Below are 56,508 nucleotides of genomic sequence, written 5' to 3' on the forward strand. Positions count from 1 at the left end.
GCGAGATGGACGACGCCAGCCCCGGCCACCTCGACGGGCTCCAGCGGGCCGCCGAGGGCATCCTCCAGCGGCAGGCCGCGGAGGTGGACCGGCTCACGTTGATGCTCAGGCCTTGACCGGCTGGGGCTTCTCCGTCCGTACCACGAGCACATCGCAAGGCGCCAGCCGCACCACGCGGGCGGCTGTGCTGCCGAAGAGGAGCCGCTCCAGCGTGGAGTGCCCCACCTGGGCCACCACCAGCAGGGTCTGCGGATTGGCCTCGGACACCAGCTCCTCCGCCGGTCCGCCCCACTTCACAATGACCTCGGACTTCCCATAAGGCTTCGCCCAGGTCTCCAGCTGCTCCCGCGCGTGATCCTCCATGCTCTTCAGCCAGGCGGGGTCGGGCAGGGCGATCTGGGCCTCGGGCAGCATGGGCGCCGGGGGCTGGAGCACATGCATGGCCACCAGGGGCACGCCCATGCGCCCGGCCCAGGTGCCGGCCCGTTCCAGGGCCTGCCTCGAGGCTTCAGAGAAGTCCACTCCCACCAGTACCCGCGTGATCACGGCGGCCTCCGTCGGACGCCACCAAGATACGTCCAGGTCATCGATCGGTGCCGTTTTTTTTCAGGGGGACTTGAAATACGAGTTGAAACACCTAAAATGGATCCAGGAGGCACCATGATCACGCTTCGACCTGCGGGAGCCCGTGGCCACTTCGATTTCGGATGGCTCGACACCCGCCACACCTTCTCGTTCGGGGAGTACTTCGACCCCGAGCACATGCAATTCCACGCCCTCCGGGTGATCAACGAGGACCGCGTGCAGCCCGGCAAGGGCTTCGGCACCCATGGCCACCGGGACATGGAGATCCTCACCTGGGTGCTCTCGGGTACCCTCGAACACCGCGACAGCCTGGGCACCCACGGCGTCATCCGCCCGGGCGAGGCCCAGGTCATGAGCGCCGGAACGGGCATCCGGCACAGCGAGTTCAACCCCTCAGCCTCGGAGCCGGTACACTTCCTCCAGATCTGGATCCTGCCCGGCGAGCCCGGCCTTGCGCCCCGCTACGACCAGGTGGCCTTCTCCGAGGACAGCCTGCAGAACCAGTTGCGGCTCATCGCCAGCCCCGATGCCGCCGACGGCTCCGTCAAGCTCTTCCAGGATGTGCGGATCTACGCCGCCCGGCTGGATGCGGGCCGTGAGGTGCAGGCCGCGATCCCGCCCGGGCGCGCCGGCTTCCTCCATGTGGCCAAGGGCTCCGTGACGCTCAACGGGACGGCCATGGCCGCGGGGGATGCCGCCCGCATCGAGGGGGAACCCTCCCTCACCGTGGCGGCCGGATCGCCCGCCGAAGTCCTGTTCTTCGATCTCGCCTGAGGTATGACCATGACCCTCAAACCTGTCTCCGTTCTCGTCCCCGGCCTCCCCACGGAGGACGGCAACCGCGTGCCCCTCACGCGCCTGGTGCCCGGCCAGGGCAAGCGGGGCGCCGAGGCCTTCCGGGCCCTGGATCCCTTCCTCCTCATGGACCACTTCGGGCCCATGGTGCTGCCTCCTGGGACGGACGCGGGCTTCCCGCCCCATCCCCACCGCGGCTTCCAGACCCTGACCTACCTCCTCCAGGGCGCCTTCCGGCACCGGGACAGCACGGGCGGGTCCGGCCTGCTGCAGCCCGGCGGCGCCCAGCTCATGAACGCGGGCGCGGGCATCGTCCACGAGGAGATGCCGGTGCCCGAGCACCTGACCCTAGATTCCGGGGCACGCACGCGTGACCCGGGGGAGACCGGTGGGGCCATCGAGGGCGTGCAGCTCTGGATCAACCTGCCCAAGGCCGAGAAGGGCTCGAAGCCCGGCTATACGGACCTGCAGCCCGAGTCCATGCCGTGGAAGGAGCTCCCCGGCGGACGGATCCGCGTGCTGGCGGGCACCTGGGCCGGTGTGACCGGCCCCGCCCGCACGCCCGCGAAGGTGGCCTACGCCCACCTGGAGCTGGAGGCCGGCGCCCGCTTCGAGCATGCGGTCCCGGCCGGGTGGACCGCGGCCGTGGTGCCCCTGCACGGCTCTGTCCGCGTCGAAGGCACGGACGTGCCGGCCGACTCCGTGGCCCTGCTGGGCGAGGGGGAGGCCCTGGCCGTCGAGGCCACCGCGCCCGTCAGCCTCATGCTGCTGACGGGGGAACCCATCCGGGAGCCCATCGCCCACTACGGCCCCTTCGTGATGAACACCTACGACGAGATCGAGCAGGCCATCCGGGACTACCAGGAGGGCCGCATGGGGTACCTCGACTGATCAGATCGGCTTCGCTTCCAGCTTCCGGCCCAGGGTGAACTTGCCCTGGGCCAGCTTGTGGATGGCCCGCGCCAGGGCCTCGCGGCTGCAGGCCAGCTCGGTGCTCCAGGCCTCCAGGGGCAGCTCGCCGCCCTCGGGGTGGGCCATGACCCAGGCCTCCCACAGGGCTTCCAGGGCCGCGGCATCCGGTTCCTGGCGGTCGCGCCAGCTGCGCTCCTGGGGGCGCTTCGGTTCGTAAAACGATTGGCTGCGCAGCTTGTCGGGCAGGAAAACCTGCTCCCGGTCGTAGTCGTCGTGGGAGTAGTGGTAGCCCACGCCCCGGCCGGCCTTGCGGGCGGTGGCCGTGTGGGCGTCGCGGATGGATTCGGGGATGGGCGCGTCATCCGCCGCCAGGGCCGCGTCCACGGCCAGGACGGTGGCGTTGCTCTTGGGCGCGTTGGCGGTGTAGATGACGGCCTGGGCCAGGGGGATGCGGGCCTCGGGCCAGCCGATCTGCTCCACAGCCCGGCTGGCGGCCTCGCAGAGGATGAAGGCCTGGGGATCGGCGTTGCCCACATCCTCGGCGGCGCAGACCATGAGGCGCCGCGCGATGAAGCGGGGATCCTCGCCGCCGCGGATCATGCGACTCAGGTAGTAGAGCGCCGCGTCCGCATCGGAGCCCCGCAGGCTCTTCTGGAAGGCGCTGGCGAGGTCGTAGTGGCCGTCGGCGCGGTCGAACATCATGCGGCCGCCCAGGGCGCCCTGGAGGGACTCCAGGTCCGGATCCGGCATCTCCATCCAGGTCTCCAGGCCCGAGAGCGCCGAGCGCAGGTCGCCGCCGGCCCAGTGGGAGAGCCACTCGAAGACCTCCGCCGGCTCAGGCTCGCCGGCGCGCTCCTTCGCCCAGGCCCGCTTCAGCACCTGCTGGATGTGGGCGGGCTCCAGGGCCTTGAGGGCGATGAGCTGGCAGCGGCTGCGCAGCGCCGGGTTCAGGTAGAAGGCCGGGTTCTCCGTGGTGGCGCCGATGAGGATGGCCTCGCCGCGCTCCAGGAAGGGCAGGAGGATGTCCTGCTGCGCCCGGTTGAAGCGGTGGATCTCGTCCAGGAACACCACGGGCGGCACGCTCCGGAACAGGGGCATCTCCCGGCTCTCCTGGAGGAACTTCTTCAGTTCCGCCGCGCTGCCGGAGACGCCCGAGAACTCCATGAAGCCGTGGCCCGTGGCTTCCGCCAGGATGCGGGCCAGAGTGGTCTTGCCCGTGCCCGGAGGCCCCCACATGACCATGGAGGGCAGGCGCCCTCCGGCCGTGAGCCGCCGCAGGGCGCCCTTGGGGCCCAGCAGGTGGGCCTGGCCCACCACCTCGTCCAGCGTCGAAGGTCGCATGCGTTCGGGGAGCGGGGTGGCGTGGCTCACGGCCTCCAGCCTAGCGCGACCGGCGGCTTGGGGTGCGTGGGGAGCCGCCCGCCGGGCCCCAGGCGAGGTAGGCTGGTCCCATGGACACCCTCCCCGCCTACGAACGCGATCCCTACGCCACCGCATTGGAGACCCGCGTGCTGCGCACCGGGGCGGAGCAGGGCCGCCCCTTCGCCATCCTGGAGGACACGATCCTCTACCCGGAGGGAGGCGGCCAGCCCGCCGACCGCGGCACCCTCAACGGCACCGCTGTGGTGGATGTCCAGAAACGCGACGGCGAGATCCGCCACTACCTCGCCGCTCCGGTGGTGGAAGGTCCGGCCTCCCTGGAACTGGACTGGCCCCGCCGCTTCGACCACATGCAGCAGCACACGGGCCAGCACCTGCTCACGGCCGTGGCCCAGGACCGCTTCCAGTGGGAGACCACGGCCTTCCACCTGGGGGCGTCGATCTGCGACATCGAGCTGTCGGCTTCCTCCATGTCGCTGCGCGACATGGAGCAATTGGAAGAGAAGGTAGCCGATGAGATCCGCGCGCATCGCGAGATCTCGGCCCGGCGGGTGAGTCCGGAGGCCTACAAGCTGGAGGCGGTGCGCTCGCGCGGCCTGCCCGAGGGGCATACGGGGGACATCCGGCTGATCCAGATCGCGGGGGTGGACCTGAACACCTGCGGCGGCACCCACCTGCGCCACACGGGCGAGATCGAGGCCCTGAAGCTGTTGGGCACGGAGTCGATCCGCGGGGGGACGCGGCTCTTCTACGTGGCGGGAAGGCGCGCCAGGCTGCGCCTGGACGCGCATGAACGGCGCACTGCGGGGCTGCGCGCCCTGCTGGGCGCGCCAGACGAGGACCTGGTGTCCGTCCTCCAGGGCAAGCTCGATCAACTCCAGACCGCGGAGCGCCGGGCGCGGAAGCTGGAGGAGGAGCTGGCGGAGATGCAGGCTTCGGCCCTGGCCCTCCGGCCGGAGGCCCTGGTGGAAGCCCATTTCGAGGACCGCGACATGGCCTTCCTCCAGAAGCTGGCGCGCCAGGTGCTCGCGGCGGACCCGGGGAAGGCCGTGTTCCTCACAGCCGCGGCGGGAGGGCAGGGCCTCTTCCTGCTGAGCGCCGGGGAGGCCTGCGGGCTGGATGTGCCCGCCCTCGGGAAGGCCGTGGCGGCGATCCTGGGCGCCAAGGGCGGCGGCTCGGGCAGGACCTTCCAGGGCAAGGCGCCGGATCTGAAGGCGCGGGCCGGGGCCCTGGCCCGGCTCCGGGAGGGCTGACCCATGGGTCTCGGTGAGGTGCGGGTCGCGGGGTTCCTGAAGCTGCTGGCCTGGGGCCTGGCGCTCTACGCAGGCCTCTGTCTCGTGGCCTTCCTGGCCCAGCGGCGCATGATGTACTTCCCGGACCGCGAGCCCGAGCCGGAGGCCGTCGAGCGGGCCGTGGGCGCGCGCGTGGTGCCCTGGCGGGACGGGAAAGGGGGTGTGCTCGGCTGGCGGCGGGCGGCGAGGTCGGAGGCCCCCCGGGTCCTGGTCCTGCACGGCAACGCCGGCGATGCCCTGGGCCGTCTGGACTACCTGCCGGTGATCGAGGCGGCGGGCTTCGAGGGGGTGCTGCTGGAATACCCGGGCTACGGCCCCCGGGAGGGCGAGCGCTCGGAGGCCTCGCTGGTGGCCGATGCCCGGGCGGCGGTCCGGCAGCTGAAGGCGGAGTCCAGCGCGCCGGTGATCCTGCTGGGCGAGAGCCTCGGAACGGGTGTGGCGGCCCAGGTGGCCGCCGCCGACCCCAAGCTGGTGGCGGGGCTGCTCCTGGCGGCGCCCTTCGCCCGGATGAGCGAAGTGGCCGCCCGCCACTACCCGTACCTGCCCATGAAGCTGATCCTGCGGGACCGCTGGGACAGCCTGGAGGCCATCCGCAGCTACCGCGGCCCCGTGGCGGTGGTGATCGCCGGGCAGGACGAGGTGGTGGGCGCGGACCAGGGCCGGCGCCTGGCCAAGGCCTGCCCGGGCCCTGTCCGCCAATGGGAGCTTCCCCACGCGGATCACAATGGCCTGCCCAGGGCTCCGGGCCGGCCGCCCTGGTCTGAGGCCCTGGCTTTCCTCCGGGGACGGGCCGGGATGGGACAATAGGGTCCATGGACCTGATCTACCTCGACCACAACGCCACCACCGCCCTCGATCCCGAGGCCTTCGAGGCCATGCGCCCCTGGTTCACGGAGCGCTTCGGCAACGCCAGCTCCGCCTACGCCCTGGGCCACCTTTCGGATGGCGCCGTGGTGGCGGCCCGGGAGCAGGTGGCGGCCCTGGTGGGCTGCACGCCCGCGGAGGTCGTCTTCACCAGCGGAGGCACGGAGAGCCTGAACCACGCCTTCCGGGGCGTGTGGGAGGCCTTCCCCGCGAAGCGGCACCTGGTCACGACGGCGGTGGAGCATCCCGCCGTGCGGGCCCTGGTGGCCTGGTGGAAGGCCCAGGGAGGCGAAGCCGCGGATGTGGGTGTGGATGGGGAGGGCCGGCTGGACCTGGCGGCCCTGGAGTCCGCCGTGCGCCCGGATACAGCCCTGGTGGCCGTCATGGCCGCCAACAACGAGTCCGGCGTGCGCTTCCCCGTGGAGGATGCGGCCCGCATCGCCAAGGCCAAGGGCGCCCTCTTCCTGGTGGATGCCACCCAGGCCATGGGCAAGGTCCCGGTGGATGCGGCGGCCTGGGGGGCCGACCTGCTGAGTCTCAGCGGGCACAAGTTCCACGGGCCCAAGGGCACGGGCCTGCTCATGATCCGCCGGGGGGTGCGCCTGAAGCCGCTCATGCTGGGCGGCTCCCAGGAGCGGGGCCGGCGCGGCGGCACGGAGAACGTCCCCGGCATCGTGGGCTTGGGCAAGGCCGCGGAGCGGGCCCTGGCGAGGCTGCCGGAGATGGACCGCGTGCGCGGGCTGCGGGATGCCCTGGAGGTCCGCATTCTCGCGGAGATTCCGGAGGTCCGCATCCACGGCGCGGGCGCGGATCGCCTGCCCAACACCAGCCTGGTGGGGTTCGCCGGGGTCGAGGGCGAGGCGGTGCAGCTGAAGCTGGCGGAGCGGGGCATCTGCGTGTCCACGGGCAGCGCCTGCAGCACGGGCATGCGCGAGCCCAGCCATGTGCTCCGCGCCATGCAGGTGCCGGCGCCCTACGCCCGGGGCACGGTGCGGTTCAGCCTGGGACTGGGCACCACGGAGGCCCAGATCACCACCGTGGCCGAGCTGCTGCCGGGCCTGGTCTCGGACCTGCGGGGGATCTCGGGCGAAAGAGGTCTTGATCGGTAAATTCCATGACGCATCCATATTTATCCTGATTTTGCGGGCTTGACACGTGGTGGCATGATGGTGGGCACTCAGGAGCTTCCAAGCCCCCTCATCCCTCCCCGCGGGGTGCCGCATGGTCATGAACCTGTTCGCGCGATTCACCCGGGCCTTCCGGCCCGCTCCGGCTGAACCTGGCGGGCTGCAGTGGCGGTCGCCGGCCCACCTCGACCGGGGCCGGCTCGGGGAGGCCCGCATGGCCCTGGATGACCGGGGCCGGGGCGTCGCCCTGTGGGAGAACGACGGCAGCCTGTGGACCATGTCCACCGGTCCCGCGGTCTCGCCGGCCCTGGCGCGCGTTCCCTTCGGCGAGGGCGTGAACCCCCGCCTCGCCCTGAATCCCAAGGGGCGGGGCCTCGCGGTGTGGGTGGCCGATCTGGGGGAAGAGAGGCAGGTCCTGGGCAAGATCCTGGGGACGGGCGAGGCGCCGGGGCATGTCCTGTTCCAGACGCCCGGCCTCGTCCGGCAGCTCCAGGTCGTGGCGGACCGCCGGGGCGATGCGCTGGTGGTCTGGCTCCACCAGAAGGTGGGGCGGGTGGAGGCCATGGCCTACGCCTTCGACGCCCGCGGGGAGAACTGGGAGGGACAGCCGATCGTGCTCGGTCTCCCCTCGGATCCGGGGGCGGCCCCCAGGCTCGCCTCGAACAGCCGGGAGCATGCCATGGTGATCTGGGAAGCCCGGGACAGCCTCTTCGAGGGACTGATGGCCAGCCACTACTGGCCCTCGGACCGCATCTGGTCGGATCACCCCGTGCCCGTGGTGGCGCACGAGGCCCACCACCACCAGGTGGCCATGGATGATCATGGGAACGCGCTGGCCCTGTGGATCCACGCCCCCTCCGGGCAGCAGCGGGGCGTCCTGGAGGCCAGCTTCTACGATGTCCAGGCCGGCGAGTGGCGTGAGCCGGACATCCTGGCCACGGCCCACGAGATCTCCACGCCGCGGCTGATCATGAATGGGGACGGCGAGGCCCTGGCGGCCTGGGGCCAGCGGGAGGGCGGGGATGTCTCGCGCCTCTTCTCCAAGGCCTTCCGGGAGCGGGCCTGGGAGGCCGAAGCGGTCTGTCTCGACCACGAACAGGGCCGGTTCCGCGACTACGCCATCGACCTGGGGCCGGATGGGCGGGCGGGATTCCTGGTGGTGCAGCGGGGCGCCGCGGGAGACCAGGTCGCTCTCCGGGTCCGCCAGGGGGACTGGTCGGCGCCGAGGGTCATGGGGGCCGCCCCGGGGGCTACCTGCGGATCGCCCAGGATCGCCATGTGCCCCAGGGGGATGTCCCTCCTATGGACCCAGGGGGTGGGGGCCGATAAGACCCTCGTCCTGGTCGATTCGCACTGACCTACAGGGCGAGCAGTTCCCTCGAGTAGTGGTCCACGGCGTAGGGCAGCCAGCGGCGCCCGGGCAGGTCGCGGCTGAGGTACCCCATGTGGCCGCCGCAGGGCTCGAGGTGCAGGTGTACGGCCGGGGAGGGCTCCGCCTCCGCGGCGTGCCGCCAGGGGATGAAGGGGTCGTCCTTGGCCATGAGGATGACCGTGGGCACGGTGATCCCGGACAGGTGGCGGCGGGCCGAGCAGCGGGCGTAGTAGTCGTCCGCATCCCGGAAGCCCGCGGCCTTCGTGGTGTAGGCGTCGTCGAACTGGCGCAGGCTCATGAGGGGGCGGGTCTGGTAGATGTCTGGCACGAGGCCGTCTTCCACCCGCTGGCGGATGGCCTGGCGGCATCGCTTGATGAAGCGCAGCTCGTAGAGGCGGCTGATCCCCGTGTGGATGGCCTCGGAGCAGGCGCCCAGGTCCACGGGCGGGTTCACGGCAATGGCAGCATCCGGCTGGGCGGCGGGTTCCGGCAGGCCGTTCCCTAGGTTCAGCAGCAGCGCGTTGGCGGAGAGGGAGTAGCCGATGGCCAGCTGGCGCAGGTCCGGGTGCCGCTCGCGCGCGGCCGCGAAGGCCGCCCCCAGGTCGTCGCCGGAGCCGCTGTGGTAGGGCCGCTTGGCCAGGCCCCGCCCCTCGCCGCAGCCCCGGTGATTCACGGTCCAGACATGGTGGCCCTGCTTCCGGGCCAGGGCGATGGTGCGGCGCACGTAGTGGGCCTGGTCGTCACCGCCCAGGCCGTGGAAGACCAGCACCAGCACGTCCGTCTCGCCGGGATAGTGGCGCCCCGCCAGTTGGTCGCCGTCCGGCAGAGGGATGCGGAAGGGGGCGGAGGGGTGGTCCGGCAAGGCCCCGGGCAGGTAGTTGCCCAGGATGGTCTGGAGGTGGCCCGTGGGCGCCCACCAGGGCGGGCGGCAGGGCAGGGGCGGCGGGGCGAGCGGGCGCATGCCCAAGTGTGACTCAGTCGTTCCGCTTGAAGACCAGCTTGAAACTGAAGGGGTTGTCGAGCTTCGGGTGGGTGTAGGTCACCTGCAGGGCCAGCGAGTTTCCGTCCTTCCGCATGGAGTAGACGTACTTCAGCACGTAGCCGTCCCCGGTGACGGTCTGGACCATGGTGGGGCCGTCCTTCGTGAGGGTGGCCTTGAACACGGTGTCGTCGCTGCGCTTCCAGTCGCTCTCGGTGCCGTCCGCGGGCGTGTCGATGGGACGCTCCCTCCCCATGGTCACGGAGAAGCTCTCGCCGGCCAGGATGTCAAGCTTGTTGAAGGGGCGGCAGGCGCCCTGGAGCTTCTTCTTCCAGAAGAGCTTCATGGCGAAGTTCAGGTCCCTGACATGCTCCTCGATCCGCTCCTCGATCTTGTCACTTTGTGAAGCCGCGAGGGTCCATTCGCCATCCCAGTCCACTTTCGCCCCCTTGGCGGGTTCGGCGGTCCCGGCGGCCGGCTTGGGTTTCTGGGCCAGGACCGGAAGGGCCAGGGAGCAGGACAGCATCAGGGCCAGGACGCGCATGGGAACCTCCAGGGGGAGCCTACCCCGACTTTCGGAAGTATTGAAAGCGCTCAAAGTGATCCCTGCAACAAAGAGGGGTATTGATGACCTTGCAGGCAGCATCGTGCAAGGCGAGGTGTAAGCTGGGTGGCATTCAGCCCAAAGACAGGGCACTCAATTCAAGGAGTGTGGCCATGAAACGCAAGCAGGAAGCCCTCGATTACCATTCGCAGGGTCGGAAGGGGAAGATCGAGGTCATCGCCACGAAGCCCTGCTCCACCGCGCGGGACCTTTCGCTGGCCTACTCTCCGGGTGTGGCGGAGCCCTGCCTGGAGATCGAGAAGGACAATGAGCTGGCCTACACCTACACCGCCAAGGGCAACCTGGTGGCCGTGATCTCCAACGGCACCGCCGTGCTTGGCCTGGGCAACATCGGCGCCCTGGCCGGCAAGCCCGTGATGGAAGGCAAGGGCGTGCTGTTCAAGCGCTTCGCCGACATCGACGTGTTCGACATCGAAGTGAACGAGCTGGACATCGACAAGTTCTGCCAGGTCGTGAAGGCCCTGGAGCCCACCTTCGGCGGCGTGAACCTCGAGGACATCAAGGCCCCCGAGTGCTTCGAGATCGAGACCCGCCTGAAGAAGGAGATGAACATCCCCGTCTTCCACGACGATCAGCACGGCACCGCCATCATCAGCACGGCGGCCCTGATGAACGCCTCCGAGATCGTGAAAAAGAAGCTGGGCGACATGAAGGTGGTGTTCAGCGGCGCCGGGGCCTCTGCCATCGCCTGCGCGAACATGATGATCTCCGCCGGCGTGAAGCTGGAGAACCTCTGGCTCTGCGACACCAAGGGCCTGGTCTACACCGGCCGCAAGGAGGGCCTGAACAAGTACAAGGAGAAGTTCGCCAAGCCCAGCGAGTGGCGCACCCTGGCGGACACCATCAAGGATGCCGACGTGTTCGTGGGCTGCTCCAGCAAGGGCGCCCTGACGCCCGAGATGCTCCTGAGCATGGCCAAGAACCCCATCGTCTTCGCCCTGGCCAACCCCGATCCCGAGATCGACTACCCCACCGCCAAGGCCACCCGCGATGACATCATCCTGGCCACGGGCCGCAGCGACTACCCGAACCAGGTGAACAATGTCCTGGGCTTCCCCTTCATCTTCCGCGGCGCCCTGGACGTGCGCGCCTCGGAGATCAACGAGCCCATGAAGCTGGCCGCCGCGAAGGCCCTGGCCGCCCTGGCCAAGGAGGAGGTGCCCGACGCCGTGGTGAAGGCCTACTCCGGCCAGAAGTTCAGCTTCGGCCCCGAGTACATCATCCCCAAGCCCTTCGATCCCCGCGTGCTCCTGTGGGTGGCGCCCGCCGTCGCCAAGGCCGCCATGGAGACGGGCGTGGCCAAGACGCCCATCGCCGACATGACCGCCTACAAGGAGCGCCTGGAAGGTCTCCAGGGCCGCAGCAAGGACGTGATCCGCAACGTCATCCACCGCGCCAAGGCCGCCCCCAAGCGCGTGGTGTTCCCCGAGGGCGACCATCCGCTGATCCTCCAGGCCGTCGCCCAGATGGTGGAGGAGGGCATCTGCACGCCCATCCTCCTTGGCGATCCCGCCAAGGTGAAGGCCGTGGCGGCGGACCACGGCATCTCCCTGACCGGCGTCGAGGTCCTGGATCCCTGCACGGTGCCCTGGCGCAAAGAGGCCGAGGACACCTACCTCGACCTCCGCAAGCGCCGCGGCATCACCAGCTTCGAAGCCAGCCGCAAGGTGCAGGAGCGCATCTACTTCGGCGCCCTGATGTGCCGCATGGGCAAGGCCGACGGCCTCATCGCCGGCCTGACGATGTACTACCCCGAGACCATCCGCCCCTGCCTGGAGATCATCGGCACCCGCAAGGGCGTCAAGCGCGTCTGCGGCGTCTACACCATGGTCCTCAAGAACCGCGTGCTGTTCTTCTCGGACACCACCATGAACATCGAGCCCAGCAGCGAGGAACTCGCCGAGATCGCCCTCCTGACCGCGGACCTGGCCAAGGACACCTTCGGCATGGAGCCGAAGGTCGCCATGCTCTCCTTCTCCGACTTCGGCAGCGTGGACCATCCGCTGGTCCGCAAGGTCCAGAAGGCGGCGGAGCTCGTGAAGACCCAGCGGCCCGACCTCAAGTGCGACGGCGAGATGCAGGCCGACACCGCCCTGGGCGAGGGCATCCTGTCCGAGGAATATCCCTGGGTGGACCTGCCGGGCGGCCCGAACGTGCTGATCTTCCCCGACCTCACCAGCGGCAACATCGGCTACAAGCTGGTGCAGCGGCTGGCGGGCGCCGAAGTCATCGGCCCCATCACCTGCGGCATGGCCGCCCCGGTGCATGTGCTCCAGCGGCACAGCGACATGAACGACATCATCCACCTCACGGCCCTCACGGTCGTGGAGGCGCAGCAGAAGTAGGTGTCAGCTATCAGCTATCAGCTATTAGCTGTCAGTTCGCGGGGGCCTCCGGGCCCCCGCTGCTATGCTGGCCTGCGGCTCCTGGAGGGACGATGGCGGATGTGCTGTGCGCCTGGTGTGGCACCCTGATCGGGCAAAGCGAGGCCGAGCACTCCCACGGCATCTGCCGAAGCTGCTACCGGGAGTTACGTGGCATCCCGGACCTGTCCGAGTCCGAACTGGATGGCCTGCCCTTCGGCGTGATCGTCCTGGCGGAGGATGGGACCATCCTGGCCTACAACCTCGCGGAAGGCGGGCTGTCGGGACGCGAGCCCAGCGCCGTCATCGGGAGGAACTTCTTCACGGAGATCGCGCCGTGCACCGCCGTGCAGGCGTTCCAGGGCGCCTTCCACGAGTTTTGCAGAAGGGGCGAGGATTCCCGGACCTTCCACTTCACCTTCCGCTTCCCGGAGGGCCCGGTCCGGGTGCAGATCGTCTTCCTGCACCGCGGGGCGGATGTGGTCGTCGCCGTCCGGAAACGGGCCGACCAGGGCGCCTGAGCGCCCTAGCCGGGGGATTCCAGCTGCTGCAGCCAGGCCTGGATCTCGGGGTCCTGGTCCGGGCTGAGGCGCAGGACCTCGCGCAGGTCGGCGAGGGCGGGGGCGGGCTCATCCCGCTGGAGGTGCACGAAAGCGCGCTCCTTGTGGGCCCGGGCATCGCCGGGGTCCAGCAGGATCAGGTGGGTGGCCGTCCACAGGGCCTCCTCCCAGTCTTCGGCATGCATGAACCGCAGGTGGAGGTTACGCACCAGACGGATGAGGATCTGGCGATCCGCCGCGGGCTTCAGCATGTCGGGGTGGAAGGCGATCCGGCCGGCGCTGGCGGCTTTCACCAGGGCGGCGCCGCCCTCCTCTTCCACGGCGCGTCCGCGATTGAAGGGGTCGAAGCACAGCAGGCCGGATGACGTGCGCAGGGCGGTGATGAAGTGGCCAGGAAGGCCCACACCCACTGCGTCGAAGCCCATGCGGCGCGCCAGGTCGATCCACAGGATGGAGAGGGAGATGGGCAGGCCCTTGCGGCGTGCCACCACGGCCGGGAGCAGGGCGTTCAGGGGATCGTCGTAGGTCTCGCGATCCCCGTCGAAGCCGAGCTCCTCGAAGAGCAGGTGGTTCAGCGCCTCCAGGGCCCGGTCCGTGTCCCAGGGGAGGGGCATGCGCCCTGCGAGGGTGAAGGCCCACTCGTTCAGCTGCATGACCACCGAGGCGGGATCAGGATCCTCCAGGGCCGGGGCCACGGCGTGGATGGCGCCTTCTGCCAGGCTCCGGCACTGCGGATCCAGGCGGAGGTACTCGAGCAGGGACATCAGCCCCTCCGGCGGATCACCGAGCGGGCCACCAGGGCCACGGCCACCAGGGCCACGGCGCCCCAGGCCCAGTTCATCCAGGAGCTGGTGGCCGCCTGGACCTTCTTGGCCTCCTCGGCCTTGCGGGCGTTCTCTTCGATGGAGAGCTTGGACTGGGTTTCGCGGGCATCCTTCACGGCTTTCTGGGCGGACTCGCGGGAGGCCTGGAGCTCCTTGGCCGCGGCCTCCTGCTCCTCCTGGATGCCGAGGACGGCGACGTGCGTGTGGGGGGCCGGTTTCACGGGTCCGCTCGCGGGCACCGCGTCCACATCATCGCTGTCGGAAACGGCCCCCTGGCCGTAGTCCAGGGACTCCGCAAGGGCCTGGATGTCGTCGCGCAGGCCCTGCAGCACCTGGTTCTGGCGGTGGAGCTGCACGCCCTGGAGCCAGAGCATGAGCAACTGGAGGGCCAGGAAGGCGGGGATGGTCCATCGGAGGGCGGGGCGGGTCATGGGTGCTCCCTTCCCAGGATAAACAGAGTCCGGTCATCCCGGTTCTGGGTATCGAAAGACGCTACATCCCGGAAGACCGCCTCGCAGGCCGCCCGGGGGCTCCCCGTGCCCCAAAGGCGGCGGAGCTGGGCGCAGAGGCGGGCCGCGCCGTAAAGCTCGCCTTCCTTGTTCATGGCCTCCGAGAGGCCGTCACTGTAGAGCACCATCCAGCCCTTCGGGGGCAGCACGCCCTCGACCACCTCCCAGTCGCCGGGACCGGCGGGGCGCAGGCCCAGGCCACGGCCGTGGGGGGTCATCTCCGTGGAGCAGTCCTCGGCGACCCCCTGAAGCATGAGGGCCCCGGGGTGGCCGGCCCGGGCCAGCCGGTAGTGCCCATCCTCGTTCCACTCGAGCAGGACCAGGGTGAGGAAGCCCCGCTGGCCCAGCAGTTGGCGCAGTGTGTGATCCAGGGACCCCAGCATCTCCTCCAGGCCCTGGTCCTCCCGCTGGGTGGCCTGCTCCAGGAGGGCCGTAGCCTGGGCCATGTAGAGGGCGGCGGCCAGGCCCTTGCCGCAGACGTCGCCCACGGCCGCCAGCCAGTTCCCGCTCGGGCGGCGCTTGACGAAGAGCAGGTCCCCGCCGGTCTCCAGGGCCGGCTCCAGGCGCAGGGCCACCTGGAAGCCCGGGATGGGCGGCAGGTGCGAGGTGACAAGCCCCTCCTGGATGCGCCGGGCAGTCTCCAGCTCCTGGCTCAGGCGCTCCTGGGCCAGGAGCCGCTGGTGCATCACCGCAGTCTCGAGAACCTGCCCGCCGGCCAAGGCCACCTCCCGCAGCAGCTCGCGGTCCTCGCGGCCGTAGTTCAACTCCGAATACTTGCCGCCCAGGAGGACGGCGCTGTGGGGATGGTCGCCGGCGAGGATCAGCAGGAGCAACTGGGCTTCCAGGGCATCCACATGGGCCCGGAGACCCTCGCCCTGCTCGCGGATCCAGTCGGCCTCCTCGCTGCCCAGGCCCAGCACCAGCTCGCGATTCTCCCTGGCCAGGCGCAGCAAGCCCGGGGGAAGCCGCAGAGGCTGGGGCTGGAACTGCACGCGGCGGTCGTCCCGGTCCATGGTCTCGGCGGCGGGCAGGAGGATCTGGCGCGACTCGATGGGCACCACCTCCAGGAACTGGGGCTGGAAGGCTTCGCCCAGGGCCTTCCGGAGGGACTTCAGCAGGGCTTCCTCGCTGAAGCGCTTCCGGGGCTCGCGCACGGAGCGCAGGGCGATCTCGCGGGTGCTGGCGAAGTCCCTCCGGAAGCGGCGGCGGATGCCCTTCAGGAGCTGCCGCAGGGTCCATCCCAGGGGCAGGGCCAGCAGGCCGATGAGGGCGCCCGCCCAGCCCGGCGGGATGGACGAGAGATGGGAGAAGGACCAGGCCAGGCCGCCCAGGTACCCGGCGATCGTGAGCGCCAGGATGGCCATGTAGCTCACCCACCGCAGCAGCACCTTCCGCACCTCGAAGAGGCCGTGGCGGAAGATGGCGAAGGCGAAGCTCAGGGGCAGCAGCGGCACCGGCAGCATGAAAATGAAGATCTGGCGGCGGAAGATGAGGCTGTTGCCGTACCGGGCCCGGAGCACTGTCCAGGCCAGCAGGTCCAGGCAGAGCGCGGCCGCCACGATGAGGGACGGCAGAAGGGCCCGGCGCAGCCGCTCGTGGGTCCGGAACGTGCCCACCAGGAAGAACCCCAGGCCTGCCAGCGCCGCCCCGACGTAGAGGGGGATGGGGTAGTTGGTGAGGAAGACCCGGAGGAGGCCCTGCAGAGGCGCGCCGGACGGGGTCCGGAAGCTGCCATCGCTGAAAGTGCCCCAGAGGGTCAGGAGGAACTGCACCAGGGCCACGAGGGCGAAGCTGCCGTAGATGGCCTGGAGGAAGCGCCGGTTCTTCCGCAGGTGGAAGGGGTGGGGGAAGCGCAGGAAGAAGTGGATCCACAGGGGCGGAAGCAGCGCCGCGGTGATGGAGGCCATGAGGCCCAGGAGGATGCGGAGGCCCACAGGCATATTGAGGCCCGCTGTGGCCCCGGACATCAGGAGCGCCGTGGCGGCCAAGTAGAAGAAGTGGCGCGAGGTCTTGCGTTCAGGCGCGGAGAGCACCACCAGCAGGCTGATGGCCCAGGCCAGGAGCCCGTTCAGCAGGAGGGCCAGCTGCTCCAGGTCCAGGGGCTTCACCAGGCGCAGGGGTAGCAGGATCTGGCGGCCCTGGCGCTTCACCGTGTAGATGAGGATCGTGCCCTGGGACTTGGCGTTGATGAACCGCTGGGCCTTCAGGGTGCCTTCCAGGGTCGGCTCGAAGGTGCGGCCCTGGATCTTCACGAGCTCGTCGCCCTCCAGCAGGCCGGCCTCCTCGGCCACGCCCTCGGGCAGGATCTCCCGGATGACGATCTTCCCGTTCTCCACCACCCAGGAGCACTGGTCGTCCGAGGCCGCATACACCCACTGGTTCAGGCCGAAGGAACCCAGGGCCAGCACGAGGCAGGCCAGGCTGATCCACAGCAGGCGCCACCGGATGCGTTTGAGGTAGGGGTTCATGGGACCTTTGTGGAAGAATGCCCCGATGGAGCGGATCTCGCGGAAAGGCAGGCCCTGCTGGGTGCTGGTGGGGGGAAGGCGGCGCCTGGGGCGGGCCCTGGCGGAGGATCTGGCCCGGGATCACGACCTGGTGCTGACGAGTTCAGGACCATGGGAGGGTGAGTCCTGGGTGGCTGGCTTGTCGGGGAATTCCAGGATCCGGACGCTTGTATGGAATGCTGAGAGCCCGGAACTGAGTTCCCGCATGATGGCAGATCTTGAGACGTTGGCGTCGGATGGCTGGGGGATTTCCGGCGCCGTGGTGCTGGCCGGAACCTTCCCCGAGCAGCCCTTCGGCGCCTGGACGGCGGAATCCCTTGATGCTGCCTGGCGCATGAACCTGGGCTTCCCCTTTCTCTGCGCCCAGGCCCTGGCGCCCCACCTGGCGCAGAGTCCCTCGGGGGATGCCTGCCTCCAGTTCCTGCTGGACACCTCCCTCCACCACCCCTGGCTGAAGCGCCTGCCCTACAGCGCGGCGAAGGCGGGCCTCGCCACGCTGGTGCCGGGCCTCGCCCAGCTGCTGGGTCCCCGGGTGCGGGTGGTGGGCCACGCCCTGGGCACCATCCTGCCCCCGGAGGGCAGCGACGGCGGCTTTCTGGCGGAACGCACCCTCCTCAAGCGGATCGGGGAGCCCGCGGACCTCTGTCGCGCCGTGCGCTACGCGGCCGACAGCCCCTTCCTCACGGGCGAGATCCTCACGCTGGACGGGGGACGGCGCTGGGTGGATCGGTAGCGGTCCTGGCGCGCTCGCGGCATGGCGCGCCCGCAGGAGAGGCGGGCACAATGGGAACGCCAGGTGAGGGATGAAGTTCAAGGTCAACGAGGTGTTCCATAGCATCCAGGGGGAAGGCGCCCGCATCGGGCGGCCCTGCCTCTTCATCCGTCTGACGGGCTGCCCGTTGCGCTGCGCCTACTGCGACACCGAGTACGCCTTCTACGAGGGCGCCATGCGGACCCTGGAGGATCTCCTCGCGGAGACCCGCCAGCGGCTTGGTCCGCCGAGGAAGGGGCCCAGCGCGCCCTTCGTGGAGCTGACGGGCGGCGAGCCCCTGGCACACCCCCACGCGCCCGACCTGCTGCGGGCCCTGCTGGGCCTGGGCCATGAGGTGGCCCTGGAAACGGCCGGCAGCCATGATCTGGCGCCGGTGCCCCGGGAGGTCATCAAGATCGTGGACCGCAAGACCCCCGGCAGCGGCGAGGCCCACCGCTGGCTGGAGTCCAACCTGGATCACATGGTGTCCGGCCAGGACGAGCTGAAGTTCGTGCTGTGCGACCCGGCGGACTACGAGTGGGCCCGGGCCTGGTGTGCGGAACGCCGGGTGTGGGACCGCCTGGAGGTGCTCTTCAGCCCGGTCTGGGGGAGCCTCGACCCCGCCTGGCTGGCCGAGAAGGTCGTGGCCGATGGCCTGCCCGTACGGGTCCAGATGCAGCTGCACAAGGTCATCTGGGGGGCGGACCGGAAAGGGGTCTGAACCCTACTTGGGGGTCTTCCAGGCCACCAGCTCCTTCTCCAGGTTCTCGGTGTACTCCTTGGGCGCCTTGCCGCGGGAGAGGTCGATGGCCTTCTGGAGCTGGGTCAGGGCCTCTGGCATCCGCTTGGCATCCCGGGCGATGCGGGCCGCGGTTTCGTGGTTCCAGAAGCTCTCCCCGGCCTTGAGGCTCTTCTCGATCCAGGCCTGGGCCTTCTGGGGTTCGATGGCCTGGTCCTGGCAGTACTTGGCGGCCTGGTACCAGGGCACCCAGTCCGTGTCCGGCGCCTTCTTCAGCGTGTCCTCCAGATGCGCCCAGTAGATGGCCTTGGTGTCGAACGCCACGGGAAAGCTCACGCGGAGGTTCTCCCAGCCCAGCTCCACCGTGGCGCGGCTGGTGTCGAGGGGGACCACGCGGTAGTCCAGATACTCGAGGTAGGGGCCGGTCTGGGGCTGGGCCTCCCAGCGCATCAGGTCCTCCTCCGGCTTGTACTCGTAGGCGCCCCACTGCTTGGCTTTCCGGTTGAGGATGAGGGTCCAGGTCTTCTCGCCGGGGATGGCGAAGAAGCCGTAGGTGCCCGCGGGCACGGGCTTCCCGGCCACCTGGGCCGCATGGCTGAAGGTGAGGGTGGTGGCGGTGTTGGCGCCGGCCCGCCACACCTGGCCGAAGGGTACGAGGCCACCCCAGACCTTGCGGCCCTTCACGGCCGGCCGGGCGAAGGCGACCTCCACCCTGCTGATGCCGATCTCCTGGGACACGGTGCAGGCCGGGCTCACCCGCAGCGGCGTGAGGCGCACGGGGGCGGGCTTGTCCTGGGCGCCGAGACTGGTCGCGAGCAGGGCGGTGAACAGAAGGCTACGCATGAGAGTCTCCGGGGACGCGGCTGTCGAGGGTAGCACCCCGGCGGGGCGGAAGGAGGAAGCGGCCCGGGTTCCGGTTGAAGGCCCGGAGGATCTCCAGCCAGAGGCGGCGGCTGGCCCGGCCGCTGAGGTCCCGGGCCCGCAGGGCCGTCCAGAGCGCCAAGGCGAAGGAGACCGCGAAGTTCAGGATGCCGATGAACCCGATGCCCGCCAGGCCCCAGAGGGCGTCCTTCCAGACCAGGGCCCCCTCGGACCAGAGTGTGGCCGCGCCCAGGGCCAGTGAGGCCGCCTGGAGGGTGACGTGGCGCACCTCCGCGTGGATGCCCGCGAAGGCGAAGGCCATGGGCACGAAGACCAGCAGGGCGCCCAGCGCCGTGTAGCCCGCGAAGCCCGCCAGGTGCCGGTGGATGAAGCGGCCCAGGGACTCGGCCCCGTGGGCGCCGAACCAGGACCGCAGGCGGTGGTTCTGGGCCAGGGCCTCCGGGAGGCACCGGTAGGCGCTCCAGTTGGCGGTCCAGCCCGCCGCCAGGCTGGAGAGCCAGAGCAGCACGCCGGTGAGGGCCGCGAAGACCAGCGTCCAGCCGTGGAAGGGATGGGTGCCCTGGACGGCGTGCAGGGCGGCCTCCCGATCCAGGGGTGCATGGCCCGTCAGCTGGACCCAGGCCAGGATGATGCCCGTGGCCACCGGCATGGTGGCCAGCACGTTGCCGAGGGTGGCGATGGCCTGGGTGCGCGTGATGGCCGCCACCAGCTCCACCTCGCGGACTTGGCCGTCGTTCTCCTCCAGGGCCCGGGCCAGAGCCGCCGCGGTCATGGCCGGCTGCTTGGAAGCCAGGCTGAAGCCCATCAGCTGCATGAGGCAGAAGCTGACGGCGTAGTTGGAGGTCAGCGAGGCGCCCAGGAGCAGCGGCGCCAGGGGCAGGACGGACAGGCTGACCTTGAGCAGGGCCGTGCCCGCCGTGAGGAGGCCGCCGCCCGCGGCGGAGCGCCCCATGGCCCACCACTCGGAGCGGTTCCGCGCGATGTAGTGCTCGCCGGTCTCGCCGGTGTGCTCCACCACCTTGCGCGCCAGCCGCTTGACCGTGGTGCGCAGCAGGTTCAAGAGCCCGTGCTGGGCGGCGCTGCCCCGCACCAGCTCGGCGGCGAAGGCTGGGCCGTCCCCGCGGCCCGCTGCGAAGTCCAGGAGCTGGGCGATGCGCGCCAGCTGAGCCTCCAGCAGCTCGAGGCGGAACACCAGGTCCGTGGACACGCCCCGATCGTCCAGGCGGGCCTGGGCCTGGGCCAGGGTGGCCGTGCAGGCGGCCCGGCAGGCCTGCCAGGCGATCCGCGCCCCCGGGTCCGAGGGCCGCTCCCCGGCATCGTGGACCATGCGGGTGAGGTGGAAGAACGGGGACTCGGCGTCGCTGCCCTCGGGATCCAGGGCCAGCAGGTCGCGGGAGAGCCCCACGGCCGCGGCCCGGTGGGCCAGCAGTCGGGCCGCGTGGGCCCAGATCTCCGGAGGCGGGGCCAGCAGCGCGCCCCAGGTGGCCCGCAGGTCCTCGGGCAGGCCCTCGATCCAGACGGCATCCGCCTCGTCCAGGTCCAGGCGGTCCAGCAGGGCATAGAGGTCGCCTTCGGGATCCAGCCGCGGGATGACGCGGTCCACGATCCGCAGGAAGCCCTCGCCCATGAGGGTGGTGCGGTCCGGCAGGCCTGTCTCCGCCAGGAGGCGGATGGCCGAGGCGTGGTTCCAGGCCTCGGTGAGGGCACCCGTCTGCCCGCGGAAGACCAGGGCCGCATGGAGGCGCCGGAGCCGGGTCGTACGCCGGGCCTCGCCGTCCACCGAATCCACCGGGGAGGCCTCGAGCAGCCAGCGCAGCAGGGACTCCAGCCTCGGCGCGCCGTTGCTCAGCAGGTCATCCAGCCTGGGGTCGGAAAGCAGCATCGAGACTCCGGAGGAGCCCCCAGGGTGGCACAAGGCTAGAAATTGGGCTCCGATCGATGGGATGAGGCGCGCCTAGTCCGATTGAGGAACTGCTGCACGGCTTGGGGATCCACCGTGGCTGGCGTGCCGGACCAGGGCTGGGAGGGGCGCAGCATGAGGAGCATGTCCTCGGGGCAGCCCACTTGCTCGTAGAGACGCTCCACCTTGACCGCCAGCTGCGCCGCCGTGCTCTCCGTGGCCAGAGCCTCGCGGAGGCCGGCCTCCCGCCAGCGGTCCTGGGCCAGGGACCACCGGGCGCTGCCGGGCCGGGGCGTACGGCCCGCGGCCTCCGCGCAAGCGGCCCACAGGTGGGCCTCGAAGGTGCGGAGGGCCTCGCCCCGGAGGGCCTTCAGCCGGACCGCCGCGGGGCCTTCGCCGGAGACCCAGGCCTGGATCTCCGGGATCTCGAGGAAGCCGAAGTCGTGGCCGGTGACGATGTCATCCCAGGTGGGTTCGCCGTGGATGCGGCGGAAGACGTCGAGGGCGGTCATGGGAGCCTCAGGCGAGGAGGTGGAGGGCGAGGTGGGCGGCGACCCGGGCGCTGGCCTCGGCGCCTTCCAGCGTGGGGGCCAACTCCATGAGGTCCGCGCCCACCCAGGGCTCGGACCAGGGGCGGGTGGCGTGGATGAGGCGGAGGGCCTCGTCGAGGTCGAGGCCGCCGGGCACTGGCTCCGCCACGGCGGGGGCCAGCACGGGGTCGAGGACGTCGAGGTCGAGGCTCAGGTAGGCGGGTCCCCGGCCCACCGCGGCGAGGTCCGCGGCCAGGCGCGAGTCCAGGCGGGGATCCCGCAGGTCTGTGGGCGTCCACATGCGCACGCCCGCCGCCTGGAGGAAGGCCAGCTCGCCATCGTCGAAGCGCGGCGCCCGCAGGCCGGCCTGCACCACGCGCTCGGGATCCAGCAGACCTTCCTCCAGCGCCTGGCGCACCCAGGTGCCGTGGTGGAGTTCCGTGCCCCAGGCCGCGCCGTCGGCGGCGTCCGGATGGGCATCCAGGTGGAGCAGGCCCAGGGGCCCGTGCTGGCGGGCCAACGCCCGCAGCGCGCCGAGGGTGAGGGCGTGGTCGCCGCCCAGCATCAGGGTGCGGCAGCCGGTCATGGCCCAGGCGCCCACCGTGGCCTGGACGGTCTCCAGCGCCTCCCTCAGGGAGAAGGGCAGGGTGGGGATGTTGCCCCCGTCCAGCCAGCCCTGCGCGGCGCCGGGGCCCAGGACCGGGCGGCCTTCGCGCAGGCGGGCGGGCATGGGATGGGTGCCCAGGCCCATGGAGGCGGCGCGCAGGGCCCAGGGGCCCAACCGCGCGCCGGGACGGTTGATCACGCCGGCATCGCAGGGGGCGCCGAGCACCACGCCCGTGGCGGGGCGGGGATCGAGGACCAGGGGCAGCCCCAGGAAGGGCGTGAGGCCCGTGCGGAGGCCCTGCATCAGGACATCGGCGCTCATGGAAGGCTCCGGGGTTCGAGGGCGGCGCGGAACGCGGCGATCCACTGGCCGGGATCGCGGAATCCGGCCGGGTGCAGGGGGGCCTCGGCCACCAGGGTGAGGGGCGTCCGGGTGGCGAAGAGGTGGCGGAGGTGGGGGAGGAGTGTTTCCTCGCCGGTCCAGGGGTAGTGGGGCGCAGGGCTGCTGATGCGGATGGGCTGGGCGGGCAGGCCCAGCTCGTAGGCCACGCGCAGGCCGCCCTCGTAGAACGGCGCCAAGCGCTCCCCCCGGGTGGTGGTGCCCTCGGGGAAGAGCAGCATGTCCCGGCCCTCCTTGAGGGAGGCCGCGAACCTGGCCAGGACGGCCGCCCGGCTGGCGCCGTCCTCCCGGTCCACGAAGTGGATGCCGGACTTCCGGGCCCAGCGCCCGATGAGGGGGTAGCCCGTGACCTCGCCCTTGGCGATGGTGCCCATGGGGCGGAGGCTCATGAGCGCGAGGGGATCCACCCAGCTGAGGTGGTTGGCCACCCAGAGGGGGATGTCCTTCCGGGGCTGTCCGGCCACCTCGAGCTCCACGCCCAGGGCCGGGAGGAGGCGCCCCGCCCAGCGGTGCAGGCCCGGCTGCGGCTCCGTCCCGGCGGCCAGGCGGGGCAGCAGGGCGAAGGTGGGCCAGAGGACGCCGGCCCAGGAAGCCAGTTCCGCGGCCACTAGCTCACCAGCTTGAGGCGGGTGTAGCGGGCCCGGACGCGCTCCAGGTCCTCGCGGGTGATGGCGGACCAGAGGCGGGTGTCGCCGGGGGCGTAGTAGTCGTGGACCTCCGCGACCACGCGGGCGCCCAGGGCGTGGTGGACGCTGCGGGCGTCATCGTTGCCCGGCTCCACCAGGAACCGGCACTCCTCGACGTTCTCCTGCAGCAGCTTGGCCACCATGGCGCGGATGAGCAGGTAGTTCACCCGGCCCTTCTGGTACTCGGGGTGAACGGCCAGGGTGGCGCAGTAGACCGTGGCCCCCTTCACGAAGTTGAGCACATAGCCCACGGGTCGGTCGCCGTCCATGGCCAGGAAGCACCAGTCGCCGTAGAGCTCCGTGCAGAGGCGCAGGTAGTGGGGGCACAGCTCGCCGGCCCCGTCCCCGGACCAGATCTCGGCCTCGAGGCGCTGGAGGTGGGCGAAGTCGGCGCTGCCGAGCGGCCGGACGGCGTAGCGGGCGCCTTCGGGATGAGGGCTGAGGGTCTCGATGGTCATGGGGCCTCCCTGGTGTCGGAACCAGGATCGGAGGCGGGCATGACGGGCCTGCGGAGTCCTCGATAAATCTACGGAAACAGAGTGGTTACGGCTTGTTACAGCGCATCCGCGGAGCGGGCCCTCCAGCTTGACCGGGGGCCGTGACGGAGCCGCTGCTTTCCCGTGATTTCGGCGTGAATCAGAAGAACGGCGCCACCAGCTTGAGGTAGCCCGCGGCGAGGAGGGCGCTCACGGGGATGGTGAGGACCCAGGCGACGACGATGTTCCCGGCCACGCCCCAGCGCACGGCGGAGGCGTTCATGCTGGCTCCCACGCCCATGATGGCGCCGGTGATGCTGTGGGTGGTGCTGACGGGGATACCGAAGTGGGCCGTGGTGAAGAGCACGGCGGCCGCGGCGGTCTCGGCGGCGAAGCCGTGGATGGGCTTCAGCTTCACGATGCGGGAGCCCATGGTCTTGATGATCTTCCAGCCGCCGGAGGCGGTGCCGATGGCCATCATGGTGGCGCTGCCGATCTTCACCCAGAGGGGGATGATCACCTTGGCCTTGGCGTCCAGAGGCAGGTGGAACTTGTAGGCGATGAGGGCGAGGCAGATGACGCCCATGGCCTTCTGGGCGTCGTTCTGGCCGTGGGTGAAGGACATGGCCGCGGCGCTCACCAACTGGGCCTTGCGGAAGACGACGTTCACCTTGTGCCCGGAGAAATGGCGCACGATCCACAGGATCAGCAGGATGAGGATCATGCCGACGAGGAAGCCCATGGCGGGGGAGATGACGATGAAGGCGGCGATCTCCTCGAGCTTCTTGGTGTGCAGGGCGCCGATGCCGGCGTGGGCCACCACGGCCCCGGCCAGCCCGCCCAGCAGGGTGTGGCTGGTGCTGGAGGGGATGCCGAACCACCAGGTGAGCAGGTCCCAGGTGATGGCGGCCATGAGGGCGGCGGCGATGACGGCCGGCACCACGTGGGCTTCCGCGGCGATGCCCTTGGCGATGGTGGTGGCCACGGAGGTGCCGGCGAGGGCCCCGGCGAAGTTGAGCGTGGCGGACATGACCAGCGCGTAGCGGCCGGGAAGCACGCCGGTGCTGACCACGGTGGCGATGGAGTTCGCGGTGTCGTGGAAGCCGTTGATGTAGTCGATGCCCCAGGACAGGAGGATCAGGACCGCCAGGGACGGGATGAGGAATGCTTCAATCATCGAAGCCCTCAGGCGTTCTTCATGATGGTGGAGCCGATGACCTTGGCCACCAGCTCGATCTTGTCGGTGGCGTCCTCGATCTTCTCGAGCATCTCCTTCCACTTCACCAGCTCGATGGGATCCTTGGGGTCCTCGAAGATCTGGGCCAGGCCCGCGTGGTAGATGGAGTCGGCCTTGTTCTCCAGGGCGTGGACGCGGCGGATGCGGTCGCCCATCTCCTTGGGGTTGGACATGGTCCTGAGGGAGCGGGTGAGGTGCAGGATCTCGCTGGAACCCTCGACGATGATGGAGCTGATCTCGGTGACGGCGGGGATCACGTGGCTGATGCGGTAGAGGATCAGGCGCTCGCACACCGAGTGGATGCGGTCCACCACGTCGTCGATGGAGTGGGCGAGGTGGAGGATGTCCTCCCGCTCGATGGGAGTCACGAAGGTGTGGTTCAGCCGGTCGATGATCTCGTGGGTGAGGTCGTCGCCGGCGTGCTCCAGGTCCTTCATCTGGCGCCGCAGCTCCGCGAACCGCGCGGGGTCGCCGCTGCGGATCTCGCGGTCGAAGAGCTGGGCGGCCTGGTAGGTGTTGGCCGCGGCGGACTCGAGCAGGTCGAAGAAGACCATTTCCTTGGGCTTCAACCAGCGCATCAGGGCATTCAAGGACATGACTTCTCCCGCAGACACAGATCCGTCCCCCACTGTACCGGCTCCCAGGGTGTTAACGGAGCGTAAATTGGCGACCGGGCCATCCATGGAACCCCGCTGCCGGTGTATGGTCGGAGGGCATGGCGAGACGTGACATCCATCACGAGGCCGGGCCCGGCGTGCGGGCCTTCCTGGGGCGGGCCCTGGTCTGCCTGGGGGCGGTGCTGTTCCTGGGCATGGGCCTCGGCATGACCGTCCAGAAGGGCGTCTCGGCCTTCTGGCTCCTGGGCCTGGTGGCCACGCTCATTCTGGTGGTCGTCCTCATGGCCCGCTGGCAGGTGCGCCTGGTGGCCGAACCCCTGGGGCAGCTCCTGGGCGGCTCCCGCCCCAGCGCCATCGAGGACCTGCCTCGGGCCTGGTCCGCGCTGGAGCAGGAGAACCTGGACCTCCGGGAACGCGCGGCCCGCGAGGACCGCCTGCTTCCCGGCATCATGGCCCGGCTGGAGGAAGGCGTCCTGCTCTTCGGTCCCACGGGAGGGCTGGAGCAGTTCAACCCGGCGGCCCAGCGCCACCTGGGGCTCGGAGCGCCGCTGGCCAAGGGGAAGTCTGTGGGCGAAGTCTTCCAGGACCCTGACAGTCCTTCGGCGGTGGAGCGGGCCTACCGGGGCGTGCCCTCGGAATGGCGGCTGGCGAGGGCGGGCCGGACGCTCCGCGTGCGGGCCATCCCCTTCGCGCCCCTCGGCAGTGTGTCCGGCGTGCTGTTGACCGTGGACGACGTCACCAGCCAGGAGGCGCTGGAGACCACCCGGCAGAAGTTCATCTCCAACGTCAGCCACGAGCTGAAGACGCCGGTCACGGCCATCCGGATCGCGGCGGAGAACCTCCAGGAGGAGGCGCTTCCGGAGGCGGCCCAAGCCGGGGCGAAGTCCATCCTCCGCTCCGTGGACCGCCTGGCCCTGCTCCTGGGAGACCTCTCCGAGCTGAGCCGCATCGAGAGCGGGGCCATGCGCCTGGAGCCGGTGCGCCTCGATCTTGGCGGCTTCCTCGCCTCCGTGGTGAAGGATCAGAAGGCCCGGCTCGCGGAGGCCGAGGTGGACCTGGACCTGGACCTGGACGCGCCCGAGGGGACCACGCTCCTGGCCGACCCCCTGCGCCTGAGCCAGATCCTGGAGAACCTCCTCTCCAACGCCATCAAGTTCAGCCCACCCGGCGGGCGCGTGCGCCTCGGCGTCCACATCTCGCCCCAGGGCCAGATCTGGGAGGTGGCGGACCAGGGCCCCGGCGTGCCCGAGGCGGAGCAGGGGCGCATCTTCGAGCGCTTCTACCGGGCCCAGGCGGCCAAGGCCAAGCCGGGGACGGGTCTCGGCCTGGCCATCGTGAAGCACCTCTGCCGCCTGATGGGCGGCGAGGTCACGCTGGCGAGCAGGCCCGGTCAGGGCGCCACCTTCCGGGTGATGCTGCCGCCCGGGCCGACGGCGGATCAGGCGTCCGCGGGCCCGCCCAACCGGTAGCCCACGCCCACCACGGTCTCGATCTGCTCCGCCGCCACGGGGCCGAGCTTGGCCCTGACGCGCCGCACGTGGGCGTCGATGGTGCGGCTCTCGCCGAGGTATTCCAGGCCCCAGACCTGCTGGAGGATCTTCTCCCGGGTCAGCACGCGCCGGGGATTGGCCAGGAAGTAGGCCAGCAGCTCGAACTCCCGGCGGGTGAGGTCGACCACTTGGCCATCCACCCGGGCCGTATGCATGTCGAGGTCCACGGAGATGGGGCCGAAGGACAGCTGCAGGGGGCGTTCAGCGGCCTCCGCGGGGGTGGAGCGCCGCAGGATCGCCCGCAGGCGCGCGGCCAGCTCCCGCGTGGAGAAGGGCTTGGAGATGTAGTCGTCGGCGCCCAGCTCGAGGCCCAGCACCCGGTCGATCTCCTCGCTCCTGGCGGTCACGAGCAGCACGGGGAGGCCGCGGTGCGGGCCATTGGCGCGGATGGCGCGGAGCACGTCCAGGCCGTCCATGTCGGGCAGGCTCAGGTCGAGGAGGGCGGCGTCGAGGCGGATTCCCGGGGCGCCGAGGGCCTGGAGGGCCTCGCGTCCGGTGCCCACGCTGGTCAGGCTGAAGCCCTCACGGCGCAGGTGCTGCTCGAGGCCCAGGCGGATCTCGGTGTCGTCTTCCAGAAGGAGGATGTGGGGCATGGGATCCTTCGCCCTTATTCTACGGAATCGCCGTGGAGGTAGGGGTGCTTGGCGCTGTGCCCCTCGAGGATGAAGAGGACCTCTTCCGCGATGTTGGTGGCCTCGTCCGCGATGCGCTCCCAGTTCTTGATGACGAGGATCAGGTGGCTGGCCCGCTCGATGCAGAGGGGATCCGCCAGCATGATGCGCAGCAGGTCGCGGTAGATCTTCCCGTAAAGGGCGTCCACGCTGTCGTCGCTCAGGATCACGGCGTGGGCCAGGGCCGCGTCGTTGCTCACGAAGGCGTCCACGGCCCGGCGGACCATGCCCCGGGTCTCGGTGCCCAGCCGCTCCAGGTCGTTCCCGGCCAGGATGGGGGGGTGGACCATGCCCACGCGGCGGGCGATGTTGCAGCAGTGGTCGCCGATGCGCTCCAGCTCGGGGATGATCTTGAGGCTGGAGGCGATGCGGCGCAGGTCCGAAGCCGCCGGGTTCCGCAGGGCGAGCAGGTCGATGCACTGCTGGTCCAGCCGCAGCTCCCACTCGTCCATCCTGCGGTCCAGGTGGTTCACCTGCTCGGCCTTGGCGGGCGAAGGCTCCGCCAGGGCCTGGATGGTGAGCTCGATCATCTCCTCGGCCACCCCGGCCATGGCCATGATGCCTTCCCGGAGCTCCTTCAGTTCCGTGTCGAACTGCCGCATCAGCCGAACCTCCCCGTGATGTAGTCTTCGGTCATTTGCACCCTCGGCGTGGTGAAGATGCGCTCTGTCAGGTCCATCTCCACCAGCTTGCCCAGCCAGAAGAACGCCGTGTAGTCGCTGACCCGGGCCGCCTGCTGCATGTTGTGGGTGACGATGACGATGGTGAGGCTCTCCTTCAGTTCCCCGATGAGGTCCTCGATCTTGGCGGTGGCGATGGGATCCAGGGCCGAGCAGGGCTCGTCCATGAGGAGGACCTCCGGGTTCACGGCCAGGGCCCGGGCGATGCAGAGTCGCTGCTGCTGGCCGCCGCTCATGCCGGTGGCGCTCTCCTTGAGGCGGTCCTTTACCTCCTCCCAGAGGGCGGCCTTGCGCAGAGCGTCCTCCACGATGCCGTCCAGGGTGGTGCGGTCCTGGACGCCGAAGAGGCGTGGTCCGAAGGCCACGTTCTCGTAGATGGACTTGGGGAAGGGGTTGGGCTTCTGGAAGACCATGCCCACACGCCGCCGCAGGTCCACCACATCGATGCCGCCACGGTAGATGTCCACCCCGTCGATCTGCATGTCGCCGCTGACCTTGACGTCCGTGGAGACCTCGTGGATGCGGTTGAAGCACTTGAGGAAGGTGCTCTTGCCGCAGCCGCTGGGACCGATGATCGCGGTCACGCGCTCGGCGTGGATGTCCATGGACAGGCCGTCGAGGATCTTCTTCTGGCCGTAGCTGAAGGCCATGTCGCGCACGGACAGCTTGATGGGCTTGGTTTCGGGAACGGTGGGGATGAGCATCAACGGGTCCGTCGACGGATGGTGCGGTCCACCAGGCGGACCAGCAGGTTCAGGGCAAGCAGGACCAGGATCATCACGGCGGCGGTGCCGGCCGCGATCTCCCGGGCGTCGGGCAGGGTGCCGTCCGAGGTGACGTACCAGAGGTGCACGGACAGGGTCTCACCCGGCACCGTGAGGCGGAAGTCCGGGAACTGGGCGCTGGCGTTGGTGCCGGCGGTGAAGACCAGGATGGCGCTCTCACCGAAGGCGCGGCCCGCCGTGAGGACCAGGCCCGTGAGGATGCCTGTGGCGGCATAGGGCAGGGCCACCTTGAAGATGGTCTGGAGCTTGGTGGCGCCGAGGCCGTAGCTCGCCTCCCTCAGCTCCTGGGGCACGGCCAGCAGGCTCACCTCGGTGACGCGGGTGATGATGGGGATGTTGAGCAGGGCCAGCGTGAGGGCGCCGGAGCGGATGGAGAAGCTCCAGCCCATGGCCTGGACGAAGACGATCATGCCGAAGAGGGCCAGCACGATGGAGGGCGTGGCCGCGAGGGTCTCGATGCAGAGCCGGAGAAAGCGCAGGGCCCGGCCCTGGCCCGCGTAGGCGGCCATGTAGATGCCGGCCCCGAGGCCCACGGGCAGGGAGATGGCCAGGGAGAGCATCACCAGGTAGATCGAGTTGAAGATCTGGGGCTTGATGCCGCCGCCGGCGTCGAGGGTCTCGGGCATCTTCGTGAGGAAGCCCAGGTTCAGGACGGGCCAGCCCTGCTTGAGGATGGCCCCCACGAACAGGATCAGCACGGCCACGAACAGCAGGGCGATGGCCCAGAGGACACCGCGCATGAGGCGGTCCACGGCCTTGGAGGTCCTGGAGCGGCGGAAGACGGGAACGGCGGCGTTCATCAGGCCTCCCTCCCGCGGCCCAGCCGCCGGGTGGCCAGGATCAGCACCATGGTCAGCAGGTAGAGCAGCAGGCCCATGGCGAAGAGCACGTTGTTCCAGGTGGAGCCGGCGGCCGTGTTGGGCAGCTCCTGGACCAGCTCGGTGGTGAGGGTCGCCGCGGGGGTGAAGAGGGCCCGGAGGAAGGGGGCCCGGTCCGTGGACTCCCGCATGAGGGCGATCCACTGGGGGTTGTTGCCGATGACCATCTGCACGGCCATGGCCTCGCCGATGGCGCGGCCCAGGCCCAGCACGGTGGCCGTGAGCAGGCGGGGCCGGGCGGCTGGGATGAGCACGCGCCAGATGGCCTGCCAGCGGCTGGAGCCCAGGGCCTGGGCGCCCTCGTCGAGGCTGGAGGGCAGGGACTCGAAGGCATCCGTGGACAGGCTGACGATGGTGGGCACGATCATGACGGCCAGGATCAGGGCGGAGACCGCGAAGCCCGAGGCGGGCGCATCCTCCAGCCAGGTCCGGCTCACCAGGGGCAGCACCACGGTGAGGCCGAAGATGCCGTAGACCACGGAGGGGATGCCCACCAGCAGGTCCATGACCTGGCGCATGAGGTTGCGCATCCAGGCCGGGGCCATCTTGGCGATGAACACGCCCGTGAGGACGCCGGCCGGGGCCGCGATGAGGAGGGCCAGCCCCGTGACACCCAGGGAACCGGCGATGAAGGGCAGGATGCCGAAGCGGTCAGAGGACGGGGCCCAGTCGGCGGACAGGAAGACCTCGGAGAAGCTCAGCACCCGTCCCGTGTTCCCGGCCAGGGGCAGGAAGGCCGCCAGGCCCCGGGTGGCCAGGAAGAAGAGGATGCCCCCGATGAGCCCCACCACGAGGAGGCTGCAGGCCAGGAAGCCGAGGCGGGCCCAGCGGTCCGCCAGCCGCTGGAGTCGGCTGTGGCGGAAGGCAGGGACCCCGGCCTCCGCGGAGGGGGAATCCATGCGGGCTTCCGCAGAATAGCCGCCTCGCTGGGAGGCGGCCGGGATGGAGGCTTCGGGGGCGTCGGGCATGATGACGGCTTTCCGCAAACCACCCGGCGGTGGGACCGCCGGGTGGGCAAGAGGGGTTCCGACGGATCTCAAAGCTTGGTCTTGAGGGACTTCACGTAGTCCACGGGCAGGTAGCCGGCCTTGAGGACGTTCTGCTGGAAGTCGTGGCTCAGGATGAAGGCCAGGAAGCCCTCCACGGCCTGCTTGACCTTGGGATCGCCCAGCTTGGCGGGGTTGGTGTAGGCGTGGCCATAGGAGAAGACGGGGTACTTGCCGGACTTCACGGTCTCGTTGGAGCAGGCGACGCCGTTGTAGGCGATGCCGGCGACGCGGGCCTTGTTCTTCTCGAGGTGCTCCAGCTCCACGAAGGAGATGGCGCCGGGCGTGGTGGCCACGGAGGTGACCACGGCGCCGGTGGAGTCCTGGATCAGCACGTCCTTGGCGAACTCCTGGTCGTGCAGGATGGTCTTCTTCTGGACGGCGCGGGTGCCGGAGGACTCGGGGCGGATCACGCGGACGATCTTCTGGTTCTTGCCGCCGACTTCCTGCCAGTTGCTGACCTTACCGGTGAAGATCTGCTCGGCCTGCTGGGCGGAGAGGCTCTTCACGCCGACGCCGGGGTGGGCGATGAGGGTGAAGGGCTGCACCACGATGTTGTGGTTCTTCACGCCGGCCTTCTCCTGGTCGGGGGTCGCGAAGACGTCGGAGATGCCGATGTGGCAGCCGCCGCTGGTCACCTGGTTCAGGCCGGTCATGGAGCCGCCGCCGCTGACGGCGATCTGGACGCCGGGGTGGGCCTTCATGTAGTCCTCAGCCGCCTTCTTGACGATCGGGCCCAGGGCGGTGGAGCCCATGACGGTCACAGTCTGGGCCTGGGCGGCCCCGGCCACGAGCAGGCCAGCCAGGATGGTCTGGGCCAGGAATCGGATCTTCATCGATGCCTCCTATATGCCATCGACTCTGGGGGGGGGAGGTGAAGGGGGCTGAGCCTGGGTGTGACATCCGTGTAACTTCGCCCGATGCCCGGGGTTGGGCCGGCGGGTCCCTACGCGCTTGCCCCGATGGAAATAAGTGGGTTTAATGACTGAAGATCCTGCGGGCAGATCGAGGCCACGCCCTTTGCCCCCGGGGATCGCGACCATCCCTTTTTTCCATCCCGGGTGGCCGAAGCCAGGGCAGGGCCCCCTTCGGTTTCCCGACCTCCCATCCCGACATCCGAGCCATGCAAGGCCGCCGCGCACGCCCTGCGCCAGCCTCAGCCTGGGAACCCACAGGAGACTCCTTGAGCCCCAAGAAAACGATGATGATCAATGCCACCGATCCCGAAGAGATCCGGGTGGCCAGCCTGATCGACGGCGTGCTGTTCGATTACGACGTGGAGTTCCTGCACAACGAGAAGATCAAGGGGAACCTCTACAAGGCCAAGGTCGTCCGGGTGGACACCAGCCTCCAGGCCGCTTTCGTGCACTTCGGCGGCCAGAAGAACGGCTTCCTGCCCCTGGGCGAGCTGCCCCGCGACATGGGCGAGGGCCGCCGGGGCCGCATCCAGGACGTGCTCCAGCGGGACCAGGAGATCCTCGTCCAGGCCGTCCGCGAAGAGCTGGGCTCCAAGGGCGCCATGATGACCGGCCAGATCAGCCTGGCGGGCCGCTACCTGGTGATCACCCCCGGCAACCCCGTGAACGGCATCAGCCGCAAGATCGAGGGTACCGAGGAGCGCCGCCACTTCAAGCAGCTCATCGACACCCTGGACATCCCCGAGGACATCGGCGTAATCGTCCGCACCGCCAGCCTGGGCGTCACCAAGGAGGACTTCCAGCGCGACCTGGAGTACCTGCTGGACACCTACAAGGAGGTGCTGAACCGCTACAAGCACCGCCACGGGGCCGGTCTGGTCTGGCAGGAGGACGACGTCGTCACCCGCACCCTGCGCGACACCTTCAGCGCCGACGTCGAGGAAGTCCAGATCGACGACCTGGACACCTTCCATGCCGCCCAGTCCTTCTTCAAGCGCACCATGCCCCAGCACCTCGACGTGCTGAAGCACTACACCGGCAAGAAGCCCCTCTTCTCCCGCTTCCAGCTGGAGGAGCAGATCGACCGCATCTACGGCCGCAAGGTGCCCCTGCCCAGCGGCGGCGCCCTAGCCCTGGATCAGACCGAGGCCCTCGTGGCCATCGACGTGAACAGCGGCAAGACCTCCGGCGACGGCGTGGAGGACATGGCCTTCAAGACGAACATGGAGGCCGCCGAGGAGGTGGCCCGCCAGCTGCGCCTGCGGGACCTGGCCGGCCTCATCGCCATCGACTTCATCGACATGAAGCGCGAGTCCCACATCCGCTCCGTCCAGGACCGCCTGGTGGACTGCCTCAAGGCCGACAAGGCCCGCATGGAGGTGGGGAAGATCAACCGCTTCGGCGTGCTGGTGATGACGCGCCAGCGCATCCGGCCCAGCCTGCAGCACGTGAACCACGAACCCTGTCCCACCTGCGCGGGCACCGGCAAGGTCAAGACCATGGAGGCCCTGGTGCTGTCCGTGGTGCGCCGCCTCCAGGGCATCCTGGCCAAGGGCGGCATCGGCGAGATCCGCGTGAAGCTCGCTCCGGCCATCGCCACGGCCCTGCTGAACCAGAAGCGCCGCGATCTCTCCCTGATGGAGGAGCAGAGCGACGCGAAGGTCATCATCATGGCCGACTGGTCCATGTCCTATGGCGAGATGTCCGCGGAGATCGAGCGGGCGGAGGAGGCGCCTGCGGAGAAGCCCGCGCCCAAGCCCCATCGCGAGAAGGGCGCCCCCGAGGACGAGACCGTGGTCCTGGGCGGCGACAGCCCCATCTCCTTCGACAAGGCCCTGGGCGTCCACGGCGAGGGCCCCAAGGAACCCAAGAAGGAAGCCTTCAAGTACGACCGCCGGGACCTCCAGCGGGCGGCCCTGGATGAGCGGGAGCGCCTGCGCGCCCTCTTCGAGAGCGCCAAGCCCGAGGACGAAGAGGAAGAGGAGGGCTCCGAGGCCGGCGGCGACGAGGCCAAGGGCGAGGGGGCCAAGCGCAAGCGCCGCCGCCGCCGTCGCAAGGGCGGCGCGGAGCGGAATGGCGAGGCCCCGGTGGCTTCCGAGATGTCCGAGGAGTCTGCGGGGCAGGCTGAGTCCCGGCCGCGGGCCAAGGCCGAATCCCGGCCCCAGGCCAAGCCTGAAGCCAAACTGGAAACCCAGTTCGAACCCCTGCCCGAGCCGCCCAAGGCCACGGCGGACCTGGTGGCCAGCCTGCTGACGCCCAGCCCCCGGCCGAAGATCGGCGGCGCCCCTGCGCCCGCGGCACCGAAGCCGGCGCCCGCCAAGCCCAAGCGCACCCCCCGGGCCAAGGTGGCCGCCGCGCCGGAGCCGTCCGCCGCTGCCGCGCCGGAGCCTGTGGCGACCTCCGCCCCGGAACCCGCCGCGGAAGCTCCAGCCAAGAAGAAGGCCGCCCCGAAGGCGAAGGCCAAGGCCGCCAAGACGGACGAGACCCCCGAAGCCGCTCCCAAGCCCAAGGCCACCCGCGCCAAGAAGCCCAAGGCCGAGTAGCCGACGATGTCCCTCTACTGGCTGGCCCCTCTCGCGTCCCTGGCCACCCTCCTGGGCGGCTGGGGCGTGGTGCGGTTCCTCCAGGGACGAGCGCAGTTCATGCGCCTGCTCTCGGGTGTGGCGGCGGGCTACCTGCTCTCCGTCACCGTGGTGCGCATCATCCCCGAGTGCCTGGAGGAGTCCCGCGGCGGCGAGCACAACGCCCTGTGGGTCCTCGCGGGCTACCTGCTGGTGCACATCATGGAGCACGGCATCACCCTCCACTTCCACTACGGCGAGGAGACCCACAAGGACGGATCGCCCCTCAGCGGCATGCTCGCCCTGGTGGGCCTCTCCCTGCACAGCCTCATGGACGGCGTGGCCATCGCCGCCGCCCTGGCCACCCACAGCAACCTGGGCCCGCTGGTGGTGCTGGGCATCCTGTTCCACCGCATCCCGGAAGGAGGCACCATCGCCTCGATCTTCCTGGTGCGGGGCTTCGGGAGCAGGGGGGCGCTCCTGGCCGCCGGGACCCTGGCCCTGGCCGCCCTGGTGGGCTCCGCCGGCCAGTCCCTGCTGAACCTCCCCACGGGACCGATCCTGGGGCTCACGGCGGGCCTGGCGCTCTACGTGGCCAGCTCGGACCTGCTGCCGGAGGTGCAGAAGGTCTCGGGCCTGCGCAGCACCGTGGCACTCCTGGGCGGGGTGGGCATCTTCCTCGTCAGCTCGCGGCTGCTGCCGCACCATCACTGATCACCCCATGGCCATCCCCGGGAGGACCCGAGGCCTGATGCTGGGCGCCGTGCCTGCGCTGCTGGCGGCCCAGGGCCTGCCCGAGATTCCGCGGCCCGAGCCGCTCGAAGCCCCCACGCCCTCGGAGCTGCTGCCCTTCCGCCCCTTCCGGGTGGACCGGGGCCCGGGCCTCTCCCGCGTGCCCTTCGACTGGCGTGGCGACCGCGTCCGCGAGCAGGGCGACCTCTGGATCCTCGAGCAGGGTGCCATCCAGTCCGAGGGCCTGCTCCTCCTGGCGGACCACATCGAGTACCACATCGGGGAGGGGCGGCTGGAGGCGCAGGGGCACATCCGCCTCGAGGGGCCCGGCCTCCGTCTCCGCGGGGAGCGCCTCCAGATGGACTGGGAACGCCGGTCCGGCGAGGCCTGGGCGCTCCAGATGGACCTGCCCCCCAGCTGGACCCTGCGCTCCAGCCACGTGGCCTTCACCACGCTCCGCACCTGGGCCTTCGACGCGGTGGAGCTGAGCCCCTGCCCGGAGGAGAAGCCCGGCTGGAAGGCCCGCCTGTCGTCGCTGAAGGTGGACCTCGACGGCTTCGCGAGCATGTGGAACGCCCGGGTGCTGCTCGGGCCGGTCCCCATCTACTACGTGCCCTACGCCCTCTATCCGGCCAAGGCGGAACGGACCTCCGGCCTGCTCCCCCCGGTGCTGGGGATGTCCAGCTCCTTCGGCACCACCTTCGGACTCTCCTACTACCAGACTCTGGGCGATTCGGTGGATGCCACCCTGTCGCCGGAATACTTCACCAAGGAGGGGGTCCTCTGGGGCGGGGAAGCGCGCTGGCGGCCGGACCTCACCCACCAGGGCAGCTTCTCCGGCCAGACCATCCACCAGGAGAGCCTCGACACCCGCCGCTACCGCTACTCCCTCAAAGAGGTGTGGCAGCGCGAGGACGGCTGGCAGTTCACGGCGGATGTGAACCAGGCCTCGGACAACCTGGTGGACGCCGACTTCGGCAAGGGACTCGGCTACCTGGGGACCACGAGCTTCGACTCGGCGCTCTACCTGGGGCGGACCTACACCTTCGGGAACCTCAACCTCTCGGCCGCGGAGCAGCGCAGCTTCTTCTACACCAAGGACCAGGGAGACCCCTTCTACAGTCCGGACTTCCCCGCGTCCCTGCGGCGGCAGACCCTGCCCCAGGCGGAATTCCGCTTCTTCCCGGTCCCCCTGCTGGGCCCGCTGTACCTGGACGGCGGTCTCCGCGTGGGCCGCTTCGCCTACCGCATCGAGGGCAGCGCCACAGCCCCGGCGGAGACCTTCGCCTGGGACCGGCAGGACGCCAACACGCGGCTCCACGGCCGCCTGGGGCAGTGGGGCCCGTTCCGGGCGGACTTCGAGGCCATGGGCCGCGCCACCCACTACAGCTCCAGCCTGAGCACCCCTGTGTTCGACCCGGAGGGCGGAGCCACGGATACGGTGGTGAACCCCGCCACGAGCCCCTTCCAGGTGGACGGCGCGCCGGCCACGCGATTCCTGGCCGCGGGCCACCTGCGCCTGTCCGGCCCCCAGGTGGGGCGCACTTTCAAGGATGTCTCGATCCTCGGCTACAAGGGCGAGCTCAAGCACATCGCCGAGCCCTATTTCGGCTGGACGCAGACCAGTCTGTACGGCGAGGCCGGATCCCTGCCGCGCTTCGACACGGTGGATTCCTTCCCGGGCGTCAACGAGAGCGCCTCGGGGGAGCGGAGCTTCGAGCTGGGGCTCAAGCAGCACGTCTTCGGGCGCCAGGGCGCCGGCTCCGGCTTCGCGGACCTGGCCCGCCTCCGCATCGCCACCCGCTACCACGCCTCGCCCATCATCCTGAGCGATGGCCGCTACAAGAAGGGCTGGGCCAGCGTGGACACGGACCTGGACGTGGAGCCCCACGAGCGCCTGCGGATCAGCCTCCGCCGCTCCTCGGACCTGGGCGCCGGCGGCTCGGACAACGCCCTGAGCCTGGACCTGAAGGGGAAGGACGGCAGCCGCTTCAACCTGGCCTACTTCTCCACGGGCATCAACCGCTTCCTCGTGCGCCAGAAGGGCCTCCAGGTGGGCGGGGTCCAGGGATTCTGGGATGACCGCCTCCGCCTGGAGTTCAGCGCCAACTACGACTTCCACCAGAGCGGCTTCGCCTCCAGCCAGGTGGCCCTGGCCTACGTGGAGCCCTGCGTGGCCTACGTGCTGAAGTACACCCACGTGGCCCTGAACACCAACCTCGTCTCCGGAGGCCGGGAGGACCGCATCGACCTGACCCTGACCCTGCGCGGCCTGGGAGATCTCTTCAGCTTCAGGCGCTGAGCCCAAGGCCCTGGCAAAATGCCGACAAAGTGGTAGGGATATCGGCGTATCATCCCTGCAGTCATCGAGACCCCATGCTTGTCGTCGGTGTTTGCCTCGGCCCCTACGAACTCCTCGCCCTCCTGGGAAAGGGCGGCATGGGCGAAGTGTGGCGGGCCCTGGACACGCGCCTGGGGCACGAGGTGGCCCTCAAGACGCTGCCGGAGGCCTTCGCATCCGATGCGAAGCGGCTGGAGCGCTTCCGGCAGGAGGCGCGCACCCTGGCGGCGATGTCCCATCCCAACCTCGTCCAGGTTTTCGAGGCGGGAGAATGGGAGGGCGTGCCCTACCTGGTGATGGAGCTGCTGGAAGGCGAGACCCTGCGCGATCGGATGCAGGGGAAGCCCATGCCCCCGAGGCATGCGGCGGAGGTGGCGCGGGACGTCGCTTATGGACTGGCCGCAGCCCATGAGAAGGGCATCCTCCATCGCGACCTCAAGCCCGAAAACCTGTTCATCACCAGGGATGGCCGGGTGAAGGTGCTGGATTTCGGCCTAGCGAAAATGCAGGGCCCACGCGCCGATCGCGGGGCCGATCCGGAGGAAGGCGCAACCACCCTCAGTGAACCGGGCCAGGTGATGGGCACCCCGGGCTACCTCAGCCCCGAGCAGGTCCGGGGTGAGCTGGTGGACCCCCGGAGCGATCTCTTCAGCCTAGGTGTGGTTCTGTGGGAGATGGTGGCTGGGGGAAGGCCCTTCCAGGGCGACAGCACCATCGAGATCATGCATGCGATCCTGAAGCAGAACCCTTGGAACGTCCCGGAGGCCTCGAAGCTCCCCCCTGCGCTTGAAGGGATCCTCCGCAGATGCCTTGCCAAGGCCCCTGAGGATCGCTTCCCCAGCGCCTCGGACCTGGCCTCCGCCCTGCATGCGGCCCTCGATGTCACCGGGTCCGCGGGATGGGCTGACCCCCTGACCCCGGGGCGCGGAGGCAGGGGGTCGAGAGTCCGGCGCGCCGGGCTGCTGGCCGTGCCCATCCTGGCCGCCCTGGGCTTGGCGATCGCCCTGAAGTGGCAACCCTGGAGCAAGGGGCTCGCCCGTCCGCCGAGCGTGGTGGCCCTTCCCGCCAGGGTGCTTGGATCTCCTGAATCCGCCTTCCTCACGGACGCCATCCCGGACACGCTGTCCACGCTGCTGGCCGGGGTCGAGGGGATCGACACCCGGTGTCCCCCCAGCAGCATCGAGTTCGAGCAGGTGCGGCGCGACACCGCCAAGGTGGCGGAGGCCTATGGGGTGGACCTCCTGCTGGTCACGACGGTCACCGTCCAGGGGGAACATCTGGTGCTGAATGCCCAGCTGGTCGAGGCCCGCACGCACAGGGTGCGCTGGGGCAGCCAGCTCGAGGGGAGCCGGGGAGCCTACAACGATCTGATCCGGCGAGCGGCGGTGGGCGCCACACGGGCCATGCGGCCCCCGGGGGCTCCGTCGGCGGTGCTCCCCGGCCCGGCCTTCAGCTCCGAGATCGAGCTGGCGCTCCGCGAAGGCCGGCACCTGGGGCGGCGCTACGGCTCCACCTGGAAGGAGGCCGATTTCGATTCGGCCCTGGCGGCCCTGCAGCGCGCCCAGTCCATGGATCCCACCAGCGCCACCCTGGCGGCGGAGCTGGGTGCGCTGTTCGGCGCGAAGGATGTCCGGGCGCTGGATCCTGATTCCCACCAGCAGGCGAAGCTCTGGGCGGATCGGGCCCTGGAGCTGGATCCCCGATGCGGCTTGGCCTGGGCTGTCCTCTGCTGGCACGAGGCGAACAAACCCGGGAAGGCCGACCCGGACAAGCTCGCAGAGTACGCGCTCAAGGCGGTCGCCCTGAGTCCGGGGGATGTCCGAGGGCATGTCGCCCTGGCAGCCATCGCGCCGACGATGCAAATGGCCATGGCCACGGGCTCCTACATGATGGAGCTGGATCCCCTCGAATATGCCGGTTACGAGGCGACCGCCTATGGCCTGATGGACACGGGGAGGCCCGCAGAGGCATTGCTCCTCCTCGAAAAGGCCCTCCGCCTCCAGCTGCCCGAACGCCGGTCGAACAACTGGGGATTGAGTGTGGCGCTGTTCAAGCTTGGCCGGAATGAGGAGGCCCTGAAGGTCTATACGCCTGGATGGGGATGGGACGGCGGGTTGCTGGGGGAATTCATGCGCGGGGACCCGGCCGCCATCCGTCGGCGGGGCATCGAGGTGATCACCCGCTGGCGCACGAAAGAGGGCAACCCCTGGTACTGGGCGAACCGGGCCTACTTCGTGGCGCCGCTCCTGGTTCGGGCTGGCTTGAGGGAAGAGGCCCTGTGGCTTCTCCTGAAGGCCGCCGAGACGCGGGGTCCGATGAACCTGGACCTGGCCCTCCAGGACCCCGGCCTTCGCCAGCTGAAGGGGGATCCCCGCTACCATCAGGCCCTGCAGGCGTATCGGGAGTACGCCCTGAGCTTCCTGGAACACGCGAAGAAGGCGGAGGCCCAGGGGAACCTCCCCTCCTACCTCAAGCCCTCCATCGAGGAGCTCCAGGTACTGGTGAAGAAGCCCATCTGAAGAACGTCTGGCCCCTCGGGTGATGTCTAGGGCAGGAACCTGCGGGCGATCCGCCGGTGCAGGGCGCAGGTGAGCTCGTAGGGGATGGTGCCGAGGATCTGCGCCAGCCGCTCCAGGCTGTGGGCCGCGGCGGGATCGCCGCTGTAGAGGGTCATGGGATCCCCCGTCGCCACGGGCACATCCAGGGGCAGGGCCACGGTGAGGTAGTCCATGGAGATGCGGCCCACCACGGGGAAGGTGCGGCCCTGGAAGCCCACCACGGCGCGGTTTCCCAGGTCCCGGCGGTAGCCGTCCGCGTAGCCGCAAGCCAGGGTGGCGATCTGGAGGGGATGGGGCGCCACGAAGGTGCGGCCGTAGCCCACGGTGGTGCCCGCGGGCATGGCCTTGACGCGCGCCACCTCGGCCACCAGTTCGAGGGCCGGCTCCAGGCCGAGGGCGCGGCCCTCTGCCACCATGGCCAGCCCATAGAGGGCCAGGCCCGGGCGCGCGTGGGTGTCCTGGTCGAGCAGGCCCCGGAGGCAGGCATCACTGTTCCCGTGGTGGCGCTGGGAGGGGTGGATGCCGCCGTTCACCAGCTGCGCGAGGCAGGCGTCGAAGACCCGCCGCTGGCGCTGGGCGAAGCCCAGGTCCGGATCGTCCGCAGTGGCGAAGTGGCCCATGGCGCCCTCGATCCAGGGCGACAGGCGCTGGAGCCGGGGCAGGTGCTCCCCGAGCTCGGAGGGCAGCAGGCCGAACCGGCCCATGCCCGTGTCCAGCTTCAGGTGCAGCTTCACGGGATGCTGGGGCAGGGCCCGGGCGTAGTCGTCCAGGTGCTCGGGTCCCACCACGGCGATGGTGAGGTTCTCGGCGCTGGCGGCGGGCAGGGCCTCGGGCCGCAGGCCGCCCAGCACGAGGATGGGGCACTCGATCCCGCCCCGGCGGAGCTCCAGGCCCTCCTCCAGGCTGGACACGGCCAGCCCGTAAACACCGGCCTCCTCCAGGGCCCGGCCCACGGGCACGGCGCCGTGCCCGTAGGCGTTGGCCTTCACCACACCCCAGATCTCCCGGCCCCCGGAGGCGGAGCGCACCCGGTCGAGGTTGCGCGCGACGCGGCCCAGGTCTACCTCGGCCCGGAGGGCTCGGCCCTCCGGATGCGGCCTCAGGGGTTCGAGGTGCTGCTCATTCACGCCCGGCGACCTTCATTCCGCCAGGCCCTGGTCCACCAGCCACCGCTCGGCGTCGATGGCGGCCATGCAGCCGCTGCCGGCGGCCGTGATCGCCTGCCGGTAGATGTGGTCCTGCACGTCGCCGCAGGCGAAGACGCCGGAGATGGTGGTGCGGGTGGAACCCTTCTCCACCTGGAGGTAGCCGGTCTCGTCCATGGGCAGCTGGCCCTGGAAGAGGCTGGTGTTGGGCTGGTGGCCGATGGCCACGAAGAGCCCCTCCACCGGCAGCTCGGACTCGCTGCCATCCACCGTGTCCTTGAGCTTCAGAGCGCGGATCTTCTCCACCTTCTCGCCCATGGGCGTCTCGTGCGTGGCCGTGAGCACGTCGAGCACGACCTTGTTCCAGACGGGCTGGATCTTCTCGTTCTTGAGGGCGCGCTCCTGCATGGCCTTGGAGGCGCGGAGCTTATCCCGGCGGTGGATCAGGTGGACCTTGGTGGCGAACTTGGTGAGGAAGGTGGCTTCCTCGATGGCCGTGTCGCCGCCGCCCACCACAGCGATCTCCTTGCCGCGGAAGAAGAAGCCGTCGCAGGTGGCGCAGGCGCTCACGCCGCCGCCCGTGCGGGAGAGCTGCTCGTCCTTGCTGATGCCCAGCCACTTGGCCGAGGCGCCCGTGGCGATGATCACGGCGTCCGCGGTGTACTCGCCCTTGTCGGTGGTGAGCTTGAAGGGGCGGCTCTGGAGGTCGGCCTTCAGCACCGTCTCCGACTTGATGGTGGTGCCGAAGCGGAGCACCTGCTCGCGCATCTCGTCCATGAGGGCCGGGCCCGCAACGCCCTGACGGAAGCCCGGGAAGTTCTCGACCTCGGTGGTGATGGTCAGCTGGCCGCCGGGCTGGGCGCCTTCGAACACCAGGGGCGCCAGATTGGCCCGGGAGGCGTAGAGAGCCGCGGTGTAGCCCGCGGGGCCGGTGCCGATAACGACGACCTTGTGGTGGCTTACGCTCATCAGGAGCCTCGATATTTGATGGTGGTGGTTGGCCGGGTGGAGAGGTTTCGCGTATGACGCGCTAGCGGCATACCGAGAAGACGACGACTTTTTGGTGGCTCACAAGATTCTCCTGGCAAGGAACAGGCTTCGGCCGTCCTTCGAGTCTACCGTGGTCTAGCGGGCCAGTCCCCGTTCCCGCAGCAAGGCCTCCGCCGCGGCCACGTCCGCGGGCACGTCCACGCCCAGGCTCAGGTGGGGCGTGTCCGCCACGCCGATGGGAATGCCCGCGGCCAGAGCACGGAGCTGCTCCAGCATCTCCAGCTGCTCCAGGGGGTGGGGTGCCAGCCGGGTGAACGCTTTGAGTGTGGTCGGTCGGTAGGCGTAGAGGCCCAGGTGCCGCTTGAAGTGCGCCAGCTGCTCCGGCTTCATCCACGGGCGGAAGTCCGGCTCGAAGACGGCGCTGTTGCGCAGGTAGGGGATGGGGCTGCGGCTGAAGTAGAGGGCGCGCTTATGGTCGTCCACCACCACCTTCACGGCATTGGGGTTGAACAGCTCGTCTGCGTGGGCGAAGGGGCAGGCGGCGGTGCCCATGGGCAGGTCCGGCTGGTCGCGCATGAGGGCCACCACGGCGGCCACGGTGTCGGGGTGCATGGCGGGCTCGTCGCCCTGGATGTTCAGCACGCAGTCGAAGGGCTCGCCCAGGGCTTCCAGGGCCGCCGCGGTCCGGTCCGTGCCGGAGGGCAGGGCGGGGTCCGTCATCACGGCCTCACCGCCGAACCCGCGCACGGTCGCGGCGATGCGGTCGTCGTCCGTGGCCACCACCACGCGGTCCACCCCCTGGGCCCGCCGCGCCGCCTCGAAGACCCACTGGATCATGGGCTTCCCGGCGATGGGAGCCAGGGGCTTGCCCGGGAACCGGGAAGCCTGGAAGCGGGAGGGGAGGACGGCGAGGGTGCGCATGGGATCAGTTTAGACGCGGTGAGGTCTCAGGCCTCAGTCCTCAAGTCTTCAGTCTTCAGTCTTCAGGAAAAGCTTGGGGCGGCCTCCGGCCGCGCCAGATGTTTTCCCTTTAGGTTCGAATGAACGCCGGTGTGGGTCCCTCCTTAACGTAAAAATCAATGCGGCGCTTGCGCCGCATCCCGAGCAGTACCTGAGGACTGAGGACTGAAGACCGCCCCAGACTCCGTACTCCAGTCCCCAGCCTCCCCTGCCGATGCCGCATCATCGGGAGTCTCATGGACCATTCCTTCGATGATGTCTGGGCCGAGTGCGAGGACCTGTTCGCGCAGGCCCGGCAGCGGCTGGCGACGTTGAAGACGCCCCAGCCGCCGCACGTGATGCAGGCCTCGGTGAATGCCCTGTTCCGCGCCACGCACACGCTCAAGGGCATGGCGGGGATGCTGGGCTTCCCCCGGTTCAGCCAGGCGGCCCACCGCATGGAGGACATCTTCGACCTGATGCGCCAGGGCCGCCTGCGGTCCACGGACTCGCTCCTGGAGACGCTGGAATCCGGCATCCAGGCCCTGGAATCCGGGATGGCGGGCCTCCGGCGCGGGCGCCCCGAGATGGACGACTACCTGCACGCCATCCGCCGCCAGCTGGGCGAGCTGGAGGCGCTGGCCAGGCCACCCGAGGGCGCGGTGCTGGACCTCACCGCCCTGCTGGACCTCCCCCCGGACCTCCTGAAGTCCCTGTCCGAGTACGAGCGGACCCGGGTGACCGCAGTGCTTCTCGCGGGCATCCGCATCCATGGGATCAGCGTCTGCCTGGACCTGGCCAACTTCGATGATCGCCTCCGGAGCATCAGCGAGGCGGCGGGGGCCCAGGGGGAGCTGATCTCCACGCTGCCGCTCGAGATGCACGATGACCGTGACGGCCTCTTCTTCCTCCTGCTGGTGGCCGCGCCGTCCCTGGATGTCCAGGGTCTGGGGGCCCTTCCGGGGGAGAGCCCGGAAATCATGGAGCTGGGCGATCCGGACCGGGTACCGGCCAGCCTGAGGGCCGACCCCGGCCCGCTTTCCCCCCCGCCGGCGGCGGACGCGCCGCAGGCGGGCGCCGCGCCTCCGCTGCCCCAGGATGTCGAAGTCCTGAGGCTGCCGGCCCACCGGGTGGATGCCCTGGAAGCCAGGCTCATGAACGTGGCCCAGGTCCGGGATTCCGCCAGTCAGGCCCTCCGTCAGCTCCGGGATCCGGGCCTGGAGCCTCCCATGGCCATGATGGGGGAGATCGAAGCCGGGTTGCTGGAGGTCCAGAAGACCCTGCTCCAGATGCGCATGGTGAAGGTCGAGAGCCTCTTCCAGCGGATCGAGCCCATGGTGAAGTCCCTCAGCAGGGACATGGGCAAGCCGGTCCGGCTCTCCTTCCAGGGAGGGGACCTGGAGCTCGAGCGCAGCCTGCTGGGACGGCTCACCGAGCCCTTTCTCCACCTCGTCAGGAATGCCCTCGACCACGGCCTTGAAAGCCCCTCGGAGCGCGTGGCCCAGGGCAAGGCCGAGACCGGCTCTCTGAGGATCTCGGCCTCCCAGCGGGGCCGGAACCTGCGCTTCGACATCCGGGACGACGGGCGCGGCTTCGACTTGGCCCGCATCGAGGCCCGGGGCATCGCCATGGGGCTGCTCCGGCCGGGCCAGGCCCACACCTCCGAGGACCTGCACCGCCTGACGCTCGAACCGGGCTTCTCCACCCAGGAGCGGGCCTCGCAGATCTCCGGGCGGGGGGTGGGCATGGATGTGGTCCGGGCCGAGGTCGAGGGCATGGGCGGCGAGATCCAGATCTCCAGCGAGCCCCGCCGGGGCAGCCGGGTGCGCCTGAGCCTGCCGCTGTCCCGGGCCGTGGTGGGGTGCCTGAAGGTCCGCTGCGGATCCCAGGCCTTCGGGATCCCCCTGAGCCACGTGCTCCGCGTCCAGGCCAGCTCCGCAGCCCTGACCGGAGGCGACCGCATCGAGGTGCTGGGGGAGTCGCTGCCCATGGAATCGCTCCAGGCCTGCCTGGGACTTCCCGAACCCACCGGAGGGCAGCGCTTCCTGGTGGCGCTCCGCCAGCAGGGGGCCGCCGCCGAGGCGGGCCTGAAGCTCGCGTTGGGGGTGGACGAGGTGGTGGGCCGCACGGAACTCCTGCTCCGGAGCCTGCCGGAACTGGCCCATGCCCCGGGGATCATGGGCGGCAGCCTCCAGGAGGAGGGCATCCTGTGGGTGCTGGACCCGGAGGCCGTCATGAGCCTGGCCATGGATTCCCTCATGAGGCGGGTGGCCGGTGTCTGAAGTCTCCCTCCTCCTCCACGCCAGGGCCGCCGGCCGGGAGATCCTCCTGCCCATGACCGACCTCCGCGAGGTGGTGGCCGCTTCGCCGGTGGCGCCCCTTCCCGGGGGCCCTCCGGGCATCCAGGGCGTGGTGCTCCATCAGGGGGAGTTCCTGCCGGTCCTGGACTGGGCGGCGGTGCCGGGCGCGGGCCAGCCCGGGCCACCGAAGGTCCTGGCGGTCCTGCGGCCCCGGCTGGGCCTTCCCCTGGAAGGGCTGGTCGGTACTCCGGAATCACCGGAGGGCCCCTGGCAGGATCCGGATCGGGACCCCTGGGCGCCCATCCTGGCGGGCCTCTGCCGCCTGGGGGACCGGGACCTGCCGGTGCTGGATCCGGACCGCCTCCTCGCGCTGCTGCACCGCCTCCGCAGCGTCCGCTGACGGCCCGGGCCGTCCATGCGATGATGGTGGTTTCGTGTCTGGAGGCTCCTTTGAATCGTCGCCTTGCCGCCCCCGTCGGAATCACTGCCACCGGGCAATGTTTTCCTCCAAAGGTGGTCACCAACGACGACCTCTCCAAGATCATGGAGACCAATGACGAGTGGATCCGGACCCGCACGGGCATCCGCGAGCGCCGCTGGGTCGAGCCCGGCACCGGCGCCTCCCAGCTGGGGGCCCCGGCCCTCCAGATGGCCCTGGACAACCGCGGCATCAAGGCTTCGGAGCTGGATCTGATCCTGGTCACCACCGTGACCCCGGACACCCTGTTCCCGGCCACGGCCTGCCGCATCCAGGACATGGTGGGCGCCACCAATGCCTTCGGTTTCGACCTGAACGCCGCCTGCTCCGGCTTCCTCTACGCCCTGACCACCGCCTCCAGCCTGGTGGCCGCCGGCGGCGTCCGCCGGGTCGGCGTGGTGGGCGTGGACATCATGTCCACCATCATCAACCTGGAGGACCGGGCCACTTCCGTGCTGTTCGGCGACGGCGCGGGCGCCGTGATCGTGGAGCGCGTGGAGGACGGGCTCGGCATCCTCGACTTCGAGCACAAGGTGGACGGGTCCGGCGGCTGCTTCCTGTTCATGCCTGCCGGCGGTTCCCTGAAGCCCGCCACTGCGGAGACCGTGGCCGCCAAGGAGCACTACATCCACCAGGCCGGCAGCGAGGTCTTCAAGAACGCCGTGCGGGAGATGGCCGACAACAGCAAGCTGCTCATGGACCGCAACGGGTTCCACGGCAGCGACCTGAAGCTGTTCGTCCCCCACCAGGCGAACATCCGCATCATGGATGCGGCCGCCAAGCGCCTGGAGCTGGACCCCGCCCGCATGATGGTGAACATCGACCGCTACGCCAACACCACCACCGCCACCATCCCCACGGCCCTGCACCAGGCTGTGGAGGCCAAGCGCGTGGAGAAGGGCGACCTGGTGGTGCTGTCGGCCTTCGGCGCCGGCTTCACCTGGGGTTCCACGCTCCTCCGCTGGGCCTACTGACCTTCCCGCGATGCGGATCATCGCCGGGGCCCTGAAGGGGCGGCGCCTCGCGGCGCCCCCCCCGGGCGACCACCGGGTCCGGCCCACGTCGGACCGGGCCCGGGAGGCGCTTTTCTCCATCCTCCAGCGCTGGCCCTCTGGCCCTTTCCTCGACCTGTGCGCCGGCACGGGGGCCGTGGGGCTCGAGGCGCATTCGCGGGGCTACGGCCCCGTCACCTGCGTGGAGGCCGCCGAACCCGGGTGGTCCTGCCTGGCCGCGAACACCAAAGGCACAGGAATCAATGCGATGCGGATGGACCTTCGGCGGCTCCCCGAGGATGCCTTCCGGAACCAGGCTGTGGTGTTCCTGGACCCGCCCTACGACCAGGCTGAGTTCCTTTGGGGCCGGATGTCCGCACGCCTGAGGGCCTGGATGACCGAAGGCGGGGTGCTGGTCTTCGAGACGGACCGGCATACCGGGTTGGAACTACAGGACCGGTGGATTCTGGCCGAAACACGCGAGTATGGTGCTGCCCGATTCCATTTCTGGACCCCGGCCTGAGATCACGCCCGAGGCGCCTGGTCCCGTGGACCCGGCGGTGCTGGCGCTGGTGCTCGGGCGCCTGCGGATGGGCACGGGCCTCGTCTGGCTCGGCGCCGCCATCGTCGGCTACCTCCTCTTCCTGTTCGCGGCGCCCCCGCAGTTCCACTTCTCCGCCTGGGGGATGCTGGTGGCGCTGGGCCTCCTGGCCCTGGCGACCGGCGTCTCCCTGCTCCAGATTCAGCATCTGGGCCGGACTCTGGCGGGCGAGAGCCTGGGGCCGGACCTCCACCGCTCCCTGACCCGCTTCCCTCAGACCTCCTCCCTGCTGTTCTTCTACCTGGGCGCCTGCCTGAGCGTCGGGGCCTACGTCTGGCTCAAGCTCCGCCTTGGCCAGAGCATCCTGGTGAGCTCGGTCACCATGGCCATGTTCCTGGTGCTGGCCTCCCTGGCGGCCATCAGCCAGTACTTCCTGACCAAGCAGAACCTGATGAAGCTGTTCAGGCTCCTGGCCGACCAGCCCGGGTTCACCGAATCGCAGACCCGGTTCTCCACCAGCCTGCGGGCCAAGTTCGGCTTCGGCATCCTGGCCATGACCATGGGCGTGCTGGCCCTCTCCGTCCTGGTCTCGGGACTCACCCTCCAGTCTTCCATCCGCACGAAGGTCACGAGCTATGCCGGCAACGAGCTCGCCAACCTGGCGGATTCCGTGGCTTTCGTCCAGGAGATGAACACCACGCCAGAGGATCTCGACGCCTTCATCGGGACCCTGAGGCTGGGGGCGGGCGGGGGCATCTCCCTCCAGCTCCCGGCGGCCAAGGGCGGGGCGCTGCTGGGCTCGCGCCTCCAGCCCCGGGGGGGCGGCGACATCGTGGTGGCGAAGGTGCTCCCGGACGGATCGGAGCTGCGGGCGGTGATCCCCGAGGCGGAGTACGCCGACGCCATCTGGAAGGCCCTGCGGCCCAACCTGGCCATCCTGCTCCTGGCCGGGATCTTCCTGATCTACTTCATCCAGCTGATCCTGCGCGACGTCCAGCAGCCCCTGCTGCTGCTCAGCCGCAACGCCAAGCGGGTGGGGGAGGGCCGCATCGACAGCCTCGAGGCGGTCTACAGCGACGACGAGGTGGCCGCCCTGGCCCAGGGCTTCGGCCGCATGGTGGGGAGCCTGCGGGGCATGGTGGTGCAGATCCGCGCCGCCAGCCGCGACCTGGCCCGGGCCTCCAGCGCCATCCGCGAGTCGGCCGACGGGGTGCGCCAGTCCAGCCACGGCCAGCGGGAGCTCATCGAGTCCTTCCATGAGGAGATCAACGAGCTGACGGACACCTCCATCAGCATCAGCGCGAGCTCCATGGAGCTGAGCACGGCCTCCGAGAACACCAACGCGACCATCATGCAGATGGCCGCCAGCGTGCAGCAGATCAACCTGAGCATGGACGAGCTGCTGGGGATCGTGGAGGGGATCACCGGGGCCATCCGGGACTTCGACATCTCCATCAAGAACGTGGGCAAGAACGTGGACCACCTGGCCGGCCACGCGGAGCACACCCGGGAGTTCGCCGAGAACCTGGAGCAGAGCACCTCCGCCATCGACGACAACGTGAAGATCGCCCAGCGCCACGCCAAGAACGTGATCCACACCGTGGCCCGTGGCCTGGAGCTGGTGGCCCGGAACCGGGACAAGATGCAGGTGATCGACCGGGTGGTCCAGGATTTCCACGCCACCACCCGCACCCTGCTCCAGCTTGGAACAGACATCGCCAAGATCCTGGACTACATCGGGGACCACGCCCAGCAGACCAACCTGCTGGCCCTGAACGCGGCCATCATCGCCTCCCAGGGCGGGACCGGGGACGGGCAGGCCCGGGGGTTTTCGGTGGTCGCCGACGAGATCAAGCAGCTCGCCGAGCAGACCGGGCGCTCCACCCAGGAGATCCAGCAGATCATCGGGACCCTCCAGGCGGAGATCCGGAAGGCCTACCAGCAGGTGGAGACGGGCCTCGATGCCGTGCGGGACGGCGCCGAGTCCGTGGGGCAGAGCGAGCAGGCCCTCCAGGCCATTCTCGAATCCGTGGGGGGGATGGACCGGGTGGTGGAGAGCATCCTCCGGGAGACCCTCCAGCAGGGCGGCCAGGCCAGCCTGATCCACGAGGCCAACCGCAACATCCACCACCAGGTGGAAACGATCCGCACGGTCATCGAGGAGCAGCAGCAGACCAGCAAGCACATCCTGTCGCTGGCCATGAACGTCCAGCAGGCCACCAGCGTGGTCCGGGACTCGACGCGGGAGCAGAGCGCGGGCAGCGACGAGATCGCCCGCGCCACGGAGCAGGTCCGGGCCCTGGCCAGGAGCCTCCACGAGATCCTGGCCCGGCAGGAGAACCACGTCCTGTCGCTGAAGGAGACCATGAACCGGGTGCTGGGCAAAGCCGTGGAGAGCGAGCGCGCCATCGGGGCCTCCAGCGGGGCCGTGGACCAGCTGGGCGTCCAGGTCCACATGCTCAATCGGGAAGTGAACCTCTTCAAGCTCTAGCGGAGCGGGCATCCTGCTAGGCTGAAAACCGCTTCCCAGGGCCCCCCTGCATGTATCGTCTGTCCATCAAGACCAAGCTGAGCGCCGTCATCAGCATCCTGGTCCTCTCCTTCATCGCCTTCAACCTGCTCTACTACCCGCGCTGGGTGGAGCGGCAGATCCGCGGCCAGGCGGAGCTCAGCGCCCGCCAGGTGGCGGAAACGGCCAGCTACGCGCTGGGCCCGGCCGTGAGCACCGGGAACACCCGGGACATCGCCAAGGTGCTCCAGGGCGTCCAGAACATCCCCTCCTTCCGGTTCAGCGCGGTCTACGCCGCCAGCGGGGAGGCCCTGGACAGCACCCCCACGACGCCGGAGTGGGCCACGGGCCAGGCCCCCAAGGATGGCATCTCCCACACCTATACCCGCCGGGAGAGCAACATGCTGGTCGCCGTGGCGCCGGTCTTCTACGAGGAGCCACGGGCGGACCAGGTGGGCACCCTCGTCATCGGGTTCACCACCGAGGGCACCCAGCGGGCGGTCCGCGAGAACATCCGGGCCAGCCTGGCCGTGGGTCTGGTGACCCTGGTGCTGGGCATCGGCGTGGCGGTCTTTCTCTCGAACCGCTACCTTCGCCCCGTCATCCAGCTCACGGAGGCGGCCCAGAAGGTGGCCCAGGGGCATCTGGAGACGGTTTCGGTGAAGGTCTACACGCGGGACGAGATCCAGGACCTGAGTCACTCCTTCGAGGTGATGACGGATAAGCTCCGTGTCTCCAGGGACGAGATCGAGCGGCAGAACCGGCTGCTGGAGTACCGTGTGCAGGAGCGCACCCGGCAGCTCATGGAGACCATCTGGGAGCTGGAGGAGATCCGCTCCAACCTCGAGCAGCTCGTCCAGGAGCGGACCCGCGGCCTCGAGCAGAGCCGGATGGAGCTCAAGGCCTGGGCCAGCACCCTGGAGGAGAAGGTCCAGGAGAAGACCCAGGAGCTGCGGGAGCTGAACGAGAACCTCCTGACCAGCTACCAGAAGCTGAAGGAGGTGGACCGCCTGAAGGACGAGTTCCTGGCGAACGTGAGCCACGAACTGCGCACGCCGCTCAACTCCATCATCGGCTTCTCGGGGATGCTCATGCAGGACCCGGAGGGGCGCCTGGGAACCGACGCCAAGGAGGATCTCCAGATCATCTACCAGAACGGACGCTCCCTGCTGGGGCTCATCGACTCGATCCTTGACCTCTCGAAGATCGAGGCGGGCAAGATGGAGCTGGAGCTGGAGGAGATGGATCCCGTGGCGCTGCTGGACGACGTGAAGGCCATGGCCGCCGGGCTCGTCCAGGACCGCCCCATCACCCTCGAGTACGACCGGCCCGAGGGCCCCATCCGGGTCATGGGCGATCCCGACCGGCTGCGGCAGGTCTTCACCAATCTGGTGGGCAATGCGGTCAAGTTCACGGAGAGCGGCTCCGTGCGCATTGCCGCCGACGCCGCCAAGGGCCTGTTCCAGGTCCGCATCGAGGACACAGGCATCGGCATGACGGAGGAGGACCTGGGCCGGCTCTTCAAGCCCTTCCAGCAGGTGGACGGGAGCATCTCCCGGCGCTTCGGCGGCACGGGCCTCGGCCTGGCCATCAGCCAGCGGTTCATGGGGCTCATGGCCGGCCGCATCAAGGCCACCAGCCATAAGGGGCAGGGCAGCGTCTTCATCGTGGAGATGCCCCTCGCGCCCGGGAGCGCCGCATGAGCGACGCCCAGAAGATCCTCTGCATCGAGGACAACGCCATGAACTGGCGCCTGGTCCAGCGGCTCCTGTCCCAGGCCGGCTTCGAGCCGCACTGGGCCGAGGATGGGCTCCGGGGCTACGAGCTGGCTGTGGAGCTGAAGCCCGCCCTGATCCTGCTGGACATCAACCTGCCGGGGCTGTCCGGGTTCGAGGTGGCCACCAAGATCCGCCAGAACCCCAGCATGGACGGGGTCCTGATCGTCGCGCTCACCGCGAAGACCATGCGCAGCGACCGGGAGACCGCCCTGGTGACGGGCTGCGACGGATTCATCTCCAAGCCCATCGATCCCTTCCTGTTCGTGGGCCAGGTGGAGACCTACCTGGGCGGCCACCGGGACCGCCTCGAGCAGGGGCGAGAAGGGGCGGCCCTCCGGCAGTTCACCCACCAGGTGGTGGAGCACCTCGAGGCCCAGCTCCGGGAAGCCCAGGAGGGGAACCGCAAGCTCCTGGAGGCGCAGGGAGCCCTGGAGCAGCGCAGCCACCACCTCTCCCGGCTGCTGGCCCTCAGCAAGGAGACCTTCCCCCTGCGGGACGCGGACGAGATCCTGACGCGGGTGCTGGGGCAGCTGCAGGTCGAGTTGCGCCTCGACCGGCTCAGCGCCTACAGGCTCCATGCGAGCGGGGCCTATTTCCAGGGGGGAGTCTGGGGACCCGGCGGGTTCAAGGAGACACCGACCCTGTCCATGGAGCAGCCCCTGACCGAGGCGGTGGACGCCCTTCCCCGGGGGACGGCCCTCGTGAATGCCGAGCTCCGGCAGACGGCCCTGTGGGAGCGCGGAATCGACCTGGGGCTGTGGGATCCGAGGGCCCAGGCGCTGCTCCTTCCGATGCGCGACCGCTCCGGGGAAGACGCTCTGTGGGGGTTTCTTGCCGCGGACCGGGCCGGGCAGGCCTTCCAGCCCTTCGAGATGGAGCTGGTGGCCCTCTATGCCGGCATCCTGCAGGTGAGCCTGGAGAACGCCGAGCTCATCGCGCACCTGGATGAGACCAGCCGCGCCCTCGGCACCAGCTACGAAGGGCTCGAATCCACCTACGTAGCCCTCAAGGATGCCCAGCGCGCCCTGGGCGCCCAGGACCGGAAGACTGCGCTGGGCGGCCTCTTCCTCCAGATGGCCCAGCGGCTCGAGCAGCCGGTCCGGGCCCTGAAGGAGGAGAGCCACACCATGTCCGTCCACCTGGAGCAGGCCGGCTCCCAGCCCCCCACGGAGGCCTGCCACCAGTCCATGGAATCCATCCGGAAGGCCGTCGCCCAAGTGGACGATCTGGTCCGCGCCCTGCTTCGCCGGGCGGGCCAGGTGGAGGCCAGCAGCCCCGAGTGGATCCACCTTCACGACCTGCTGCGCCAGGAGGTGGAGATTTTCCAGGCGGACGGCACCCTCCCGCCGGAACTGTCGCTGGAGCTGAACCTGCAGGCGCCCCGGGATCTGATCTTCGGGGTCTTCACCGATTTCTCGGATCTGCTGGGGCACCTCGTGGCCCACGCCCTCGGAGGGGCCGCCACGCGGATCCAGATGCGGTCCTGGGGGGGGAAGCGCCACTTCCGCCTGGAGTTGGAGGACAACGGCGGTCCGATCCTTCCGGAGCTCATCGACCAGGCCTTCGAGCCCCTGTCCGGCCTGCGGCCCGAGAGCACGGATCCGGAGCCCGGCCGCCGCCCGGGCACGGGGCTGCCTTCCTGCGCCCAGCTCATGACCGCCTATGGAGGGTCGGTCCAGCTCCTGGCCACGGCGGAGGGATCCCTCGTCCGCCTCAGCCTGCCGATGGATTGACCTGCCGCGTGACCACCTTCTCGATGCGCTTCTCATAGGCGGTGCCCAGCACCAGCCGGTGGACGAAGATGCCGGGGGTGTGGATGGCGTCCGGATCCAGCTCGCCCACCTCCACGATCTCCTCCACCTCGGCGATGCAGACTTTTCCGCAGGTGGCGGCCATGGGGTTGAAGTTGCGGGCGGTCTTCCGGTAGACGAGGTTGCCCAGGCGATCCGCCTTCCAGGCCTTCACCAGGGCGAAGTCGGCGAAGATGCCCGCCTCCAGCACGCACTCCCGCCCGTCGAAGCGCCTCGTCTCCTTGCCCTCGGCCACCTTGGTGCCCGCGCCCGTGGGCGTGAAAAAGGCCGGGATGCCGGCGCCGCCGGCCCGCATGCGCTCAGCGAGCGTGCCCTGGGGCACCAGCTCCACCTCCAGCTCCCCGCTGAGGAACTGGCGCGCGAACTCGGCATTCTCGCCCACGTAGCTGCTGACCATCTTGTGGATCTGGTGCTTGCGGAGCAGGATCCCCAGGCCGAAGTCGTCCACGCCGGCGTTGTTGGAATAGCAGGTGAGATCCTTCACGCCGGTCTCGGCCAGGGCCGCGATCAGGTGTTCCGGAATGCCGCAGAGGCCGAAGCCGCCCACGGCCAGATGGGCCCCGTCCGGGATGTCCTTCACGGCTTCCAGGGCGGTGGCGACGCGCTTGTCGATCATGGGTGGCACCTACAGGAGGGCCCCACAGTGTGCCATCTCTGGCATCCTGCTCAAGTTCCTGTTTGAACCGGGAGGGTGCCGATCATGATCAGGGGTTTGCTTGCCGTCCTGTGCGCCCTGGGGCTCGCGGCCCAGACACCGCCGCCCGCGGAGGCCCCGCGCGATGCCCTGCGCGATGCAAGGGAGACCCATCTCCGGGAGGTGAAGAAGCTCACGGGCACCGGCTCCAATGCCGAGGCCTACTGGTCCGGCGACGGGAAGCGGATCGTCTTCCAGAGCACCCGGGACGGGCACCCCTGCGACCAGCTCTACACCATGAACGCCGACGGGACGGACCAGAAGCGCGTGAGCACGGGCCGGGGCCGGGTGACCTGCGGCTGGTTCCTGCCCGGCGGGCGGAAGCTCATCTACGCCAGCACCCACGGGGCCGGGTCCGACTGCCCGCCCGCGCCGCCCTTCACGCCCGGCAAGTACCGCTGGCCCGTCTTCGAGGCGTTCGACCTGTACATCGCCGATGCCGACGGCCGGGATCCCAAGCCCTTCCTGCCCTCGCCGGGCTACGACGCGGAGGCCACCGTGGCCCCCAACGGCACGTGGATGGTCTTCACCAGCGAGCGGGGCGGGGATGTGGACCTCTGGCGGGTGGACCTGGACGGGAAGCACCTGATGCGGCTCACGGACGGCGTGGGCTACGACGGCGGGGGCGTCTTCAGCCCGGATTCGAAGCTCATCGCCTGGCGCACCAACTACCCCAAGGGCGAAGCCGCCACGGCGAAGTACCGGGAGCTGCTCAAGCAGCACCTGGTGGAGCCCATGGAGATGGACATCTGGGTGATGAACGCCGACGGCAGCGGCAAGCGGCAGGTGACGAAGCTGCCCGGGGCGGCCTTCGCGCCCATCTTCACGCCGGACGGGAAGGGGATCGTCTTCGCCAGCAACCACCACGACCAGGAGGGCAGGGGCCGCACCTTCGACCTGTTCCGCGTCAACCTGGACGGCACCGGCCTCGAGCGGATCACCTGGACCGGTGTGTTCAACTCCTTCCCGCACTTCAGCCCAGACGGCCGGAAGCTGCTGTGGGTGAGCGGCCGGGCTCCGCGCGGGCCCAGGCAGTTCGATGTGTGCGTGGCGGAGTGGATTCCATGAGGCCCGCGGTCTTCCTGGACCGGGACGGGACCCTCAACGAGGAGGTGGACTACCTGGGCCACCCGGACCAGCTGGTGATGATCCCTGGCGCCGCCGCCGCCGTGGCGAAGCTGAACGCCCGGGGCATACCCGTGGTGGTGGTGACGAACCAGAGCGGCATCGGCCGCGGCAAGTACGGCTGGCAGGACTTCGCCGCCGTCATGAGCCGCATGGGGACCCTCCTTGCCCTCGAGAACGCCCGCATCGATGCGGTCTACGCCTCCCCGCACCATGAGAAGGGGCAGGGGGAGTACGCCATGGCGGACCACCCGGACCGCAAGCCGAACCCCGGCATGTTCCTGAAGGCTGCGGCGGAGCACGAGCTCGACCTGGCCGGCTCCTGGATGGTGGGGGACAAGGCCATCGACCTGGAGGCCGGGCGACGGGCCGGCTGCCGGGTGGCCCTGGTCCGGACGGGCTATGGCGCCGGGGTGGACGGCGCGGATGCCGACCTGGTGGCCGCGGACCTCGCGGAGGCCGTGGACCTCATCCTGGCCCGGTGGCCATGATCCTCATCGAGAAGACCGGCCTGGTGCAGGGCACCTTGATCCAGCGGTACAAGCGGTTCCTGGCGGACGTCCGGCTGGAGGACGGCTCCGTCGCCACGGCCCACACCACCAACACAGGCTCCATGAAGACCTGCTGGGAGTCCGGCGACCGGGTCCTGCTGGAACCCGCCTCCAACCCGGCTCGCAAGCTGAAGTACACCTGGCTCGCCGTGGAACGGGCCGGGGCCTGGGTGGGCGTGGAGACGGGCATGCCCAACCGCGTGGTGGCCCAGGCCGCCCGGCAGGATGCGCTGCCCGGCCTGCCGGGTCTGCGGGAGGTGCGCACGGAGGTGAAATACGGCGCGGAGAGCAGCCGCATCGACGTGCTGGCTCTGGACGGAGAGGGCCGGACGGTCTTCATCGAAGTGAAGAACGCCACGCTGAAGGACGGAGCCTGGGGCCTGTTCCCGGATGCGGTCACGGAGCGCGGGACCAAGCA

General features: G+C 69.8%; 51 protein-coding genes (2 of these 51 running past the window's edge). 26 read left to right on the top strand and 25 right to left on the bottom strand.

Annotated features, from left to right (window positions below):
- Positions 1-116, top strand: the 3' portion of a protein-coding gene (locus G398_RS0111450) for a patatin-like phospholipase family protein (protein ID WP_026853690.1). 868 nt of this gene lie to the left of the window's left edge; 116 of the gene's 984 nt are visible here — the last part of the coding sequence; its start codon lies beyond the left edge, outside the window; its stop codon occupies positions 114-116.
- Here the strand turns inward: G398_RS0111450 and G398_RS0111455 are convergent.
- The gene (locus tag G398_RS0111455) at positions 106-546 is read right to left on the bottom strand and encodes a universal stress protein (protein WP_026853691.1); all 441 of its coding nucleotides are present in this window, start codon (positions 544-546) and stop codon (positions 106-108) included. The genes G398_RS0111450 and G398_RS0111455 overlap by 11 nt on opposite strands.
- A gap of 114 nt (positions 547-660) precedes the next feature.
- Between G398_RS0111455 and G398_RS0111460 the strand changes: the two genes are divergently transcribed.
- The gene (locus G398_RS0111460) at positions 661-1,359 is read left to right on the top strand and encodes a pirin family protein (RefSeq protein WP_026853692.1); all 699 of its coding nucleotides are present in this window, start codon (positions 661-663) and stop codon (positions 1,357-1,359) included.
- A 9-nt stretch (positions 1,360-1,368) separates the two neighbouring features.
- A complete protein-coding gene (locus tag G398_RS0111465; protein WP_043485159.1) occupies positions 1,369-2,271 on the top strand; it encodes a pirin family protein in 903 nt (300 codons plus the stop codon).
- On the opposite strand, the gene G398_RS18025 is transcribed toward G398_RS0111465, so the two are convergent.
- Positions 2,272-3,663: a replication-associated recombination protein A gene (locus G398_RS18025; protein ID WP_211229083.1), complete on the bottom strand. Its 1,392-nt coding sequence runs from the start codon at positions 3,661-3,663 to the stop codon at positions 2,272-2,274.
- An 80-nt stretch (positions 3,664-3,743) separates the two neighbouring features.
- Here G398_RS18025 and G398_RS18030 point away from each other — a divergent pair, with 80 nt between their 5' ends.
- The 4 genes from G398_RS18030 (at position 3,744) to G398_RS0111490 (ending at position 8,312) form a co-directional block, all read left to right on the top strand.
- Entirely contained in the window at positions 3,744-4,925 is a 1,182-nt protein-coding gene (locus G398_RS18030; RefSeq protein ID WP_052571867.1) for an alanyl-tRNA editing protein, read from the top strand.
- 3 nt (positions 4,926-4,928) lie between these two features.
- The gene (locus tag G398_RS18035; RefSeq protein ID WP_052571868.1) at positions 4,929-5,771 is read left to right on the top strand and encodes an alpha/beta hydrolase; all 843 of its coding nucleotides are present in this window, start codon (positions 4,929-4,931) and stop codon (positions 5,769-5,771) included.
- A gap of 5 nt (positions 5,772-5,776) precedes the next feature.
- Entirely contained in the window at positions 5,777-6,937 is a 1,161-nt protein-coding gene (locus G398_RS0111485; RefSeq protein ID WP_026853694.1) for a cysteine desulfurase family protein, read from the top strand.
- A gap of 112 nt (positions 6,938-7,049) precedes the next feature.
- A complete protein-coding gene (locus G398_RS0111490; protein ID WP_026853695.1) occupies positions 7,050-8,312 on the top strand; it encodes a hypothetical protein in 1,263 nt (420 codons plus the stop codon).
- A 1-nt stretch (position 8,313) separates the two neighbouring features.
- On the opposite strand, the gene G398_RS0111495 is transcribed toward G398_RS0111490, so the two are convergent.
- Both G398_RS0111495 and G398_RS0111500 read right to left on the bottom strand, forming a co-directional pair.
- Positions 8,314-9,288 carry a YheT family hydrolase gene (locus tag G398_RS0111495; RefSeq protein ID WP_026853696.1) on the bottom strand — a complete coding sequence of 325 codons (975 nt, stop codon included), beginning with the start codon at positions 9,286-9,288 and terminating at the stop codon, positions 8,314-8,316.
- Between the two features lie 13 nt (positions 9,289-9,301).
- The gene (locus G398_RS0111500; protein ID WP_026853697.1) at positions 9,302-9,850 is read right to left on the bottom strand and encodes a lipocalin/fatty acid-binding family protein; all 549 of its coding nucleotides are present in this window, start codon (positions 9,848-9,850) and stop codon (positions 9,302-9,304) included.
- Positions 9,851-10,023: 173 nt separating this feature from the next.
- Here G398_RS0111500 and G398_RS0111505 point away from each other — a divergent pair, with 173 nt between their 5' ends.
- The gene (locus G398_RS0111505) at positions 10,024-12,276 is read left to right on the top strand and encodes an NADP-dependent malic enzyme (protein WP_026853698.1); all 2,253 of its coding nucleotides are present in this window, start codon (positions 10,024-10,026) and stop codon (positions 12,274-12,276) included.
- 92 nt (positions 12,277-12,368) lie between these two features.
- On the top strand, positions 12,369-12,815 hold the full coding sequence (locus G398_RS18040) for a PAS domain-containing protein (RefSeq protein WP_052571869.1): 447 nt from the start codon (positions 12,369-12,371) through the stop codon (positions 12,813-12,815).
- Positions 12,816-12,820: 5 nt separating this feature from the next.
- Here G398_RS18040 and G398_RS0111515 read toward each other — a convergent pair whose 3' ends face one another.
- The 3 genes from G398_RS0111515 to G398_RS0111525 are packed head-to-tail and all read right to left on the bottom strand — an operon-like array spanning position 12,821 to position 16,655.
- Complete coding sequence (locus G398_RS0111515) at positions 12,821-13,618, bottom strand: SirB1 family protein (protein ID WP_026853699.1); 798 nt, start codon at positions 13,616-13,618, stop codon at positions 12,821-12,823.
- Positions 13,618-14,109 carry a hypothetical protein gene (locus G398_RS0111520; RefSeq protein ID WP_026853700.1) on the bottom strand — a complete coding sequence of 164 codons (492 nt, stop codon included), beginning with the start codon at positions 14,107-14,109 and terminating at the stop codon, positions 13,618-13,620. Before G398_RS0111520 ends, G398_RS0111515 begins: the two co-directional genes overlap by 1 nt.
- On the bottom strand, positions 14,106-16,655 hold the full coding sequence (locus G398_RS0111525) for a SpoIIE family protein phosphatase (protein ID WP_026853701.1): 2,550 nt from the start codon (positions 16,653-16,655) through the stop codon (positions 14,106-14,108). Before G398_RS0111525 ends, G398_RS0111520 begins: the two co-directional genes overlap by 4 nt.
- A gap of 25 nt (positions 16,656-16,680) precedes the next feature.
- Between G398_RS0111525 and G398_RS20460 the strand changes: the two genes are divergently transcribed.
- Positions 16,681-17,427 (top strand): SDR family oxidoreductase, encoded by a 747-nt coding sequence (locus tag G398_RS20460; RefSeq protein ID WP_169720658.1) that lies wholly within the window; start codon positions 16,681-16,683, stop codon positions 17,425-17,427.
- A 70-nt stretch (positions 17,428-17,497) separates the two neighbouring features.
- Positions 17,498-18,166, top strand: coding sequence for a radical SAM protein (locus tag G398_RS0111535; protein WP_026853702.1), 669 nt, complete (start codon positions 17,498-17,500; stop codon positions 18,164-18,166).
- A 3-nt stretch (positions 18,167-18,169) separates the two neighbouring features.
- Here G398_RS0111535 and G398_RS18050 read toward each other — a convergent pair whose 3' ends face one another.
- From G398_RS18050 to G398_RS0111575, 8 genes are all read right to left on the bottom strand, one after another.
- On the bottom strand, positions 18,170-19,027 hold the full coding sequence (locus G398_RS18050) for a DUF2911 domain-containing protein (protein WP_052571871.1): 858 nt from the start codon (positions 19,025-19,027) through the stop codon (positions 18,170-18,172).
- Positions 19,020-20,948 (bottom strand): hypothetical protein, encoded by a 1,929-nt coding sequence (locus tag G398_RS0111545; protein WP_026853703.1) that lies wholly within the window; start codon positions 20,946-20,948, stop codon positions 19,020-19,022. Before G398_RS0111545 ends, G398_RS18050 begins: the two co-directional genes overlap by 8 nt.
- Before the next feature lie 35 nt (positions 20,949-20,983).
- Complete coding sequence (locus G398_RS0111550; RefSeq protein WP_026853704.1) at positions 20,984-21,478, bottom strand: hypothetical protein; 495 nt, start codon at positions 21,476-21,478, stop codon at positions 20,984-20,986.
- Positions 21,479-21,485: 7 nt separating this feature from the next.
- Entirely contained in the window at positions 21,486-22,424 is a 939-nt protein-coding gene (locus G398_RS18055; protein ID WP_052571872.1) for an arginase family protein, read from the bottom strand.
- The gene (locus G398_RS19790) at positions 22,421-23,110 is read right to left on the bottom strand and encodes a lysophospholipid acyltransferase family protein (RefSeq protein WP_052571873.1); all 690 of its coding nucleotides are present in this window, start codon (positions 23,108-23,110) and stop codon (positions 22,421-22,423) included. The genes G398_RS18055 and G398_RS19790 overlap by 4 nt, the downstream gene beginning before the upstream one ends.
- Complete coding sequence (locus G398_RS18065; RefSeq protein ID WP_052571874.1) at positions 23,110-23,646, bottom strand: GNAT family N-acetyltransferase; 537 nt, start codon at positions 23,644-23,646, stop codon at positions 23,110-23,112. The genes G398_RS19790 and G398_RS18065 overlap by 1 nt, the downstream gene beginning before the upstream one ends.
- Positions 23,647-23,824: 178 nt before the next feature.
- Positions 23,825-24,841: an inorganic phosphate transporter gene (locus G398_RS0111570; RefSeq protein WP_026853705.1), complete on the bottom strand. Its 1,017-nt coding sequence runs from the start codon at positions 24,839-24,841 to the stop codon at positions 23,825-23,827.
- A gap of 8 nt (positions 24,842-24,849) precedes the next feature.
- The gene (locus tag G398_RS0111575) at positions 24,850-25,497 is read right to left on the bottom strand and encodes a DUF47 domain-containing protein (protein WP_026853706.1); all 648 of its coding nucleotides are present in this window, start codon (positions 25,495-25,497) and stop codon (positions 24,850-24,852) included.
- Between the two features lie 119 nt (positions 25,498-25,616).
- On the opposite strand from G398_RS0111575, the gene G398_RS19795 reads away from it, so the two are divergent.
- A complete protein-coding gene (locus G398_RS19795) occupies positions 25,617-26,987 on the top strand; it encodes a sensor histidine kinase (RefSeq protein ID WP_052571875.1) in 1,371 nt (456 codons plus the stop codon).
- Here the strand turns inward: G398_RS19795 and G398_RS0111585 are convergent.
- The 6 genes from G398_RS0111585 to G398_RS0111610 form a co-directional block, all read right to left on the bottom strand.
- On the bottom strand, positions 26,957-27,661 hold the full coding sequence (locus G398_RS0111585) for a response regulator transcription factor (protein ID WP_026853707.1): 705 nt from the start codon (positions 27,659-27,661) through the stop codon (positions 26,957-26,959). The two genes, G398_RS19795 and G398_RS0111585, sit on opposite strands and share 31 nt — an antisense overlap.
- Before the next feature lie 14 nt (positions 27,662-27,675).
- Positions 27,676-28,341: a phosphate signaling complex protein PhoU gene (gene phoU, locus G398_RS0111590; RefSeq protein ID WP_043484883.1), complete on the bottom strand. Its 666-nt coding sequence runs from the start codon at positions 28,339-28,341 to the stop codon at positions 27,676-27,678.
- Entirely contained in the window at positions 28,341-29,123 is a 783-nt protein-coding gene (pstB, locus tag G398_RS0111595; protein WP_043484885.1) for a phosphate ABC transporter ATP-binding protein PstB, read from the bottom strand. Before pstB ends, phoU begins: the two co-directional genes overlap by 1 nt.
- Positions 29,123-30,004, bottom strand: coding sequence for a phosphate ABC transporter permease PstA (pstA, locus tag G398_RS0111600; RefSeq protein ID WP_084512543.1), 882 nt, complete (start codon positions 30,002-30,004; stop codon positions 29,123-29,125). Before pstA ends, pstB begins: the two co-directional genes overlap by 1 nt.
- On the bottom strand, positions 30,004-30,981 hold the full coding sequence (gene pstC, locus G398_RS18075; protein WP_169720659.1) for a phosphate ABC transporter permease subunit PstC: 978 nt from the start codon (positions 30,979-30,981) through the stop codon (positions 30,004-30,006). Before pstC ends, pstA begins: the two co-directional genes overlap by 1 nt.
- A 137-nt stretch (positions 30,982-31,118) precedes the next feature.
- Entirely contained in the window at positions 31,119-31,964 is an 846-nt protein-coding gene (locus G398_RS0111610) for a phosphate ABC transporter substrate-binding protein (protein WP_052571877.1), read from the bottom strand.
- Between the two features lie 347 nt (positions 31,965-32,311).
- On the opposite strand from G398_RS0111610, the gene G398_RS18080 reads away from it, so the two are divergent.
- The 4 genes from G398_RS18080 to G398_RS19800 all read left to right on the top strand — a co-directional run bounded on the left by G398_RS18080 (position 32,312) and on the right by G398_RS19800 (position 40,198).
- Positions 32,312-34,588: an Rne/Rng family ribonuclease gene (locus G398_RS18080; RefSeq protein WP_169720660.1), complete on the top strand. Its 2,277-nt coding sequence runs from the start codon at positions 32,312-32,314 to the stop codon at positions 34,586-34,588.
- A 6-nt stretch (positions 34,589-34,594) separates the two neighbouring features.
- On the top strand, positions 34,595-35,320 hold the full coding sequence (locus G398_RS0111620) for a ZIP family metal transporter (protein ID WP_026853711.1): 726 nt from the start codon (positions 34,595-34,597) through the stop codon (positions 35,318-35,320).
- Positions 35,321-35,357: 37 nt separating this feature from the next.
- Positions 35,358-37,640: an LPS-assembly protein LptD gene (locus G398_RS0111625; protein WP_026853712.1), complete on the top strand. Its 2,283-nt coding sequence runs from the start codon at positions 35,358-35,360 to the stop codon at positions 37,638-37,640.
- Between the two features lie 74 nt (positions 37,641-37,714).
- Positions 37,715-40,198, top strand: a complete 2,484-nt coding sequence (locus G398_RS19800) for a protein kinase domain-containing protein (RefSeq protein WP_052571878.1) — start codon at positions 37,715-37,717, stop codon at positions 40,196-40,198.
- A gap of 26 nt (positions 40,199-40,224) precedes the next feature.
- Here G398_RS19800 and alr read toward each other — a convergent pair whose 3' ends face one another.
- The 3 genes from alr to kdsB form a co-directional block, all read right to left on the bottom strand.
- Positions 40,225-41,364 (bottom strand): alanine racemase, encoded by a 1,140-nt coding sequence (gene alr / locus G398_RS0111635; protein ID WP_084512549.1) that lies wholly within the window; start codon positions 41,362-41,364, stop codon positions 40,225-40,227.
- A gap of 12 nt (positions 41,365-41,376) precedes the next feature.
- Positions 41,377-42,351, bottom strand: coding sequence for a thioredoxin-disulfide reductase (gene trxB / locus G398_RS0111640; protein WP_026853714.1), 975 nt, complete (start codon positions 42,349-42,351; stop codon positions 41,377-41,379).
- 156 nt (positions 42,352-42,507) lie between these two features.
- Complete coding sequence (gene kdsB / locus G398_RS0111645; protein ID WP_026853715.1) at positions 42,508-43,293, bottom strand: 3-deoxy-manno-octulosonate cytidylyltransferase; 786 nt, start codon at positions 43,291-43,293, stop codon at positions 42,508-42,510.
- A 275-nt stretch (positions 43,294-43,568) separates the two neighbouring features.
- On the opposite strand from kdsB, the gene G398_RS0111650 reads away from it, so the two are divergent.
- The 7 genes from G398_RS0111650 to G398_RS20865 are packed head-to-tail and all read left to right on the top strand — an operon-like array spanning position 43,569 to position 53,642.
- Complete coding sequence (locus tag G398_RS0111650; protein ID WP_026853716.1) at positions 43,569-45,593, top strand: chemotaxis protein CheA; 2,025 nt, start codon at positions 43,569-43,571, stop codon at positions 45,591-45,593.
- Entirely contained in the window at positions 45,586-46,011 is a 426-nt protein-coding gene (locus G398_RS0111655) for a chemotaxis protein CheW (RefSeq protein WP_026853717.1), read from the top strand. Before G398_RS0111650 ends, G398_RS0111655 begins: the two co-directional genes overlap by 8 nt.
- A 50-nt stretch (positions 46,012-46,061) precedes the next feature.
- Positions 46,062-47,063 carry a beta-ketoacyl-ACP synthase III gene (locus G398_RS0111660; RefSeq protein WP_026853718.1) on the top strand — a complete coding sequence of 334 codons (1,002 nt, stop codon included), beginning with the start codon at positions 46,062-46,064 and terminating at the stop codon, positions 47,061-47,063.
- A 10-nt stretch (positions 47,064-47,073) separates the two neighbouring features.
- Positions 47,074-47,604, top strand: a complete 531-nt coding sequence (locus tag G398_RS18090; protein WP_052571879.1) for an RsmD family RNA methyltransferase — start codon at positions 47,074-47,076, stop codon at positions 47,602-47,604.
- Positions 47,570-50,113: a methyl-accepting chemotaxis protein gene (locus tag G398_RS0111670; RefSeq protein WP_157492398.1), complete on the top strand. Its 2,544-nt coding sequence runs from the start codon at positions 47,570-47,572 to the stop codon at positions 50,111-50,113. The genes G398_RS18090 and G398_RS0111670 overlap by 35 nt, the downstream gene beginning before the upstream one ends.
- 50 nt (positions 50,114-50,163) lie before the next feature.
- Complete coding sequence (locus tag G398_RS19805) at positions 50,164-51,834, top strand: sensor histidine kinase (protein ID WP_026853720.1); 1,671 nt, start codon at positions 50,164-50,166, stop codon at positions 51,832-51,834.
- Positions 51,831-53,642: a response regulator gene (locus G398_RS20865; RefSeq protein ID WP_157492399.1), complete on the top strand. Its 1,812-nt coding sequence runs from the start codon at positions 51,831-51,833 to the stop codon at positions 53,640-53,642. The genes G398_RS19805 and G398_RS20865 overlap by 4 nt, the downstream gene beginning before the upstream one ends.
- Here the strand turns inward: G398_RS20865 and G398_RS0111685 are convergent.
- A complete protein-coding gene (locus tag G398_RS0111685) occupies positions 53,623-54,336 on the bottom strand; it encodes a CoA transferase subunit A (protein WP_026853721.1) in 714 nt (237 codons plus the stop codon). The two genes, G398_RS20865 and G398_RS0111685, sit on opposite strands and share 20 nt — an antisense overlap.
- A gap of 84 nt (positions 54,337-54,420) precedes the next feature.
- Between G398_RS0111685 and G398_RS0111690 the strand changes: the two genes are divergently transcribed.
- The 3 genes in view from G398_RS0111690 to sfsA are tightly spaced (each overlapping or abutting the next) and all read left to right on the top strand, a layout consistent with a single transcriptional unit that may run on beyond the window.
- Positions 54,421-55,482 carry a TolB family protein gene (locus G398_RS0111690; protein WP_043484892.1) on the top strand — a complete coding sequence of 354 codons (1,062 nt, stop codon included), beginning with the start codon at positions 54,421-54,423 and terminating at the stop codon, positions 55,480-55,482.
- Positions 55,479-56,030 carry a D-glycero-alpha-D-manno-heptose-1,7-bisphosphate 7-phosphatase gene (locus G398_RS18105; RefSeq protein ID WP_043484896.1) on the top strand — a complete coding sequence of 184 codons (552 nt, stop codon included), beginning with the start codon at positions 55,479-55,481 and terminating at the stop codon, positions 56,028-56,030. The genes G398_RS0111690 and G398_RS18105 overlap by 4 nt, the downstream gene beginning before the upstream one ends.
- Positions 56,027-56,508, top strand: partial view of a DNA/RNA nuclease SfsA gene (gene sfsA / locus G398_RS0111700; protein ID WP_026853723.1) — the 5' portion only. Its footprint extends 259 nt past the window's final position; 482 of the gene's 741 nt are visible here — the first part of the coding sequence; it begins with the start codon at positions 56,027-56,029; the stop codon falls past the right edge of the window. Before G398_RS18105 ends, sfsA begins: the two co-directional genes overlap by 4 nt.

The sequence above is a fragment of the Geothrix fermentans DSM 14018 genome (assembly GCF_000428885.1).
Taxonomy (GTDB): domain Bacteria; phylum Acidobacteriota; class Holophagae; order Holophagales; family Holophagaceae; genus Geothrix; species Geothrix fermentans.

Coding starts and splice junctions, on each gene's coding strand:
- G398_RS18090 (WP_052571879.1), top strand. CDS start 47,074: ATGCGGATCATCGCCGGGGCCCTGAAGGGGCGGCGCCTCGCGGCGCCC.
- G398_RS0111570 (WP_026853705.1), bottom strand. CDS start 24,841: ATGATTGAAGCATTCCTCATCCCGTCCCTGGCGGTCCTGATCCTCCTG.
- G398_RS18055 (WP_052571872.1), bottom strand. CDS start 22,424: ATGAGCGCCGATGTCCTGATGCAGGGCCTCCGCACGGGCCTCACGCCC.
- G398_RS0111465 (WP_043485159.1), top strand. CDS start 1,369: ATGACCCTCAAACCTGTCTCCGTTCTCGTCCCCGGCCTCCCCACGGAG.
- G398_RS18050 (WP_052571871.1), bottom strand. CDS start 19,027: ATGCGTAGCCTTCTGTTCACCGCCCTGCTCGCGACCAGTCTCGGCGCC.
- G398_RS0111535 (WP_026853702.1), top strand. CDS start 17,498: ATGAAGTTCAAGGTCAACGAGGTGTTCCATAGCATCCAGGGGGAAGGC.
- G398_RS0111515 (WP_026853699.1), bottom strand. CDS start 13,618: ATGTCCCTGCTCGAGTACCTCCGCCTGGATCCGCAGTGCCGGAGCCTG.
- G398_RS0111650 (WP_026853716.1), top strand. CDS start 43,569: ATGGACCATTCCTTCGATGATGTCTGGGCCGAGTGCGAGGACCTGTTC.
- G398_RS0111500 (WP_026853697.1), bottom strand. CDS start 9,850: ATGCGCGTCCTGGCCCTGATGCTGTCCTGCTCCCTGGCCCTTCCGGTC.
- G398_RS0111690 (WP_043484892.1), top strand. CDS start 54,421: ATGATCAGGGGTTTGCTTGCCGTCCTGTGCGCCCTGGGGCTCGCGGCC.
- G398_RS0111460 (WP_026853692.1), top strand. CDS start 661: ATGATCACGCTTCGACCTGCGGGAGCCCGTGGCCACTTCGATTTCGGA.
- G398_RS19800 (WP_052571878.1), top strand. CDS start 37,715: ATGCTTGTCGTCGGTGTTTGCCTCGGCCCCTACGAACTCCTCGCCCTC.
- G398_RS0111525 (WP_026853701.1), bottom strand. CDS start 16,655: ATGAACCCCTACCTCAAACGCATCCGGTGGCGCCTGCTGTGGATCAGC.
- G398_RS0111610 (WP_052571877.1), bottom strand. CDS start 31,964: ATGAAGATCCGATTCCTGGCCCAGACCATCCTGGCTGGCCTGCTCGTG.
- G398_RS0111620 (WP_026853711.1), top strand. CDS start 34,595: ATGTCCCTCTACTGGCTGGCCCCTCTCGCGTCCCTGGCCACCCTCCTG.
- phoU (WP_043484883.1), bottom strand. CDS start 28,341: ATGCGGCAGTTCGACACGGAACTGAAGGAGCTCCGGGAAGGCATCATG.
- G398_RS18105 (WP_043484896.1), top strand. CDS start 55,479: ATGAGGCCCGCGGTCTTCCTGGACCGGGACGGGACCCTCAACGAGGAG.
- G398_RS0111685 (WP_026853721.1), bottom strand. CDS start 54,336: ATGATCGACAAGCGCGTCGCCACCGCCCTGGAAGCCGTGAAGGACATC.
- G398_RS20460 (WP_169720658.1), top strand. CDS start 16,681: ATGGAGCGGATCTCGCGGAAAGGCAGGCCCTGCTGGGTGCTGGTGGGG.
- G398_RS0111545 (WP_026853703.1), bottom strand. CDS start 20,948: ATGCTGCTTTCCGACCCCAGGCTGGATGACCTGCTGAGCAACGGCGCG.
- G398_RS0111495 (WP_026853696.1), bottom strand. CDS start 9,288: ATGCGCCCGCTCGCCCCGCCGCCCCTGCCCTGCCGCCCGCCCTGGTGG.
- pstA (WP_084512543.1), bottom strand. CDS start 30,004: ATGAACGCCGCCGTTCCCGTCTTCCGCCGCTCCAGGACCTCCAAGGCC.
- G398_RS0111505 (WP_026853698.1), top strand. CDS start 10,024: ATGAAACGCAAGCAGGAAGCCCTCGATTACCATTCGCAGGGTCGGAAG.
- kdsB (WP_026853715.1), bottom strand. CDS start 43,293: ATGCGCACCCTCGCCGTCCTCCCCTCCCGCTTCCAGGCTTCCCGGTTC.
- G398_RS0111585 (WP_026853707.1), bottom strand. CDS start 27,661: ATGCCCCACATCCTCCTTCTGGAAGACGACACCGAGATCCGCCTGGGC.
- pstC (WP_169720659.1), bottom strand. CDS start 30,981: ATGGATTCCCCCTCCGCGGAGGCCGGGGTCCCTGCCTTCCGCCACAGC.
- G398_RS0111550 (WP_026853704.1), bottom strand. CDS start 21,478: ATGACCGCCCTCGACGTCTTCCGCCGCATCCACGGCGAACCCACCTGG.
- G398_RS18035 (WP_052571868.1), top strand. CDS start 4,929: ATGGGTCTCGGTGAGGTGCGGGTCGCGGGGTTCCTGAAGCTGCTGGCC.
- G398_RS0111520 (WP_026853700.1), bottom strand. CDS start 14,109: ATGACCCGCCCCGCCCTCCGATGGACCATCCCCGCCTTCCTGGCCCTC.
- G398_RS0111485 (WP_026853694.1), top strand. CDS start 5,777: ATGGACCTGATCTACCTCGACCACAACGCCACCACCGCCCTCGATCCC.
- G398_RS0111490 (WP_026853695.1), top strand. CDS start 7,050: ATGGTCATGAACCTGTTCGCGCGATTCACCCGGGCCTTCCGGCCCGCT.
- G398_RS19795 (WP_052571875.1), top strand. CDS start 25,617: ATGGCGAGACGTGACATCCATCACGAGGCCGGGCCCGGCGTGCGGGCC.
- G398_RS0111625 (WP_026853712.1), top strand. CDS start 35,358: ATGCTGGGCGCCGTGCCTGCGCTGCTGGCGGCCCAGGGCCTGCCCGAG.
- trxB (WP_026853714.1), bottom strand. CDS start 42,351: ATGAGCGTAAGCCACCACAAGGTCGTCGTTATCGGCACCGGCCCCGCG.
- G398_RS18040 (WP_052571869.1), top strand. CDS start 12,369: ATGGCGGATGTGCTGTGCGCCTGGTGTGGCACCCTGATCGGGCAAAGC.
- pstB (WP_043484885.1), bottom strand. CDS start 29,123: ATGCTCATCCCCACCGTTCCCGAAACCAAGCCCATCAAGCTGTCCGTG.
- G398_RS18030 (WP_052571867.1), top strand. CDS start 3,744: ATGGACACCCTCCCCGCCTACGAACGCGATCCCTACGCCACCGCATTG.
- G398_RS19805 (WP_026853720.1), top strand. CDS start 50,164: ATGTATCGTCTGTCCATCAAGACCAAGCTGAGCGCCGTCATCAGCATC.
- G398_RS20865 (WP_157492399.1), top strand. CDS start 51,831: ATGAGCGACGCCCAGAAGATCCTCTGCATCGAGGACAACGCCATGAAC.
- G398_RS0111575 (WP_026853706.1), bottom strand. CDS start 25,497: ATGTCCTTGAATGCCCTGATGCGCTGGTTGAAGCCCAAGGAAATGGTC.
- G398_RS18065 (WP_052571874.1), bottom strand. CDS start 23,646: ATGACCATCGAGACCCTCAGCCCTCATCCCGAAGGCGCCCGCTACGCC.